Annotated in this window: 46 protein-coding genes and 1 other RNA gene (2 of these 47 cut by a window edge); 22 read left to right on the forward strand and 25 right to left on the reverse strand. The window is 36.3% G+C overall.

Going from position 1 to position 57,671, the window contains the following annotated elements:
- The 6 genes from OLM58_RS21725 to OLM58_RS21750 form a co-directional block, all read left to right on the forward strand.
- On the forward strand, positions 1–499 hold the end of the coding sequence (locus OLM58_RS21725) for a chloride channel protein (protein ID WP_264530629.1). The gene continues 1,286 nt to the left of window position 1, outside the view; 499 of the gene's 1,785 nt are visible here — the last part of the coding sequence; its start codon lies beyond the left edge, outside the window; the stop codon is at positions 497–499.
- A 63-nt stretch (positions 500–562) separates the two neighbouring features.
- On the forward strand, positions 563–1,516 hold the full coding sequence (locus OLM58_RS21730; RefSeq protein ID WP_264530630.1) for a Fic family protein: 954 nt from the start codon (positions 563–565) through the stop codon (positions 1,514–1,516).
- Between the two features lie 100 nt (positions 1,517–1,616).
- A complete protein-coding gene (uvrA, locus tag OLM58_RS21735) occupies positions 1,617–4,448 on the forward strand; it encodes an excinuclease ABC subunit UvrA (protein WP_264530631.1) in 2,832 nt (943 codons plus the stop codon).
- Positions 4,449–4,967: 519 nt separating this feature from the next.
- Positions 4,968–5,696 (forward strand): TIGR00730 family Rossman fold protein, encoded by a 729-nt coding sequence (locus OLM58_RS21740; protein ID WP_017496653.1) that lies wholly within the window; start codon positions 4,968–4,970, stop codon positions 5,694–5,696.
- A 300-nt stretch (positions 5,697–5,996) separates the two neighbouring features.
- Positions 5,997–8,747 carry an aminopeptidase gene (locus tag OLM58_RS21745; protein ID WP_264530632.1) on the forward strand — a complete coding sequence of 917 codons (2,751 nt, stop codon included), beginning with the start codon at positions 5,997–5,999 and terminating at the stop codon, positions 8,745–8,747.
- Positions 8,748–8,935: 188 nt separating this feature from the next.
- The gene (locus OLM58_RS21750) at positions 8,936–11,347 is read left to right on the forward strand and encodes a thiamine pyrophosphate-dependent enzyme (RefSeq protein WP_264530633.1); all 2,412 of its coding nucleotides are present in this window, start codon (positions 8,936–8,938) and stop codon (positions 11,345–11,347) included.
- A 176-nt stretch (positions 11,348–11,523) separates the two neighbouring features.
- Here the strand turns inward: OLM58_RS21750 and kdsB are convergent, their stop codons facing one another.
- Positions 11,524–12,258 carry a 3-deoxy-manno-octulosonate cytidylyltransferase gene (gene kdsB, locus OLM58_RS21755; protein ID WP_264530634.1) on the reverse strand — a complete coding sequence of 245 codons (735 nt, stop codon included), beginning with the start codon at positions 12,256–12,258 and terminating at the stop codon, positions 11,524–11,526.
- A 140-nt stretch (positions 12,259–12,398) separates the two neighbouring features.
- On the opposite strand from kdsB, the gene OLM58_RS21760 reads away from it, so the two are divergent.
- Positions 12,399–13,736 carry a PQQ-binding-like beta-propeller repeat protein gene (locus OLM58_RS21760; RefSeq protein ID WP_264530635.1) on the forward strand — a complete coding sequence of 446 codons (1,338 nt, stop codon included), beginning with the start codon at positions 12,399–12,401 and terminating at the stop codon, positions 13,734–13,736.
- 325 nt (positions 13,737–14,061) lie between these two features.
- Here the strand turns inward: OLM58_RS21760 and ygiD are convergent, their stop codons facing one another.
- Together ygiD and OLM58_RS21770 are read right to left on the reverse strand one after the other, a co-directional pair.
- A complete protein-coding gene (gene ygiD / locus OLM58_RS21765) occupies positions 14,062–14,892 on the reverse strand; it encodes a 4,5-DOPA dioxygenase extradiol (RefSeq protein WP_264530636.1) in 831 nt (276 codons plus the stop codon).
- 82 nt (positions 14,893–14,974) lie between these two features.
- A complete protein-coding gene (locus OLM58_RS21770) occupies positions 14,975–16,399 on the reverse strand; it encodes an ATP-dependent DNA helicase (protein ID WP_264530637.1) in 1,425 nt (474 codons plus the stop codon).
- A 244-nt stretch (positions 16,400–16,643) separates the two neighbouring features.
- Between OLM58_RS21770 and OLM58_RS21775 the strand changes: the two genes are divergently transcribed.
- Together OLM58_RS21775 and OLM58_RS21780 are read left to right on the forward strand one after the other, a co-directional pair.
- Positions 16,644–17,465, forward strand: a complete 822-nt coding sequence (locus OLM58_RS21775) for a DUF3822 family protein (protein WP_264530638.1) — start codon at positions 16,644–16,646, stop codon at positions 17,463–17,465.
- Positions 17,462–18,067 carry an RsmD family RNA methyltransferase gene (locus tag OLM58_RS21780; protein WP_017496661.1) on the forward strand — a complete coding sequence of 202 codons (606 nt, stop codon included), beginning with the start codon at positions 17,462–17,464 and terminating at the stop codon, positions 18,065–18,067. Before OLM58_RS21775 ends, OLM58_RS21780 begins: the two co-directional genes overlap by 4 nt.
- Before the next feature lie 90 nt (positions 18,068–18,157).
- Here the strand turns inward: OLM58_RS21780 and OLM58_RS21785 are convergent, their stop codons facing one another.
- A complete protein-coding gene (locus OLM58_RS21785; RefSeq protein ID WP_264530639.1) occupies positions 18,158–20,272 on the reverse strand; it encodes a TonB-dependent receptor domain-containing protein in 2,115 nt (704 codons plus the stop codon).
- Positions 20,273–20,632: 360 nt separating this feature from the next.
- Here OLM58_RS21785 and OLM58_RS21790 point away from each other — a divergent pair, with 360 nt between their 5' ends.
- Together OLM58_RS21790 and OLM58_RS21795 are read left to right on the forward strand one after the other, a co-directional pair.
- On the forward strand, positions 20,633–21,991 hold the full coding sequence (locus OLM58_RS21790; protein ID WP_264530640.1) for a sensor histidine kinase: 1,359 nt from the start codon (positions 20,633–20,635) through the stop codon (positions 21,989–21,991).
- Positions 21,992–22,001: 10 nt separating this feature from the next.
- Positions 22,002–22,691, forward strand: a complete 690-nt coding sequence (locus tag OLM58_RS21795) for a response regulator transcription factor (protein ID WP_264530641.1) — start codon at positions 22,002–22,004, stop codon at positions 22,689–22,691.
- Positions 22,692–22,807: 116 nt separating this feature from the next.
- Here the strand turns inward: OLM58_RS21795 and OLM58_RS21800 are convergent, their stop codons facing one another.
- From OLM58_RS21800 to rnpB, 3 genes are all read right to left on the reverse strand, one after another.
- Positions 22,808–23,725, reverse strand: coding sequence for a ketopantoate reductase family protein (locus OLM58_RS21800; RefSeq protein WP_264530642.1), 918 nt, complete (start codon positions 23,723–23,725; stop codon positions 22,808–22,810).
- 134 nt (positions 23,726–23,859) lie between these two features.
- Positions 23,860–25,110, reverse strand: coding sequence for a cation:dicarboxylate symporter family transporter (locus tag OLM58_RS21805; RefSeq protein ID WP_264530643.1), 1,251 nt, complete (start codon positions 25,108–25,110; stop codon positions 23,860–23,862).
- 31 nt (positions 25,111–25,141) lie between these two features.
- Positions 25,142–25,461, reverse strand: an RNA gene (gene rnpB, locus OLM58_RS21810) — RNase P RNA component class A.
- A 124-nt stretch (positions 25,462–25,585) separates the two neighbouring features.
- Between rnpB and OLM58_RS21815 the strand changes: the two genes are divergently transcribed.
- Positions 25,586–25,879: a hypothetical protein gene (locus tag OLM58_RS21815; RefSeq protein WP_026110008.1), complete on the forward strand. Its 294-nt coding sequence runs from the start codon at positions 25,586–25,588 to the stop codon at positions 25,877–25,879.
- A 167-nt stretch (positions 25,880–26,046) separates the two neighbouring features.
- On the opposite strand, the gene OLM58_RS21820 is transcribed toward OLM58_RS21815, so the two are convergent.
- Positions 26,047–26,496 carry a nuclear transport factor 2 family protein gene (locus OLM58_RS21820; protein WP_264530644.1) on the reverse strand — a complete coding sequence of 150 codons (450 nt, stop codon included), beginning with the start codon at positions 26,494–26,496 and terminating at the stop codon, positions 26,047–26,049.
- 162 nt (positions 26,497–26,658) lie between these two features.
- A complete protein-coding gene (locus OLM58_RS21825) occupies positions 26,659–27,054 on the reverse strand; it encodes an NIPSNAP family protein (RefSeq protein WP_264530645.1) in 396 nt (131 codons plus the stop codon).
- A gap of 256 nt (positions 27,055–27,310) precedes the next feature.
- On the opposite strand from OLM58_RS21825, the gene dnaX reads away from it, so the two are divergent.
- On the forward strand, positions 27,311–28,396 hold the full coding sequence (dnaX, locus tag OLM58_RS21830) for a DNA polymerase III subunit gamma/tau (RefSeq protein WP_070908854.1): 1,086 nt from the start codon (positions 27,311–27,313) through the stop codon (positions 28,394–28,396).
- Between the two features lie 287 nt (positions 28,397–28,683).
- On the forward strand, positions 28,684–29,028 hold the full coding sequence (locus tag OLM58_RS21835; protein ID WP_264530646.1) for a DNA polymerase III: 345 nt from the start codon (positions 28,684–28,686) through the stop codon (positions 29,026–29,028).
- Between the two features lie 4 nt (positions 29,029–29,032).
- Here OLM58_RS21835 and OLM58_RS21840 read toward each other — a convergent pair whose 3' ends face one another.
- From OLM58_RS21840 to OLM58_RS21870, 7 genes are all read right to left on the reverse strand, one after another.
- Positions 29,033–29,611, reverse strand: a complete 579-nt coding sequence (locus OLM58_RS21840) for an NAD(P)H-dependent oxidoreductase (protein WP_264530647.1) — start codon at positions 29,609–29,611, stop codon at positions 29,033–29,035.
- Between the two features lie 6 nt (positions 29,612–29,617).
- Positions 29,618–30,646 carry a saccharopine dehydrogenase gene (locus OLM58_RS21845; protein WP_264530648.1) on the reverse strand — a complete coding sequence of 343 codons (1,029 nt, stop codon included), beginning with the start codon at positions 30,644–30,646 and terminating at the stop codon, positions 29,618–29,620.
- A 61-nt stretch (positions 30,647–30,707) separates the two neighbouring features.
- Positions 30,708–31,268, reverse strand: coding sequence for a Crp/Fnr family transcriptional regulator (locus tag OLM58_RS21850; RefSeq protein WP_264530649.1), 561 nt, complete (start codon positions 31,266–31,268; stop codon positions 30,708–30,710).
- 17 nt (positions 31,269–31,285) lie between these two features.
- Entirely contained in the window at positions 31,286–31,867 is a 582-nt protein-coding gene (locus tag OLM58_RS21855; RefSeq protein ID WP_264530650.1) for a TMEM175 family protein, read from the reverse strand.
- 178 nt (positions 31,868–32,045) lie between these two features.
- Positions 32,046–32,936: a Ppx/GppA phosphatase family protein gene (locus OLM58_RS21860; protein WP_264530651.1), complete on the reverse strand. Its 891-nt coding sequence runs from the start codon at positions 32,934–32,936 to the stop codon at positions 32,046–32,048.
- A 48-nt stretch (positions 32,937–32,984) separates the two neighbouring features.
- The gene (ppk1, locus tag OLM58_RS21865; RefSeq protein ID WP_264530652.1) at positions 32,985–35,054 is read right to left on the reverse strand and encodes a polyphosphate kinase 1; all 2,070 of its coding nucleotides are present in this window, start codon (positions 35,052–35,054) and stop codon (positions 32,985–32,987) included.
- A gap of 5 nt (positions 35,055–35,059) precedes the next feature.
- Complete coding sequence (locus OLM58_RS21870; RefSeq protein WP_017496680.1) at positions 35,060–35,545, reverse strand: SixA phosphatase family protein; 486 nt, start codon at positions 35,543–35,545, stop codon at positions 35,060–35,062.
- 501 nt (positions 35,546–36,046) lie between these two features.
- On the opposite strand from OLM58_RS21870, the gene OLM58_RS21875 reads away from it, so the two are divergent.
- The 3 genes from OLM58_RS21875 to OLM58_RS21885 all read left to right on the forward strand — a co-directional run bounded on the left by OLM58_RS21875 (position 36,047) and on the right by OLM58_RS21885 (position 47,240).
- Positions 36,047–44,215 carry a choice-of-anchor L domain-containing protein gene (locus OLM58_RS21875; RefSeq protein ID WP_264530653.1) on the forward strand — a complete coding sequence of 2,723 codons (8,169 nt, stop codon included), beginning with the start codon at positions 36,047–36,049 and terminating at the stop codon, positions 44,213–44,215.
- A 155-nt stretch (positions 44,216–44,370) separates the two neighbouring features.
- The gene (locus OLM58_RS21880) at positions 44,371–45,288 is read left to right on the forward strand and encodes a type IX secretion system membrane protein PorP/SprF (protein WP_264532456.1); all 918 of its coding nucleotides are present in this window, start codon (positions 44,371–44,373) and stop codon (positions 45,286–45,288) included.
- Positions 45,289–45,299: 11 nt separating this feature from the next.
- Complete coding sequence (locus tag OLM58_RS21885; RefSeq protein WP_264530654.1) at positions 45,300–47,240, forward strand: OmpA family protein; 1,941 nt, start codon at positions 45,300–45,302, stop codon at positions 47,238–47,240.
- A 91-nt stretch (positions 47,241–47,331) separates the two neighbouring features.
- Here the strand turns inward: OLM58_RS21885 and OLM58_RS21890 are convergent, their stop codons facing one another.
- From OLM58_RS21890 to pyrR, 8 genes are all read right to left on the reverse strand, one after another.
- Complete coding sequence (locus tag OLM58_RS21890) at positions 47,332–47,985, reverse strand: SMI1/KNR4 family protein (protein ID WP_264530655.1); 654 nt, start codon at positions 47,983–47,985, stop codon at positions 47,332–47,334.
- A gap of 128 nt (positions 47,986–48,113) precedes the next feature.
- Positions 48,114–48,626 (reverse strand): CAP domain-containing protein, encoded by a 513-nt coding sequence (locus tag OLM58_RS21895; protein WP_264530656.1) that lies wholly within the window; start codon positions 48,624–48,626, stop codon positions 48,114–48,116.
- Positions 48,627–48,797: 171 nt separating this feature from the next.
- Positions 48,798–49,442 (reverse strand): pyridoxamine 5'-phosphate oxidase, encoded by a 645-nt coding sequence (pdxH, locus tag OLM58_RS21900; RefSeq protein ID WP_264530657.1) that lies wholly within the window; start codon positions 49,440–49,442, stop codon positions 48,798–48,800.
- 127 nt (positions 49,443–49,569) lie between these two features.
- Positions 49,570–50,475, reverse strand: coding sequence for a ribonuclease Z (locus OLM58_RS21905; RefSeq protein ID WP_264530658.1), 906 nt, complete (start codon positions 50,473–50,475; stop codon positions 49,570–49,572).
- Between the two features lie 96 nt (positions 50,476–50,571).
- A complete protein-coding gene (locus OLM58_RS21910) occupies positions 50,572–50,904 on the reverse strand; it encodes a ribonuclease Z (protein WP_264530659.1) in 333 nt (110 codons plus the stop codon).
- A 172-nt stretch (positions 50,905–51,076) separates the two neighbouring features.
- On the reverse strand, positions 51,077–52,006 hold the full coding sequence (locus OLM58_RS21915) for an aspartate carbamoyltransferase catalytic subunit (RefSeq protein ID WP_017497616.1): 930 nt from the start codon (positions 52,004–52,006) through the stop codon (positions 51,077–51,079).
- Positions 52,007–52,090: 84 nt separating this feature from the next.
- Positions 52,091–52,732 carry a DUF6891 domain-containing protein gene (locus OLM58_RS21920; protein WP_264530660.1) on the reverse strand — a complete coding sequence of 214 codons (642 nt, stop codon included), beginning with the start codon at positions 52,730–52,732 and terminating at the stop codon, positions 52,091–52,093.
- Positions 52,733–52,751: 19 nt separating this feature from the next.
- Positions 52,752–53,291 (reverse strand): bifunctional pyr operon transcriptional regulator/uracil phosphoribosyltransferase PyrR, encoded by a 540-nt coding sequence (gene pyrR, locus OLM58_RS21925; RefSeq protein ID WP_173967632.1) that lies wholly within the window; start codon positions 53,289–53,291, stop codon positions 52,752–52,754.
- Positions 53,292–53,702: 411 nt separating this feature from the next.
- Between pyrR and OLM58_RS21930 the strand changes: the two genes are divergently transcribed.
- From OLM58_RS21930 to OLM58_RS21950, 5 genes are all read left to right on the forward strand, one after another.
- Complete coding sequence (locus OLM58_RS21930; RefSeq protein WP_264530661.1) at positions 53,703–54,269, forward strand: Crp/Fnr family transcriptional regulator; 567 nt, start codon at positions 53,703–53,705, stop codon at positions 54,267–54,269.
- A 73-nt stretch (positions 54,270–54,342) separates the two neighbouring features.
- Positions 54,343–55,419: a DUF418 domain-containing protein gene (locus OLM58_RS21935; RefSeq protein WP_264530662.1), complete on the forward strand. Its 1,077-nt coding sequence runs from the start codon at positions 54,343–54,345 to the stop codon at positions 55,417–55,419.
- Between the two features lie 193 nt (positions 55,420–55,612).
- Positions 55,613–56,263, forward strand: coding sequence for a class I SAM-dependent DNA methyltransferase (locus OLM58_RS21940; RefSeq protein WP_264530663.1), 651 nt, complete (start codon positions 55,613–55,615; stop codon positions 56,261–56,263).
- On the forward strand, positions 56,238–56,747 hold the full coding sequence (locus OLM58_RS21945; protein ID WP_264530664.1) for a Crp/Fnr family transcriptional regulator: 510 nt from the start codon (positions 56,238–56,240) through the stop codon (positions 56,745–56,747). The genes OLM58_RS21940 and OLM58_RS21945 overlap by 26 nt, the downstream gene beginning before the upstream one ends.
- Before the next feature lie 57 nt (positions 56,748–56,804).
- Positions 56,805–57,377 carry a DinB family protein gene (locus tag OLM58_RS21950; RefSeq protein WP_264530665.1) on the forward strand — a complete coding sequence of 191 codons (573 nt, stop codon included), beginning with the start codon at positions 56,805–56,807 and terminating at the stop codon, positions 57,375–57,377.
- A 59-nt stretch (positions 57,378–57,436) separates the two neighbouring features.
- Here the strand turns inward: OLM58_RS21950 and OLM58_RS21955 are convergent, their stop codons facing one another.
- On the reverse strand, positions 57,437–57,671 hold the 3' portion of the coding sequence (locus OLM58_RS21955; RefSeq protein WP_264530666.1) for a fibronectin type III domain-containing protein. 2,510 nt of this gene lie beyond the right edge of the window; only the last 235 of its 2,745 coding nucleotides appear in the window; the start codon falls outside the window, past its right edge; it ends in the stop codon at positions 57,437–57,439.

The following is a 57,671-nucleotide window of genomic DNA, read 5'->3' on the forward strand; positions in this document are numbered from 1 at the left end:
CGCCATTTCAAAACGTTTTGAAAAATATTCCCTAGACGTTAAGGGCTTAGCTAAAAAAGGACATGCTTTTACAAGTAATAAAGATTCTAATATATTATCGACTTTAGATATTGATACAATCATCCAATGCGATTACCTAACGGTGCATCCGGATGAAAATTTAGGCAAACTTGTTGATCTTATCTCACACTCCAACCAAGTGGTCTTTGCTGTTGTAAACAATGAGAAGGAACTCGTTGGTATTGTTCATTTTAATGATATACGTGAAATTATCTTTAATGCTTATCGTGTCAAATACACTTCCATTAAGGATGTAATGAAAACACCGCTAGTCACTATTTCATCTTCTGACAGTATGGAAATTGTGATGAGTAAATTCGAACAATCCAAAACAGCCTTTCTTCCTGTGATCCGCAACGAAAAATATTATGGATTCATTTCCAAATCGATAGCACTTGAAGCCTATAGAACCAAACTGCGTTCTATGACAATTGAGTAGCCTTAATATCGGATAGGTTAAAATTTTGGATTATCCGATATTAAGAAGTACTTTTGTTGGGTAATGTGGGATATAGACTTAACATATAGAACTGAATTTCAATCTACCTTTGATCGATTGTATCAAAAAAGGCTCGATCTGCAAAACAGCAGACCACTGCCCAACATTGCTTTGCATAAAATCAGAGAGAGTTTATCTTTAGAATGGACCTACAATTCGAACAGTATTGAAGGAAATACAATGAGCCTTCGCGAAACCCAAATGGTCATTCAGGAAGGTATTACCATCAAAGGAAAATCGCTTCGGGAACATTTTGAAACCCACAATCATGATAAGGCGATTGATTATCTGTATGAAATTATAGACGATACCTACAAACTCCGAAGCATTGATATTTTGTCGATTCACGGATTAGTTTTGCGTTCTATTGAAGATGATTTTGCCGGCCGTTTGCGCAATGGCGGAGTTCGAATTTCCGGAGCAAATTTTATGCCGCCCAATGCCAACAAAGTTTCAGATTATCTTGATGAATTAATTGATTTTATCAATACAAATCCATTAGATCTCAACGATATTGAATTGGCTACGATTTACCATCATAAGTTGGTCTGGATTCATCCTTTTTTTGATGGAAACGGCCGTACAGTGCGCTTAAGTATGAATTTATTGCTAATGCGTTGCGGTTTTCCTCCGGCTATTATCCTAAAAAATGACCGAAAGAAATATTACGACGCCCTTAATCAGGCAAACAATGGCAATTATCAGAAATTAACCCTTTTGATGTGTCAGGCTTTAGAACGAACTTTAAATATCTATCTAAATGCAATGCCGGGCAATGATTATGATTATCAAAAAATATCCGATATTGTAAGCGAACCTGAAACCCCATACGGTCAGGAATATGTAAGTTTACTTGCCAGAACAGGTAAAATAGATGCTTATAAAGAAGGCCGAAACTGGTACACTACCAAAGAAGCCATAGAAGAATACATGCTTACACGCAAAAGAAAACGCTAACTTTGGTTAGCGTTTTTTGTTACTATTTGTAACATAAACTTTTACAATCCAGTATAAAAAGAACAAATCAAAGTGGTAACTTTGCGTTTTGCTCAAATTTATGTTAGAAAAAGACAATACTATTGAAGTTCTTGGTGCAAGAGTTCATAATCTAAAAAATATAGACATTTCAATTCCGCGTGAAAAACTGGTAGTTATTACCGGTCTATCGGGCTCGGGAAAATCATCTTTAGCATTTGATACTATTTATGCCGAAGGACAGCGTCGCTATGTAGAAACATTTTCGGCTTATGCCAGACAGTTTCTTGGAGGCCTGGAACGTCCCGATGTAGATAAAATCGACGGACTTTCTCCCGTAATTGCAATTGAACAAAAAACAACCAGTAAAAGTCCACGTTCTACTGTTGGAACCATTACCGAAATCTACGATTTCCTAAGACTTCTTTACGCCAGAGGTGCCGACGCGTACAGCTACAATACGGGAGAAAAAATGGTTTCTTATTCTGACGAGCAAATCAAAGATTTGATCATACAGGATTTTAACGGAAAACGTATCAATATATTAGCTCCAGTAATTAAGGCCAGAAAAGGTCATTATGCAGAGTTGTTCCAGCAAATTACCAAACAAGGTTTTCTAAAAGTACGTGTCAATGGTGAAGTTCAGGACTTGGTTTCCGGAATGAAACTTGACCGTTACAAAACGCACGATATTGAAATTGTAGTAGACAGAATGCTGATTGAAAATACCGAAGACAATCAGAAACGTCTTTCTGAAAGTATCAATACGGCGATGCATCATGGCGAAAACGTTTTGATGATTTTGGATCAGGATACTAATGAAGTACGTTATTTCAGTAGAAACCTGATGTGCCCTTCGACGGGTATTTCGTATCAAAATCCGGAACCTAATTTATTCTCCTTCAACTCTCCGAAAGGAGCTTGTCCACATTGTAACGGTTTAGGAACAGTACACGAAATCAATGCCAAAAAAATTATTCCAAATCCGAAATTATCTATCAAAGCCGGAGGTTTTGCTCCGCTTGGCGAATACAAATCTTCCTGGATATTTAAACAGTTAGAAGTTATTGGTGAAAAATACGGCTTTAAAATAACGGATCCTATTGAGAAAATTTCTGAAGAAGCCATGAATACAATTCTACATGGCGGAAAAGAGAAATTCACTGTAAACTCTAAAGACCTTGGTGTAACCCGCGATTACAAAATAGATTTTGAAGGAATTTCTCATTTCATCAAAAATCAATATGACGAAAGTGCCTCCACCACTATTAAACGTTGGGCAAAAGATTTCATGGACGAAGTTAATTGTCCCGTTTGTGAAGGTTCCCGTTTGAAAAAGGAAGCTCTGTTTTTCAAGATTAATGAAAAAAACATCACCGATTTGTGTGATATGGATATTTCTGATTTAACCACCTGGTTTCTGGATTTACATACACATCTGACCGACAAACAACTTTTGATTGCCTCAGAGGTCGTTAAAGAAATCAAGGATCGCTTAAACTTCCTGATGAATGTTGGTTTGAATTATCTGGCTTTAAGCCGAAGTTCAAAATCACTTTCGGGAGGTGAAGCGCAGCGTATTCGTCTGGCAACTCAAATTGGATCACAACTGGTTGGTGTTTTGTATATTCTGGATGAACCAAGTATTGGTTTACATCAAAGAGACAACGAAAAACTGATTAAATCACTAGAACAATTACGTGATATCGGGAACTCGGTCATTGTGGTAGAACATGATAAAGACATGATTGAAACTGCCGATTATGTAATTGATATTGGCCCAAAAGCGGGTAAATATGGCGGAGAAATCATCAGCATTGGAACTCCGGCAGAAACATTAAAATCTAATACTATTACCGCTCAATATCTGAACGGTAAAATGAAACTCGAGATTCCTAAGGAACGTCGCAAAGGAAATGGTAAATCACTAAAATTAACAGGAGCAACAGGAAACAACCTAAAAAATGTATCTATTGAACTGCCTTTAGGACAACTGATCTGTGTGACAGGTGTTTCAGGGAGTGGGAAATCAACTTTGATTAACGAAACACTCTACCCCATTTTAAATGCTTACTATTTTAATGGTGTTAAAAAACCGCAACCGTATAAAAAAATTGAGGGATTAGAACATATCGACAAAGTAATTGATATCGACCAAAGTCCGATTGGAAGAACTCCGCGTTCGAATCCGGCGACCTATACTGAAGTTTTTACAGAGATTAGAAACCTGTTTACCATGACATCCGAAAGCATGATTCGCGGTTATAAAGCGGGACGTTTTAGTTTTAACGTAAAAGGCGGACGCTGCGAAACCTGCGAAGGATCTGGCGTTAGAACCATCGAAATGAACTTTTTACCAGATGTCTACGTAGAATGCGAAACCTGTCAGGGCAAACGTTTTAACAGAGAAACACTGGAGATTCGATACAAAGGAAAATCTATTTCAGATGTTTTGAACATGACCGTTGATGAAGCAGTTCCATTTTTCGAAAACATTCCGAAAATCTATCGAAAAGTAAAAACTATTCAGGATGTTGGATTGGGATATATCACACTCGGACAACAAAGCACAACATTATCAGGCGGTGAAGCACAACGCATCAAACTCGCCGGTGAGTTATCAAAAAAAGATACCGGAAATACTTTTTATATTCTGGATGAACCTACAACAGGATTGCATTTTGAAGATATTCGCGTTTTAATGGATGTCATCAATAAATTAGTCGACAAAGGAAATACGATTTTAGTAATCGAGCATAACATGGACGTCATTAAACTCGCAGACTATATTATCGATATTGGTCCTGAAGGCGGAAAAGGCGGTGGACAATTGATCGCCAAAGGAACTCCCGAGGAAGTAGCTAAAAACAAGAAAAGCTATACCGCTAAATTTTTGAAAAAGGAATTAGAATAATAAAATCATTGTCAAGGTTTGCAACTTTGGCAATGATTTTTCTTTTGTCAATTGATATAATTGCAAAAAATACTATTGGCCGAACCTACGGTTCTATTTATTATTTGGTTTGATTTATATGACGGATTAAAATCCGTCTCTACAAAATGGATCGAGCCAATGGCTCTACTTGCGCGGAAAACAAATTCCGAAGGAACGACAGATCTATAACAACAAATTTTAATCCGTAGAAATAAAAAATTACCACAAAACCGTCTTAATTTACTGATAATGAATAACAATTCATCAACCCCTTTTATTTAGATGCTATATTTAAATTAATAAATTTTATTTTTTGCACCAATTCACAAAAAAAGGCTTAATTTAGCTAGCCTTTTTGTCAAAATCTCAAATTTTGACAGTGCTTTTTTTGATAGAAAAACAACAATTCGATCAAAAATCTGTAAACGGGCACCACTCTTTTGTCAATGCTAAAAAGAGAACAATTTTAAAAAAAATATAAATTATAAAATACCTAAAATGAGATTAGAAGATTTTGATAATGATGAGGATAAAGTAATTCAGGACCGTTTAAAACAAAAAACGTGGAATGAAATCAGAACGAATGACAGCTGGGCGATTTTTAAAATCATGGCTGAATTTGTAAACGGTTACGAAAGTATGGGGCGTATTGGCCCATGTGTATCGATTTTCGGCTCGGCAAGAACAAAACCAGAAGACAAATACTATTTATTAGCCGAAAAAATTGCTTATAAAATTAGTAAAGCAGGTTACGGAGTTATCACAGGAGGTGGTCCCGGAATCATGGAAGCCGGAAACAAAGGAGCTCACTTAGGAGGCGGAACTTCGGTTGGATTAAACATCGAATTGCCTTTTGAGCAGCATTTCAACCCTTATATTGACCACGATAAAAACCTTAATTTCGATTATTTCTTTGTGAGAAAAGTAATGTTTGTAAAATATTCACAAGGTTTTGTGGTAATGCCGGGAGGTTTTGGAACTCTTGACGAAATGTTCGAAGCAATCACTTTGATTCAAACTAAAAAAATTGGAAAATTCCCTATTATATTAGTTGGAGTTGAATTCTGGTCAGGATTAATCGAATGGGTTAAGACTGTACTGGTAGAAAAAATGCACACGGTTAGCCCTGAAGATTTGAACTTATTTAAAATCGTAGATACTGAAGATGAAGTAGTTGACGTATTGGATAAATTCTACAAAAAGTACGATTTGAGTCCAAATTTCTAATATAGACATCTGTCTATTAAACAAATTTGAAAATTTAAATTTCGCACGTAGCCGTTAAAAACTGAGACAAGTATAGCACTATGTATGATTCAGTTAAATAAAATACTACAAAAATTAAAAGCTGTTTTTTAAACAGCTTTTTTTATGCTATTTTTACAAAAAACCAGAATCATTATTTACTTGTGAGTTTATTTATAATTTAAATCATTTGCTCTATCCTTGAAATCATTTTATAAAATTATATTCTATCTTTTTGTTCTATTCAGCTCGATAAAACAATATGCGCAACATCAGTCTAAGATGGAAGTCGCTGTTAACATAGAACTCAAAACCCTGAATATCAAACAGGATATCACTTATCACAACACTTCAAATGATTCTTTGATTTCAATAGTTCTTAACGATTGGAACAATGCTTTCTCCGATAAAAACACACCATTAGCCAGACGATTTTCTGATGAATTTTACAGAGGTTTCCACTTAGCAAAAACTTCTGAAAGAGGAAGCACAACTGTTTTAAGTCTTACTGATTCAGACAATTCCGCACTTGAATGGGAAAGAACTGAAAAAAATCCAGACTATATTGTAGTAAAACTAAACAAAAAATTGCGCCCGGGAGAAAAAATTGACTTGCACTTAATTTATATTACTAAAATCCCAAGTGACAAATTTACCCGTTATGGTTTTGATCAAAATGGAGGAATGAATTTAAAAGACTGGTTCTTAACTCCTGCCCGTTTTGAGAATCACCGTTTTATGAAATACGACAATTTCAATTTGGACGATATTGCCAATTCAAGTACAGATTATGAACTTGAAATAAAAGTACCCAACCAGTATGCTATAACGACTGATTTGAATCAGGTCTCGGAAGATAACACTAACTCTTCCTTTAAAACTTACCAGTTCTCGGGAAAAAACAGAACTGATTTTAGTCTGTTTATCGAAAAACAAAATGGCTTCAAAAGTTACGATAACGGATCACTTGAGGTACTTACAAATCTTAAAAACAAAAGACTAACCGAAATTCAGAGTGCGATTATCATCAATAAAGTGGTCACTTTTGCTAACTCTTTTATTGGAAAATATCCACACCAAAAAATCACTGTTTCTCAGGTAGATTACGATCGAAATCCATTCTACGGACTCAACCAGCTGCCTTCGTTTATTAGTCCATTTTCAGACGAGTTTGTTTTTGAAATTACATTCCTGAAAACTTATCTGAATAACTATCTTAAAAACAGTCTGCGTCTGGACCCCAGAAAGGACAACTGGGTTTATGACGGTATTCAGATTTATGCGATGATGAAGTACATCGAAGAAAACCATTTGGATCAAAAAATGCTCGGAAGGCTTTCTGATATGAAACTTTTTTCAAGTTTCAACATCACTAATTTGACTTTCAACGAGCAATACAGCTATTACTATATGTTAATGGCTCGTAAAAATCTGGATCAGCCTTTGGGTGATCCGAAAAATACTTTAATCAAATTCAACGAACAAATCGCGAGTAAATATCGTGCAGGTTTAAGTCTTAGCTATTTAGATGATTATTTAAATCACAATATTGTTCCCGAAAGTGTACAGGAATTCTACGATTTAAACAAAACGGAACAGACAAACCGATACGATTTAGAAGAAATACTAACCAAAAAAAGTCCAAAAAAGATTGACTGGTTTTTTAATACCATTATAGGTTCACGTGACATCATCGATTATAAGTTCACCCATGTTTCAAGAACGAAAGACACTGTCGCTTTTCGAATTAAAAACAGAACCGGTATCTATGCTCCGATTCCTATATATGGAATTAATAATAATGAAGTTGTTTTTAAAAAATGGGTTGAGCCAAAAACTGCCGATTCAACCTATATTTTTGAAAGAAAAAATGCCGACAAAATTGTCATCAACTATGACAATGAGGTTCCGGAATACAACCAAAGAAACAATTGGAGATCCATAAAAAGTTTAGTCATTACTAATCGCCCTATCAAATTTAATTTTGCCAAAGATCTCGAAGATCCTTATTACAATCAAATTTTATACATACCGACTCTTAATTACAACTATTACGACGGTCTGACTCCCGGCATGCGTCTTCACAACAAAACAATTTTAGACAAACCTTTTACGTTTGATATCGATCCGGCTTATTCGATTAATGCGAAAACTTTTTCCGGTTCTTCCTCATTTTCCTGGAATCAATACTACCGAAACAGCACCTTATATAATGTACGCTATTCCCTAAGTCAAAATTATTACCACTACGCTCCTGATGCCACCTATTTGAGACTGAATCCGATGGTACAGTTTAGAATACGTGAAGAAAATTTCAGAGATAACCGAAAACAACTGATCATGTTCAGACAGGTTATTGTAAATCGTGAAGCAAGTACTTACATCAAAGACAATTCCACTCCAAATTATTCTGTTTTTAATGCCCGTTACGTTAATACAAAAATGGAACTGGTAAATCATTTTAATTTTATGACGGATGTTCAGTTCTCAGGAAAATTTGGAAAAGTAGCTGCAGAAATTGAATACAGAAGACTTTTTGAAAACAATCGCAAACTAAATTTAAGATTGTACGCCGGAAGTTTTTTATACAACCGAACAAACTCTGATTATTTTAGTTTTGGTTTAGACCGACCGTCTGATTATATGTTTGATTACAATTTTTTCGGCAGATCAGAAAGTACCGGAATTTTCAGCCAGCAATATATAATAGCCGAAGGTGGTTTTAAATCTAAAATAGCACCAAGATATGCCAATCAATGGATGGCTACACTAAATGCGAGCTATGCTATTTGGAACTGGATTGAGGTTTACGGAGATGTAGGTTTAATGAGAAGCAAGCATCAAAGCGAAAATTTCAGATATGATAGTGGTATCCGATTAAATCTGGTTCCTGATTATTTTGAATTGTACTTTCCGGTTTATTCTAATAACGGATGGGAGATTTCGCAAAATAAATACAGCGAAAAAATACGATTTATCGTCACATTTTCACCAAAAACATTACTTAATCTTTTTACTAGAAAATGGCTTTAATCGAATGAATTAGTTATAAAAACATAAATTATTCGCACTAAAAAAACAAAAAAACTAAATATCAATTAAAAAACACACCCTGTTTTAGCAATTTAATTACATATAATTAAATTATATTTACTTTAATGAATTATGATTATTGATACTTTTTAATTATTTTTGCTCCGAAACATTACCCATTTGAGATTATGATTAAAGAAAAAAATAATACTACACTTACTTTCGAAGATTTCAAAACTGAAGTAATGAACGACTATAAAATTGCGGTTACGAGCCGTGAATGTAGTCTTTTAGGACGTAAAGAGGTATTGACAGGGAAAGCCAAATTTGGAATATTTGGAGACGGTAAAGAAGTTCCGCAACTTGCCATGGCGAAAGCCTTCAAAAATGGAGATTTTCGTTCCGGATACTACCGCGATCAGACTTTTATGATGGCTATTGGCGAATTGACTCCAAAACAGTTTTTCGCAGGTTTATATGGCCATACCGATTTAGATTTTGATCCAATGTCTGCCGGAAGACAAATGGGAGGACACTTTGTAACACATAGTTTAAACGAAGACGGCTCCTGGAAAGATTTAACAAAACAAAAAAATTCAAGCGCAGATATATCTCCTACAGCCGGGCAAATGCCACGATTATTAGGATTAGCTCAGGCTTCAAAAATTTATAGAAATGTTGACGGAATTACTGTTAAAGATAAATTTACAGTAGACGGAAACGAAGTTGCCTGGGGAACTATTGGAAATGCCAGTACATCTGAAGGCTTGTTCTTTGAAACTATAAACGCTGCAGGAGTTCTACAAGTTCCGATGGTAATGAGTGTTTGGGATGATGAATACGGAATTTCGGTTCACGCCAGACATCAGACTACAAAAGAAAACATCTCTGAGATCTTAAAAGGATACCAACGTGATGAGGATTCCAAAGGTTATGAAATTTTCAGAGTTAAAGGCTGGGATTATGCTGAATTGGTTTCAACCTACGAAAGAGCCGGTGCTGTTGCACGTGAAGAGCACATTCCGGTTTTAATTCACGTAAACGAATTAACACAACCGCAAGGACATTCTACTTCTGGTTCACACGAACGTTATAAAAATGCAGAGAGACTGGCTTGGGAAAAAGATTTTGACTGTATCCGCCAAATGCGTTTGTGGATGATTGCCATCAACATTGCATCCCCGGAAGAATTAGCTGAAATTGATTTTGACTTGAAAAAAGAGGTTCTTGAAGCTAAAAAAGAGGCTTGGAATTCTTTCATCAATCCAATTATTGAAGATCAGAAAAATCTTTTGGCTTTATTAGGACAAATTGCTGAAGCCAGCATCAATCATAAAGAAAGAATACAAAAATATATTTCGGAATTAAGCGCTATCAAATCACCTTTAAAAAAGGAAATGCTTGCCATAGCAAGAAAGATATTGCGTTTTATCGAAGTACCAAACAGTAAGGTTTTATTATCCAACTGGATTACAAATTATATTGAAATTACACAACCAAGATTCAGCAGTAACTTATACTCTGATTCTGATTTAAATGTATTTTCAGTTGAAAAAGTACTTCCAAAATATGCCGAAGACGCGAAAGCAGACCTGGACGGAAGAATGATTTTACGTGATAACTTCGATGCCTTATTTACCAAATACCCGGAGACTTTAATTTTTGGTGAGGATGTTGGAAACATTGGTGACGTAAATCAGGGATTGGAAGGTATGCAGGAAAAATACGGAGAACTTCGTGTTGCCGATATCGGAATCCGTGAAGCTACCATCATTGGTCAGGGAATTGGAATGGCTTTAAGAGGTCTGCGTCCGATTGCTGAGATTCAATATTTAGATTATTTACTATATGCCATCCAAATCATGAGTGATGATTTGGCAACATTACAATACAGAACAGTAGGTAAACAAAAAGCACCGTTAATTATCAGAACCCGCGGACACCGTTTAGAAGGTATCTGGCATTCAGGTTCACCAATGGGAATGATTATTAATGCCATTCGTGGTATTCACGTTCTCGTTCCAAGAAACATGACTCAGGCCGCAGGATTCTACAACACCCTTTTAGAGTGTGATGAACCGGCTTTAGTAATCGAATGCCTGAACGGTTACCGTTTAAAAGAAAAAACACCTTTAAACTTTGGTGAATTCAAAACACCAATTGGTGTGGTTGAAACTCTAAAAGAAGGTTCAGATATTACACTTGTTTCTTACGGATCGACTCTAAGATTGGTAGAGCAGGCTGCTGTTGAATTGTTAGATTTAGGCATTGACTGTGAAGTTATCGACATTCAGTCTCTTCTTCCTTTTGACATCAATAAGGACATTGTAAAAAGTATCGCCAAAACCAACCGTTTGCTTGTAATTGACGAAGATGTTCCTGGTGGAGCTTCAGCATTTATTTTACAGCAAATTATGGAAGAGCAGAATGCTTACCACCATTTAGACAGTAAACCGCAAACGCTTGCTGCAAAAGAGCACAGACCGGCTTATGGAACTGATGGTGACTATTTCTCAAAACCTTCTACAGAAGATATTTTCGAAAAAGTCTACTCTATGATGCACGAAGTTAACCCTTCTAAATATCCAGCTTTATACTAAGAATTTAGCTCATTATACAAAAAACTCCCCAAAAGAAAATATATTTCGTTTGGGGAGTTTTTTTTTAGTTTCAAGTTTCAAGTTTCAGGTTTCAGGTTTCAAGTTTCAGGTTTCAAGTTTCAGGTTTCAGGTTTCAGGTTTCACATCTCACAAACTTCCCGCCTAACCTGCTTCAATCAAATATCCTTTAAAATAGCTCTTGCTTTTTCTAAATCCTCGGCAGTATCAATTCCGATTCCGACATGAGTGGTTTCTACCATCTTAATACGTTTTCCAAATTCTAAATAACGTAATTGTTCTAATTTCTCAGAAGCTTCTAAAGATTTCATCGGCAGACTGTAAAAATCCAGTAAAGCCTGTTTTCTAAAAGCATAAATTCCGATGTGCTGAAAATAACGTACCCCAACATCTTTATCTCTTGGATACGGAATTACTGATCTCGAAAAATACAAAGCAAACTGCGACTGATCGACCACCACTTTTACATTATTCGGATTGTTAATTTCAGTTTCATCGGTAATCTCACGCATTAAAGAAGCCAGATCTATTTTGCGTTCTCTGTCTTCTTTAAACACAGACAAAACCTGTTCTAAAGGTCCGGCTTCAGTAAAAGGTTCATCTCCTTGTACATTTACCACAATATCAACATCAAGACCTGCAACCGCTTCTGCAATTCGATCACTTCCCGATTCATGTTCTTTAATACTCATAATTGCTTTCCCGCCCTGATTTACAATTTCATTATAAATTAAATCGGAATCCGTTACCACAAATACATCGCCAAATAATTTTGTAGCGACGGTTGCTTCATACGTTCTTAAAATCACGGTTTTCCCTCCTAAATCCTGCATTAGTTTGGCAGGAAAACGTGTTGATGCATATCGCGCCGGAATTACAGCTATAATCTTCATTCTATTTTTCTTTTATAAACTTCTAAACAAATGTAACTATTCAAAACTAATAAGTTTAAAAAAAATATTCTTTGTCGCAATTTACAAATCTGAAGAACAGTCCCTTAAAAAATGCATTATATTTATCAGAAAAAACCACTATGAAAAAACACCTGATTTTGCCATTACTTTTATTAAACTTAACTTTAATTCCCTCGGCCTTCTGCCAAAAAAAATCTACTATAAACAATGCCTTCACAGATCGCATTTTCAACGGACAAGGATATCAGCCTACTTCCAGCCTGAAATGGAAATTCAAAACTGATGGTAAAATTTTCTCCTCTCCAGTTGCAAAAAACGGTATTGTTTATATTGGCAGCGAAGATGGTTTTCTTTACGCTGTTGAAGAAAACTCAGGCAAAACAAAGTGGAAATTCAAAACTAACGGAGCCATCCACAGCACTCCCGGTATCTTTGAAAATGCTGTTTTCTTTGGAAGTTTCGACGGAAACTATTACGCGGTAAACACTCAAAACGGGAAATTAATCTGGAAATTTAAAACCGATGGAGAACATTGGTTTGGAGAAAAGGGCATATTTGGACTGAAGCCGGAAACTCAATACATGGAAGATTTATGGAGTTTTTATCTGTCGTCTCCTGTAGTTTACAAAAAAGAAAAACAAGCTGTTGTGTTGTTTGGCAGCAGTGACGGAAATGTTTATTCGCTGGATGCCAAAACAGGAAGTTTAAAATGGAAGTTTAAAACCAACGGACCTGTCCACGGAACTCCGGTAATCGATCAGAATAAAATTTACGTTGGCGGCTGGGATGCTGTTCTATACGCTTTAAACATAAAAACCGGTAAGGAGATCTGGCGCTTTGCAACAGGAACAAAACCGGGTTTCAAAGGAATCCAATCCTCGGTAGCTGTTGCTGATGGAAAAGTCTTTTTTGGAGCCAGAGAACCATTCTTCTTTGCTCTTGAAGCCGAAACCGGAAAATTGGTTTGGAAATACGATGCCGAAAATTCCTGGGTTTTAAGTACTGCAGTTATTCAAAATAATACGGTTTATGTAGGAACTTCAGACACCTATGCCCTACTGGCTCTGGACGCCAGAAATGGTGCAGAAAAATATCGATTCAAAACGAATGGTTACATCTATAATTCTCCCGCTATAGCAGGAAATACTATTTATTTTGGTGATTTTACAGGCAATTTCTTTAGTCTGGATCTTCTCTCAAACGGAAAGAAATCTAAAACCATAAGTACTGAGAATCGCAAGCAATTTGCTGCTTCTGTCTTAAAAAATGATTTATTAGATTCTGGTCACGCTGCGCACTACACAGACCTTTCTCTATATGAAAACAATAAAAAAGCAATGGATGAATTGTACAAACTGGGATCGATTGTTTCTTCGCCATTTATCAGCAACAATACGGTTTACTTCGGAAGTGCTGACGGTTATCTGTATGCGTATAACTTAGAAAAAGAATCATAAATTAGGATACCACAGAGCTTCACAAAGATGCCACAGAGATTCACAGAGTTTTTTTGTGCTGCGTAATTTTTCTCACGCAGATTTTGCAGATCCAGCAGATTTTTCATCATAGAATGCGTAATAGATTTTTCCAAATTTAATCTGCCTAAATCTGCAAAATCTGCGAGAAACCTTTTTATATAATATTTAGCAACAAATTACTTGAGAATCGCCGACAGTTATTTCAATCACTATAACCTAGAAGAAGAGAAAATAATCTTAGCGAATCTCCGTGGCATCTTTGTGGATCTCTGTGTAATAACCAGCAGAGATTCGCAAAATCGAATTACATTATTTTTACCGATGTCATGCTCAAAGAACCTGCCAATAGTTTATCATTAAACAAACTAAGTTCTTCCGACTTTTCTTTTAATCCTAAAGTATACAATAATGGCAGATAATGCTCAGGAGTAGGAATTGCCAATTGGGTCGCTTTATTTATTTTTTCGAAGTCAATCAAAGGCTGAAAATTATCGTTCAACAAGTAACTGTTGATGGTTTCCCGCGCCTCAATTGCCCAATCGTATCCGTAATTGTCTTTATCAAAGTTCCTGAAATCGACCAATCGCAAATTATGAACGATGTTTCCGCTTCCAATAATTAAAACTCCTTTGCGGCGTAACGATTGCAGCTTTTGTGCCAACTCAAAATGATATTGTCCTGACTTTGTATAATCAATACTCAACTGAATCACAGGAACGTTCGCTTCCGGATACAGATGTTTGATTACACTCCAGGCACCATGATCCAGTCCCCAGTGCTCGTCTAAATCTACAGGCACAGGTTCTAATATTTTTTTAGTCTCCTGAGCCAATTCCGGACTTCCTTTTGCGGGATACTGTACCTCAAAAAGAGCTTGTGGAAATCCTCCGAAATCATGAATCGTTCTGGGCATTTGCATCGCTGTTACTTTGGTACCATTGGTAAACCAGTGCGCCGAAATACACAAAATAGCATTAGGCTGCGGAAGTGTTTTTGCCAGATTTCGAAAACCGGTCACAAACTGATTTTCTTCAATTGCATTCATCGGACTCCCGTGTCCCAAAAACAAAACCGGCATTTTATCAGTATTCGAAAACGAAGATGAAATCGAATGTAAGTCGTTTAGTGTTGTCATAGTAAATGGTTATAACACGAATTTCGCAGATCTTACCATTACTAAATCTAAAAAATTCGTGACAATTAGTGAAATTCGTGTTTTATTCCTCGAAACTCTCGTCTTTAAACCCTATCAAATATAACTTATTTTTAGCACGTGTCATAGCCGTATACAGCCATCTGATGTAATCGCGATCAATTCCGTTTGGCAAATACGGCTGTTCGATAAAAACGGTGTTCCATTGCCCACCCTGCGATTTATGACACGTAATCGCATAGGAGAATTTCACCTGCAAACCGTTAAAATATTCGTTTTCTTTTACTTTCTGAAACTTCTTGTATTTGGTACTTTCACCTTCATAATCTTTCATTACTTCCTCATACAAACGATTGGATTCTTCGTAGGTTAAAGATGGAGATTCACTTTTTATGGTATCTAAAATCAATACCGTTTCAAAAGGCTTTTGGTCCGGATAATCGACCATTCTGATTTTCACCTTTGCAAAATTAAATCCGTACAATTCTTTGATTCCAAAAAGCTCCAGAACTTCGATAATATCTCCATTGGCAATAAATCCAGCCTCATCTGTTTCTTTCAGCCAGAAATAATTATTCTTAACCACCATCAGAAAATCTCCTGCCGACAGTTCACTTTCTTTAAATAAAATTCTGGTTCGGATTTGCTCGTTATACTGATTGGCTCTTTTATTCGAGCGAACAATAAAAGCGGTATCTTCAATGCTATAATTACTGTAAGCCATATTGATAGCATCCTGAATGTCATACCCGTCCGTCAATCGAACAATGTCTTTGAATCCTCTAACATTAAATCTAAACTCAGTAATAAAACTTTCCTTCAGCAATTCTCTTAGTTCTGTCGCATTGAACAAAATTCCTGAGCTTTCTTCCTGACGCATGACCTCGTCCAGCTCGATATGTTCGACTTCTTTACCATAGTGAATCCCTAAAGTATGCGTATCCAAAGCCGGGCTAATATCCATATTTACAGGAGGAAGCTGAGCAGTATCTCCTAAAAGAATCATTTTACAATTGGTTCCCGAATAGACATAGGTAATCAAATCATCCAGCAGTGATCCGTTATCGTACAATTTTGAATCGGAATTATTATCAGAAATCATCGAGGCCTCATCGACGATAAAAATGGTGTTTTTATGTTTATTTTGCTGTTTGGTAAAAGCCACGCCTCCACCGGAAGACTTCTTCGGAAAATATATTTTTTTATGAATCGTAAATGCGGGTGTATTCGAATAACTGGCGATTACCTTTGCCGCACGTCCCGTTGGTGCCAGCAAGACAAACTTTTTATTAATATCCCCTAAATTGTTCACTATGGTCGAAATCACAGTTGTTTTTCCCGTTCCTGCATATCCTTTCAAAACAAAAATGGTGTCGTTAGCCGGTTCGGTTAAAAAAATAGCGATTTTTTGAAAAAAAATATCCTGCTTATAAGTTGGTGCAAATGGAAATTTTTTTTGCAAAACGCCGTAAAACAATGCTGAATTCATAGGGTAAATTTAAGATACAAAGTTCGTCTTTTTAAATGGCAATGCCAATTTAAAATTTTAATCCCGGCAGAATTCATAAAGAACCCTAAATTAATTTTTCAAAAAAAACTTTTCTTAACTTTCTTTTAAAATGAATGTGAAATTGTTTTTTGAAATTGCAATTATTATTGTTCCTTTTTAATTTGTAAGTTTGTGGTCGCCTAAAATTCCTTCTTGTAAAACAGGTAACGAATTGTAAATCAATATGTCATTACAAAACACTAACATCACTTCAAAAAATTACAAAAAGCTTTCTATTCAGGTTTCTCTGACCGGATTGTCATTTTGTTGTTTTGACACTTTAAATAATACGGTTACTTCTTTAAAAGAAATTCATTTCGATACGTTTCACAAAACGACTAAAGTTGAAGAATTGTTTGGAGATGCTTTTAGAAATCACCCGGAACTAACGGAAACTTACGATGAAGTTTTAGTGATTCACAATAACAATCTTTCTACTTTTGTTCCAACGGCTTTGTTTGATGAAAACTACCTTGGAAGTTACCTGCAATACAATACAAAAGTTTTCGAAACTGATTTTTTTGCTTACGATCAGATTTCAAAATACCAAATGAATGCGGTTTATATACCGTATGTTAACATCAACAATTTTTTCATCGATCAGTTTGGCACTTTTGATTACAAACATGCCAACAGTATTTTAGTCGAAAAAATTCTGGACGCTTCTAGAAACAATGACGATAAAAAAATGGTCGTTAATTTCAACCCCGGTCATTTTGAAGTGATTGTAGTCCAGAATCAAAAACTATTATTATTCAATTCATTTGAATATCAAACACCTGAAGATTTTATTTATTATTTGCTTTTTACTGCCGAACAATTAAGTTTGAATCCTGAAAGTTTTCCGCTTGAATTATTAGGCACAATCGACCAAAACGATGCGTTTTATGCCATTGCATATAAATACATTCGTCATATATCCTTTTTGGATGTAAGCACCTTACAGCAAAGAAATAGCTTCACCACAACCGAAAATCAAAAACATTATATCCTATTCCAATCATGAGAATCATTTCAGGGAAATACAAAGGACGCCGCATTTTTCCGCCAAAAAACCTTCCTGTAAGACCAACAACCGACATGAGTAAAGAAGCATTGTTTAATGTTTTGAACAATCATTTTAGTTTTGACAGTTTAAAGGTTTTGGACTTGTTTTCAGGAACCGGGAACATCAGTTTTGAATTCGCCTCCCGCGGAAGTGCTCCAATTACCTCAGTAGACGGTGATTTTGGATGCGTAAAATTCATCAAGCAGGTTTCGTCAGAATACGATTTTGACATCGCGGCAACTAAAAGTGACGTTTACAAATTTCTGGAAAACTGTAAAACATCCTACGACATTGTTTTTGCCGATCCGCCTTATGGATTTGACCAGGCAGCATTTGAGAAAATTGTAGTAACGGTTTTCGAAAGAGAATTACTTCACGAAGACGGTATGATGATTATCGAACATTCGAAATACACCAAAATGGATCATTTGAGTAATTTTTCTTTTCAAAAAAGTTACGGAGGATCTTTCTTTAGTTTCTTCGAATTGAACTCCACTGATGACGATGAAGAATTGCCAGACGATTCATCGACTAAAATAACAGAAGAAGACGAAGGGTAAACCTCGCTCTGCCAATACTGTCATATCGGGCGAAGTCAGAACATTTTAAGTTTAAAACTTCGCTCAGAAAGACAATTTCACAACTCTGTTTTATCTTATACGATCTGAATTCTCCTCCATCCTCTTCCCTTTGAATTCGGATTCCCTTACTTTTCCAAAAGAATACTTTACAGCAACTGAAACCTCATGTTCATCGATCAAATATCTTGATTTCGAACTGATATTGTTAATGGTAAAAACTTCTGCTTCCGTTATACTTTTAAACACATTATTAAAACTTAACACACAACTCCAATTTTTAAAGAACGTTTTAGAAACGGCCACATCTACGACCGTTCTTGCATTTCTTTCAAAAACTCCTTTGTACTGCTTTGTAATTGTCCTGAAACCAACCGCTAATACATAATCTTTTGGAAGCCTAAATTCGTTATTGGAGTAATAATAAAAATAAGGTTTTGAAGACCTGAATACGGCCGAAGAGTCTTCAATTTTCTCTGAAACAAAAACCAAAGAGTTTGTAGTAGTCCAAAATCTATAAGTGAAAGGCAATTCAAAATCAAGAATCAAGGCGGACTCTTTCTCAAAATTCACATCTTTAAAAGTCATGATATTGAGTTCCTTATCAAAGAAAAAACTATTATAAACAGGGTTTGTATTTTGATAATACGTTAGCTTCACCGATTTATCATGGTATTGAAATGTAGACGAAATCTCGTTGACAATCGTGGGATCTAAATTAATATTTCTGGCATATAAAAAGTACGGATTGATATAAGTTGTTCCCTGACTTAAAGAAGAATAATTAGGTCTCGAGATACTTTTGGCATAATTAACACTAACACTCTTTAAGCTGTCTATCGCAAATGAAAGCTGTACTTTAGGGAAAAAATTAGTGTAATTTTTACGGATTAGAGGCGTCAAATCTGCTTTAAATTTCCCATCTACCTTTGTATTTTCAACCCTTACTCCAGCGGAGAATTCTACTTTCTTAATTTTTCCCGAAAATTGACTGTAACCCGCCAAATTTTGCTCTTTAAAATCATAATGGCTAAACTCTTTTTCTTCATTTTCATAATGTAACAAATCAAAATCTGATTTGGAGACGGCAGAAGAATACAATCCTCCAATTTCAAATTTCATCTCATTTTTAAACTTCTTTTCAGCATCAATTCTACCCGAAAAGACATTCACCTTAAATTTTTGATCGCGAAGCTGTGCCCATTCAAATGGAGTTTCATTGTACTTATTCTTAACATTACTCCACAATGCCTGATCAAAATCAGACCACTGCAAGCCAGTAAAAACCTGTGCATCAATAGCTTTTATTTTTTTATTATAATTCAAAAAAGAGTTTACAAAATTCTTTCGGGTATCATTATCACTGTAGGTTAACACGTTATTTTCTATCTCTTTATTCTTATTATAAGTTATGGTATGAATAGGAAAAATATCTTTCTGAAGCTTACTGTTAACACTAAACGAAAAATAATCCTCTTCATTTATCTTATAAAACAGACTTCCTCCAAAAATAAACTGCCTTTTTTTAGAATAGGCCTCCACATCATATTTAGAGGCAATTTCGGCATTGGGAATTTGGTAATCAATACTGTGATTTTCCCAGGGCTGTAATTTATTGTAATTAAAATTAGCCTTCCATTCCAGCTTGTTCTTTTTAAAACTGGTATTAAATCCGAGATAATTATTGTACTTTTTTTTAAAAGAAGCAACCTCAGAAATCTCAGTTCTAAAACGGTCTTTTTTACTAAATTTCCTGGTAATCAAAATTACAGAACGCCCTTCGGCCTCATATTTAGAAGATGGGTTCTGAATAATTTCGATCGTTTTAATATCGGCCACAGCCAAAGCATTCAAATCATTCATTCCTACTTTTTGATTGTCGATATAAATTAAAGGATTCCCTCTGCCCACAACAGAGATACTTTCTCTATCTGAACTGATTTGAACAGTTGGTAACTTTGCCAGCAAATCGATTGTATTGGGAATAACGTTATAAATAGAATTGGCAACATCGACTTTTACATTTCCATTTGTATTCGTAAAAGTCTTTTTATTCTGAGCAATCACAACTTCATTTAGCGTATTCGAAAGACTGTCTTTTGGGGTCTCGCTTTGTGCATATCCCGCTAAAGAAAATAAGAACAAAAAGAGAATTAAAAAAAGTTTCACCAGCAAGTTAATGTTCATTTTTGGTTTGATTTTAATTTATAGTCCTGCAAAAATGCTTCTAAAAAAGAATCGTGAAAGTTAATTGAAGGTTAATGCGGGGTTAATGTGATTATTGTCTGACAAAAGGATTATTTTTGAATGGAGAATGACCCGGAGATTTATATCCGTTTAATAAATCACATTGCAGTCATTAAAATTTATGAAACACATAGATACATAGCTCTTAGGTGTCGTAAAGGAGGCAAAAAAGAAATATCTTTCTTTTCACATAAACTATGTGTGTTTTAAATAAGTGAAACGTGTTTTTTTTAGGCAAACAAAACAAACCCGCGTAAACCAGTTTAATCTGTAGTATCAGTGTGGCAATAAAAACAATTCATGAAACAAAGAATCAATTTACTAATAGCTTTTTCTGTCATCGCTCTGATTGTTTTATCAACAGTGCAATGTTATTTGGTAAAAACAACCTACGATTACAAAGTGGCACAGTTTCACACCGAAATCAAGAATAAAATTGCCGGTATCTCTAATGATTATAGCGACATAGACTCGGTAATAGTCGCCAAAAAAGAAGCGCTTTACCAGCAATTATCTGAAAATTACATTCAGGGAAAAAATAACAAGTTTGAGATAAAAAAGTATATTCTGGAAAATGAATATAGCGACGCTTTGACACAAAAAATTCAGAGCAAATTTAAAAGAGATTTACCCGACCTAAAAATAGACTTTGCAATTGTCCTGAATAAATTTGTTCTGTACCCCAACCACGCAAAAGCGGATACCATTTTCTCTGAAAAGCCTTTTATCCGAAACAAACTATACGGAAATCTGATCTCATTAAATCATGCCTTTTTAGTTCGGAATTATGTTGGAACTACCAACGGAACTTTTGAAAATAAGAATTACAAATTATTGACTGAGGATTCGATGTACGTTTCAGTAATCGACTGGGAAATGATCATTTTAAAACGAATGACCTTCGTTCTCATTTTGTCTTTACTTTCAATAGCAACCCTGATAACTCTTTTTTTTATTGCCATAAAAGCATTAATCAAACAGAAGAAGGCCAACGATGTTAAAACCGATTTCATCAATAATATTACCCACGAACTAAAAACCCCTTTGACGACTTTAGGTATTTCGACCAAAATATTAGAGCGAAAAGACATTCGGGATAATGACGAGAACTTTAATGCTATCGTCAATACAATTTCACGTCAGAACAATCGTTTACAGAATTTGATTGATCAGGTTATGGCCAATTCGCTGGCAGAAAACGGAATCGAATTGCAAAAAGAAAATATCGAAACCGAAAATTTTCTCTTGACGATCGTTAATGATTTTAAAATTACATATCCTAAAATCGACATTAAAACCAATTTTCAGACACAGAAAACAAACTTGCTTCTGGATAAATTCTATTTGACTACCGCTCTTCTGAATGTTTTGGAAAATGCGGCAAAATATGGTTCGAACTCCATTACATTAAAAACAAATCTAAACCAAAATCAATTTTCGATTAGTGTTGAAGATGACGGAATCGGGATTGAAAAGAACAAACAATCTCTTCTTTTTGAAAAATTCTATCGAGTAGAACAAGGAAATCTTCACAATACAAAAGGTTTAGGATTAGGATTGTATTATGTTGATCAAATTATAAAAGCGCATCAGGGCTCTGTTAGCGTGGTGAGTGATCTTGGAAAAGGAACTCAGTTTACTATTTTATTAAAAGTTTAATTCCCTTATTTTGAAAAAATTACTTTTAGCCGAGGACGATTTTGATTTTGCGGCAATTTTGAAACAATATTTAGAATTACATCAATTTGAAGTCATTTGGGCAGAAAATGGAGAAACAGCTTTAGACTATTTTTCAAGTCAGACTTTTGACATTTGTATTTTGGATGTCATGATGCCAAAATTGGACGGATTTTCACTGGCCGAAAAAATAATTACAATCAACCCTGAGATTCCATTTATTTTTTTAACTGCACGAAAGTTAATAGAAGATAAAATCATCGGATTAAAACTGGGTGCAGACGATTATATCATAAAACCTTTTGAAGTAGACGAACTCATTCTGCGTTTGCAGAATATTCTAAAAAGAATCGAACAAAAAAGAAGTCTGGATGGAAACAACATAATCGAAATTGGCTCTTATGTTTTTGATAACGAAAGACTAACCCTAAATAACAAAAATCATGTCCAGCAGCTTACAGAAATGGAAGCTGCTCTTATTGAGTATTTATATCTGAATCATAACCAGTTATTAAAGAGGGATCAAATCTTAATGTCGGTCTGGAAAAAAGATGATTATTTCTCAGGACGAAGTATGGATGTTTTTATTAGCAGGCTCAGAAAATATTTTAATTCCGATCCGAAAATCAGCATTGAAAGCACCCGAAATATTGGATTGGAATTTAAAATAGAAAAACCTTGACAAAGCAAGGTTTTTCTTTTTTAAATACTATCACTCAATAACTTTTGCGTAAAGTAAAAATACTTTCTTTACCCCCCGAAACTAGCTTAGTCCATTCAGCAAAACAAATCACAAATCTAAGGCAACAATATGTTAGTTATCTTTTCATAAAGCGGCGTTTTTACGTCATACTTAATCCCTTCAGTCAATACAAACTTAGTAAGTGAAAGGGCTTCGGTATTCTTGCCTGCTAATAGATCTCTGTGCATCGACGATGTAGCTTCGCGTGGTGATTTTTCCAACTTAAGTACGGTCTGATTTACAATATCATCCGGCAGTTTTAATCCTTTTGCTTTGGCAACCGCATCAATTTCCTGTACAAGTTCTACATAAACTGCCATCGCCTCCGGACGGTCTATAATTTCGCCAATATGCAAATTCAGATAGGAAGTCGTCGAGGCCAATGCCGAAATAAAAATAAACTTTTCCCATACTGTTTCTTCAATATTTTCTACCCAATAACTTTCAATTCTGGCCTGCTGAAAAATTCCTTGTAATTCTTCTAATTTTGAAGCAGAAACCGTCTTAGAACCAAAAAACAATTTCTCATAAAAACCCATTTTTCTGATGGTTCCGGGTAAAGTAATCATCGAAATGATATAAACACAGCCTTGCAGAATATCGTTCTGAGGAAATATTTTCTGAATGCGTTCAGGTGCGTCAACTCCATTATACAATGGAAGAATGACCGTTTTAGCCACAATACAGCTTTGAAGTAAAACTAAACTTTCCTCAATATCATAGGTTTTGGTAGCACAAATTAAATAATCCAGTTCACCAATTTCCTCCGGATTATTTGAAACCAATTTTGGATGCACAATCATTTCTGAGTCATCCGTTACAATTTTCAATCCGCTATCAGCAATAGCTTTTTGTGTGGCGCCACGAGCAATAAAGATAACTTCGACTTCATCAGATTTATAATAGGCTTTCGCCAAAAGTCCGCCGAAATAACCACCTACTCCACCGAGTCCTAAAATTCCAATTCTTTTCATAAAAATTCAATTTAACAAATTCTAAGTTTCAAATCCCAAATTCCAAACCTCAAATTCCAAGTTTCAGGTTTCAAGTTTCAAGTTTCAGGTTTCAGGTTACAGGTTTCAAGTTTCAGGTTTCACATCTCACAATATTATTCCTCTACAACAGGATCCAGGTTCAGCTCTGTAAAATCGCGTTCTGTTTTCGAAATGATAATTGTTGCCACCGTATTTCCAATCAAATTGGTAATCGCTCTCGCTTCACTCATAAACTTATCAACCCCCAGTAAAAAAGCCAAACCTTCAACCGGAATTTTATGTAAGGCCGTTAAAGTTGAAGCCAACACAATAAATCCGCTTCCGGTTACTCCGGCAGCACCTTTTGAGGTAATCATCAAAATTCCGATAACACTTAAAATCTCAAAGAAACTCAAATGCACATCATACAATTGCGCCAGAAATATTACCGACATCGACAAATAAATTGAAGTTCCATCCAAATTAAAAGAATAACCCGTTGGAATCACCAATCCCACAACCGATTTACTGCATCCCATCTGTTCCAGTTTCACCATAATACTCGGTAAAGCTGCCTCAGAAGATGAAGTCCCCAACACGAGTAAAAGCTCTTCCTTAATATATTTCAAAACAGAGAGAATCCTGATTTTATAATATCTCAGAATGCTTCCCAGAATCAGAAAAACAAAAAGTGCCATCGTTAGATACACGCACAACATCAATTTCCCAAGCGGAATAAGTGTTTGCAGACCAAACTTCCCGATAGTGTAAGCCATACCGCCAAAAGCACCAACAGGAGCGAGATACATCACATATTTTAATCCCAGGAAAACCACATTAGAAAAACGTTCTAAAACCAGAATCGTCTGTTCTCTTTTTTTATAAAAATTCAATGCAATACCACAAACAATAGCGGCCAGTAAAACCTGGAGTGTAAAATTGGACAAGAAAAACTGCAGCCATGAGAAATGCTCCGCAGCATTCGTTGTATATTGACTGGCATCTCCCAAAGTCAAACTGGATTTGTCGATTTTGCCGGGTTTAAAAAAATAGGCAACAGCCACGCCTATAGCCAAAGCTACAGTCGAAACCACTTCAAAATAACCTAGTGCTTTAATTCCAATTCGCCCCACTTTTTTCAGGTTCCCCATTCCGGAAATTCCCAAAACGATCGTCAGAAATATAATCGGGCCAATAAAAAGTTTGATCAATGCAATAAACTTAGCTCCCAGTATTTCCATTTTCACCCCATTCGCGGGCGAAAAATGACCGAGCAAAATTCCAGCAATAATGGCAATAAGAACCCAAAAAGTAAGATTCGTAACGATAAGCCTAAAAGTACTTTTTTGGGGTTGATTTGAAGGTTTTGGAGCAGTTATATTCATGAAGGCAGATTAGAGAGTTTCACAAATATATAAAAAATGCAGACCTATAAGCCGGATTCTGTCCCCGATAAATCGGAGCCTTATCATTTATCTAGATCCCGTATTGCTACGAGACTCAAGCTACCTACCCTTCAACAACGGACGAGAAGCCCTTAAATGCTGATATACTTGGTATTTCACCGCATAGAGTTTACCTGGTTTCACTACAGCATTATCTGTACATACTTTCTGTTGCACTTGTCCTTGCCCCGATTAATCGAGACCGACGGGTATTACCCGCTATGCTTCTCTGTGGTGTCCGGACTTTCCTCCCTTCCGATCAATCGGAACGACGATAAGGCGGTCTGCGGGGCAAAAGTAACACTTTATCAACTAAAAATAATGATTTTAAATTTTAGATTTTCGCGCCATTTTCATAACAATTTAATTTTAAATTGGTTATCTTTAAAATCCATAATTTTAAAATTCAATTATCATGACTAGAATGTATCACTACGCAACTGTTTCAAAAGCTTTAGATCAATTGAATGAAAAAGGATTTACGTTTGATTTTAACTTAAACTCAGACCTGATAAAAAAGAATCCTGAAAAATTTGAAATTGTTCATGTGTATCGATACGAAGGGAATTCAGACCCCGGCGATGAGGCAGTTGTATACGGAATTAAATCAATCTCAGGCAAAAAAGGGGTTTACGTCGCAGGTTTCTCTGCTGACTCCGATCAGGAAACGGTAAAATTTTTATCTGATTTAAGTATTAAGGGAAGGTAATTTCCAGGAGCCAATCCTGCTATCCGCTTTATCTTTTCCTTGCTAAAGGAGCAAGAAAAAGGATACCGATCCTATCAGGGCTAAGGCACTTGGTTTCATAAGAAAATTATGTTTTTTGTTTAGAGTAAAAATGATAAATTTGTTTTTACTCTAAACAAATTTATCATTTACTCGTGTTGCGACACATCATTGTACTGCCAAAGCACATTTATGATTTTCCATTCTCCGTTGGTTTTTACGATGTGCATGTAATCAATCCAGGCATCGGCCAGTAATTTTACTGATGCTGTACGTGCTGAAACATCCAATAACTTTATTTCCTTTCTGGGGTTTTTCGGGAATTTGTCTCCCTTCGCATTATACGTTTCCGCAAGGATAACCATATTCTCTGCAAAGTATTCTGAAATATAATCTTTCTGAGCAGCTTTACTTCTAAAGACAGATCGTTTTACCAATCTGGGATGCAAAGCACTTTCCATCAATTTCGGATTTGGATTGTGTTGCGCCTCGATGTAAGCCAAAGCAACACGTTTAATATCAAGTGTATCCTGAGCGGTTTGTGCCTGAAGAGCAGACGAAAAAAATGCAAATGCAATTACCAATAAATAGTTTTTCATAAAAATTAAGGAGTTAAAATGAGATTGCGGCTAAATTTATCAATGAGACGCACGTTTCAAATATTTTGAAGCAAAACCCACAACATACTAGCTGCTGAAGTAATACTCTTTATAAATTTCAGGGTGTAAAACCTCTAAACAAACCTAAAAAAAGCACAGGGATCATTTTGGGGAATAATCCGTCTTTGTCAAAATCCGGTCTTCAATATCCCCCACTACATCGCCATATTTTGCTGTAAATTCTTTTTTAATCGCGATCCATTCCTGATCACTTTTAAAACCTTCCCACGCTTTTTTCATAGTCGTTTCGTCCGGCCATTCCAGAAAATAAACAAACTCTGTTTTTTTGTCCGATTTGGATTCCCAGATGGAGGTGATCTTAAAATTATACTTCTTCATGATACGCATGGCATGATCGCGAAAACGTTCATGGAACTGATTTTTATTGGACTCAAAAATTTCATAAACACGAAGCTGATAAATAGGGTCCGTAGTTTTATTTTGTCCTTTTGCAGTAAAGGCTATCAATGCTATTAAAATCAAAAAATGTCGTTTCATAGTTTAAATTCCAATTAATTTCCAAAGTCAGATTCAAATCAAAACAGATTATTACGGTATTTTATCGTTCCTAAAATTAGTCCTTTTTCTTTACAAATAAACAATCCAATCTGAAGATCAAAACACTTCCTCTAAGTGACGCGAAAAAACACCGCCAACAAAACCTACAGTAACTCAAACACTTAAAAATCTTTGAATTTTTAAATTTTTAAATCACTAAATTATACCCTATATTTGCTAACGAATAAAATAGAATATGGAACAATTTGTAGTATCGGCGCGTAAATATCGTCCACAAACATTTAAAGATGTAGTGGGACAGAAAGCCATTACCAACACTTTGTTGAATGCTATTGACAGTAATCACCTTGCTTCTGCTCTTTTATTCACCGGACCGCGTGGTGTTGGAAAAACAACCTGTGCACGTATCCTGGCACGAAAAATAAATCAGCCCGGATATGATGATCCAAATGAAGATTTTGCTTTTAACGTTTTTGAGTTAGATGCTGCTTCAAACAACTCTGTTGATGACATTCGTAATCTGATTGATCAGGTTCGAATCCCACCACAAACCGGACAATATAAAGTGTACATCATTGACGAAGTCCACATGTTGTCTTCGGCAGCTTTTAATGCTTTTCTTAAAACATTGGAAGAACCGCCAAAACATGCTATTTTCATTCTGGCTACAACAGAGAAACACAAAATTATTCCAACGATTTTATCTCGTTGTCAGATTTTTGATTTCAAAAGAATTACGGTAAAAGATGCTAAAGAACACTTAGCTGACGTTGCTGCAAGTCAGGGGATCAATTTTGAAGACGATGCCTTGCACATTATTGCTCAAAAGGCCGATGGCGCAATGCGTGATGCTTTATCAATTTTTGACCGTGTGGTTTCGTATTGCGGAACTAATTTAACACGTCAGGCGGTAACCGAAAACCTAAACGTTTTAGATTACGAGACGTACATTAGCATTACCGATTTACTTTTAGAAAATAAAATTCCGGATCTTTTACTGGCGTACAACGATATCCTTGCGAAAGGTTTCGACGGACATCATTTTATTGCCGGACTGGCATCGCATTTCAGAGATTTGCTGGTAAGTAAAACTCCTGCAACAATCGCTTTACTTGAAGTAGGCGAACAGGCGCAGCAAATGTATGGTGTTCAGGCGCAAAAATGTTCACAGGATTTTCTACTAAAAGGCATTGACATTGCTAACGACTGCGATTTAAAATACAAACTAAGTCAAAACCAACGCCTTTTGGTTGAACTGTGTTTGATGCAATTGGCCTCTATCAATTTTGATGGAGAAAAAAAAAAGTTGAGCAATTCATAATTCCCCCTACTTATTATAAAAACGGCGGATATTCTATCGTTGAAGTTAAAACTCCAAAAACAGAAACTGTTCAAACGCCTGAAACTGTAACTTCTCAAAATGCAGAAACAACTTCAGCACCAAAAACAGAAGTTCCCGCAGTTCCTCAGCCTGAAACCAGTACGGAGCCTAAAATTTCTGCCTTTTCCTTATCCAGTATTCGCAAGAAAAAAGAACTGGAAGCCAACAGTAAAACTGTTGTAAAGCCGACTACTGAACTGCCTACGGAAGAATTTACCGAAACTGAAATGCTACTGCAGTGGAATAAATACGCACAACGTCTGGGTGATAAAGGTCATAAGATCATGCAGTCTTTATTACTGATCAATGATCCTAAATTAAACGGGACTGTAATTACTTTTGAACTTCCGAACGAAGGCGCTAAGCTGGATTTTGAAGGTCAGATATATGGACTTTTAGGACATCTAAAAGGTCATTTACACAATCATGATATTACCATTGAGGTTCAGGTTAACGAAACCATCGAAATTAAACGCAGTCTTAACGATCAGGACCGATACAATCGCTTCGTGGAAATCAATCCAAACATCGAACTTTTACGTTCAACATTTGGACTAGATTTACCTTCTTAACTTCTTATTTAGTATGCAATCCCCAGTTGTATACTTTTTGAAGCCATTTTTTTCTTTGCACTTCATCAGCAGTTTTTATAATTCCGATATAACTCACTTTCACCGGCTTGATACCACAGAATTCGAGCGTAGCTTTTTTAAGCTGATTGACACTTGGTCTTCCGTAAAACAATCTGTAATACCAGCCAGGCTGGTCTAAAGTGGTGATAATATGAGCGGTTTTCCCTTTTAACAATTTGTCCCACCAAACCGAATTTTCACGATATTGAAAAGCCATCCCCGGTAAAAACAAACGATCAATAAACCCTTTAGTAATTGCCGGCAAGCCACCCCACCAAACCGGATGAATCCATACCAAATGGTCTGCCTTTTTAATCTTCTCCCAAGACGCCAGAAGATCAGGTTCTAACTCGGTACGTTTTTGATAGCCAAATTGCAAATTCGGATTGAAATCCAGCTTTGCAATTGTAATTGTATCCACTGTGGCTTTCGAAGCAATTGCTCCTTTGAGATAAGATTCTGCAATCGCAAAATTAAAACTGGATGGGTTTGGATGGCCGTTGATGATAAGAATATTTTTCATTTTCAATTAGCTTATTTTGACATTAATGGTGTTGTACCCCGTTAATTCTTCATAAATTTCTTCAGAAGAGTGTATCTGATGGCTAAAATAGATTCCGTCAGCCACTTTTTCACTCAATAGCTTTTCGACATGTAAAACTGCCGAAAAAGCCGTCAATTCTGCCTGACCTTTTGTACTCTGCAAACTGATGCGTTTTGTTTTATACTGCGTTTTAATCACGACTTCAAAAACAGCCTGATCTCCTTTCCCACTGGAGCCAAACAACAGCTGCCTTTCTTTTAAAGACATAATATTAAAAACCTTAAGCGATTGAAGATACCCCATTAAACGGGTAACTACTTTTGAATTATAAGTCATTTTTACTGAAACAGTTGGTATTTTTTCGATCTGATTTAAAATGAATAAATCCGGAACATCCAAATGATACACTTGCCGTTTTCCTATTCCAAATGAAAAATTAAAGTTTTGTGAGTCTGAAAAATGTTTGACATTTTTAGAGCTGTCATTCTCATAAATTACGAAGGGCTTACAGACGTTTTCAGCCAAAAAATGAGCAGAACTTTTTCCTGCCAAATCCCTGATAGAGTAATAAATATAAAGATTTGTTTCCTGAATTTTAGCACTATCCGGTTCTATTTGATTCACCAGACTGCTTACAATCCCACCCATCCAGCCTGACGCAAAAACAATTCGACTGTTTATCTTAAGTTTATTTGCTTGGGCAAAATTATATGCAGCGGTTAAATCCGGAGTTGGTTTTGTGATATCAAGATAGTCCAAACCGTTTTGAATGGCAAATTGCAAGATTTCATTATCACGATCTTTGGTGCACATGAGAATCAATTCGATGTTATGTTCCAATATCGTATTAAAAGTTTCGGGATTGTTTACATCGACAACTAAAGTGTTTCCATTTTTTCCGGCATGACGACTGCCGACAAAGACTTTATAGTCGGATTTTCTTCCTTTGAGTATGCTCAAAATAACTTTACCTACTATTCCTGTTCCACCGATTATTAAAATATTTTTCCTCATTATTCTATTTGTTTGAAACAAAAATAATAGGAAAACCTCTCTCAGGAACCGGACAAATGTCCTATAAAATTGCTTTACGGATTCGGCTTAAATGTCTTGGAGTAACCCCCAGATAAGAGGCGAGATATTGAAGCGGAATCAGCTGAATGTAGTTTTTATGATTTTGATAAAGTTCTTCATACCGCTGAGTTCCTGAAAGTTTCTGAAAAGAAATCATTCTTTTTTGCAGTGTCACATACTCCATTTCTGCAATTTTTCGACCAACTTCCTGCCAATAAATACTGGATTGATAGAGTTTTTCTATCCCATCTTTACTGATAACTTCAATTTCAGTATCGGTAAGTGCCTGAATATTTTCTTCGGCGACTTTTTGCGTGATAAAACTTGAAAACGATCCCATAAAATCGTTCTCAAAAGCAAAACAATTGGTAATCTCATTGCCCTGATGGTTGAAAAAGAAGGATCTTAAAATTCCTTTTTTAATCAGTACAATTTCGTTACAAACCTGATCCTCTCTCAATAAAAGATCACCTTTTTTAAGTTTTCGGACTGTAACTAACTCATCCATCTGATCTAGTATTTCCTGCGGTAAATTCTTAATGGATTGAAAAACTGATTTCATTATAAACTCAAAATAAATTAATTTTTAGAGGCAAAAATTCTCTCTATCCTTTTGTCCGGAATGAGCCATAATAAAGCAACAGTAAAATAAGCCGCACCTGAAATCCATTCGTTGTAAAACGAAAATACAATTCCAAAAATGTACAAAACCGAAGAAGTGTGTCCTTTTAAATCACGTCCTATCGCCTTTGCCAATGTCGAATTTGCTCCTTCATTAAGAATTATAATGCGTTGCAAAATAAAGTAAGCAATGGAGCACAAAAGCAAGACAGTTCCATACAAAGCCATAGATGCTTTGGCAAAGTTATGTTCGCCCATCCATCCGGTTGCAACAGGAATTAAAGAAAGCCAAAAAAGCAAGTGCAAGTTGGCCCAAAGAATTTTTCCATTTACCTTACCCAGGCTATGAATTAAATAATGGTGATTGTTCCAGTAAATACCCACATAAATAAAACTCAGAACATAACTTAAAAACTTAGGAATCAACGGCTTTAAATCGGTAAATTCAGAACCTGCCGGTACTTTAATTTCTAAAATCATGATGGTAATGATAATAGCCAAAACACCATCACTAAAAGCCTCAAGTCTGGTTTTATTCATTTATTGTATTTGTTGGTTAACATTTATTTTTGCCCTTGATTAAAAAATTTCTAAAGATTTTTTTTGCCACGAATTTCACAAATCTCCACTAATTTTTTTTGATATTTGGAATGAACAAATTACGCAACTGCTTCAACTGTTCACATCGCACAAATCGCGGCAAAAAAAGTTGATATTTTTAAATTTTACCGTAATACATCGCTTTTACAATTCCATCAGAAAGTCCAATTTTAGGAACATAAATCTGACGTGCACCACTCCATTTCATAGCATTCAGATAAATTCTGGTAGCATGAATAATTACGTCGGCACGATCTGAGTTTAATCCCAATTCAGCGATTCGTTGCTCATAACTTAAGGAGTTCAGAAAAACATACTGTGAATTGATATAGATGTACGAAAGTGGTTTTTCCTGCTGTTTCCCGGACATTTTAAACAATTTATTGATGTTTCCACCTGAACCAATCAGTGTTACTTCTTCATAACCTTCCGTATTGGTTTTGATCCATTTTTCAATTTCATCCCAAACGACATCGTGTACCATATTATTTAACAAACGAACGGTTCCGGCTTTGAAAGATCTTGAATTGATCATTTTCCCGTCAGAAAACAAAGTAAACTCGGTACTTCCGCCTCCAACATCCACAAAAAGATAAGTCTCGTCTGTTTTTAGGAGATGATGTAAATCGGTCGAAGCAATAATTGCGGCTTCTTTTTTACCGTCAATAACTTCTATTTTTATATCGGCTTTTTTCTTAATTAGTGCCACAACTTCCTTTGCATTATAGGCCTCGCGCATTGCCGAAGTTGCAAACGCCATATAACGTTCTACTTTATGTACTTTCATCAAAAGGTTGAATGCTTTCATAGCATCCACCATTCGGTCTATATTTTCTGCTGAAATTTCTCCTACGGTAAAGGCATCTTGTCCCAAACGAATTGGCACACGAACAAGTGAACTTTTGTTAAACTGGGGTTCTTTTCCATCTTGTTCTACAACATTCGATATCAGAAGCCTCATGGCATTCGATCCAATATCTATCGCTGCAAATTTCCTTATATTAATCATGCTCACTTATGATTTTATTTTTTTATTGTTTTTAATTAATCGCTTACGCTACACCACTTCTTCCTGAACTGTTATTTTATTCTGATAGTACTTATACGTTTCTAACTGTGCTCTAAATGGGGCATGATGGTTTCTAGGCTTGTATTTATTATCCAGTTTATAGGAATGATATCTCACTTTGACATTCCCTTTCCACGCAATATTAAAATTATCTATTAGTTCTTTCTTTATTTGAAGGTCGTAAATCGGGCAGGTAACTTCGACTCTTCCGTCAAGATTTCGGGTCATGAAATCGGCTGATGAAATGTATACTTCGGTCAATCCGGCATTTCCAAAAATATAAACCCTTGAATGTTCCAGATAGTTATCAACGATACTTATCGCTTCAATATTTTCACTCATTCCCGGAATTCCCGGAATTAGCGAACAAATCCCTCTCACCTGAAGTTGAATTTTAACTCCCGCATTACTAGCCTCATACAATTTATCGATCATTTTAAAATCAGACAAACTGTTCATTTTTAATTTAATATGTGTTTTTCTGCCGGCCAGCGCATGCAGAATTTCACGATCGATTAATTTGATAAATTTTGTTCGGGTATAATGTGGGGATACTATTAAATGTTTGTATCGGTGCACTCGGTAATTGATATCAAAGAACTCGAATATTTTAGAAATGTCTTTCAGAATTTGCTGATGACAGGTAAACAAGGTTACATCGGTGTAAATTTTAGCCGTCGATTCGTTAAAATTTCCGGTTGAAATAAATCCGTAACGGCGTGTTTTTCCTTCCTCCACTCTTTCGATCACACAAATTTTACTGTGCACTTTTAGACCTTTTATTCCAAAAATCAAATCAATCCCTTCTGTTTGCATTTGCTCGGCATAGGAAATATTCGATGCCTCATCAAATCGTGCCTGAAGTTCGATCTGAACCGTTACTTTTTTACCATTTTTCGCAGCATTAATCAAGGAACTGATAATCTGCGAGTTTTTTGCCAAACGGTATAAAGTGATTTTTATACTGGTAACTTTTGGATCCAGGGCAGCTTCACGCAAAAATTTCGTCAGATAAGAAAATGACTGGTATGGGGCGTGCAGTAGATAATCTTTTTTACTGATCTTTTCTAAAATACTTCCCTCCAGACTCAACCCCGGAATTGGCAAAGGTTCGTTTGGTTTATACAGTAAATCGTATCGACCTAAATTAGGAAAGCTCATATAATCACGTCTGTTGTGATAACGCCCTCCCGGAATTATACTATCGGTTTCAACGATTTTCATTTTATCCAAAAAGAAACGCAATGTATCTTCTTCGATCAAATTATCATAAATAAAACGAACGGGCTCTCCTATTCTTCTGTCTTTTACAGATGATGCAATTTTTTCGAGCATACTTTTACTCAAATCGCTGTCGATATCCAACTGAGCATCACGCGTAATTTTGATCATATGTGCCGAAACACTTTTGTAATCAAAAATATTGAATATGTTTTTCAGATTGTAACGGATAACATCATCAATCAGTATCACATATTGCTTATCATCTTCAGACGGCAGCACTACAAACCTGTTTATCGTTTTAGGAATTTCGATAACAGCGTAGCGAACTTCATCATTGGTATTCATTTCCAGACGAACTGCCAAATATCCCAAGGTATCTTTAAGAACAGGGAATTCTGCCAGATCATTTAAGATGATGGTTACCAATTCAGGGCTTAACTTCTGAACAAAAAAGTCTTTCAGATAGCTCTCCTGATCTCTTGTAATTTGATCTTCATTGATAATAAAGATATTTTCGGCTTCCAATTCTGCTTCGATATTTCCCAAAATGCGCAAACTTTCAGATTGCTGCTGAATAACAATTTCGGTAATGTCTTTAATTAATTGGTGTGCTGAAACTCCTCCTAAATATTTTTCACCGGAAATCCCTGAAAGGCTTAATCTTCGAATTGCAGCATAACGAACTCTAAAAAATTCATCTAAATTGTTTGAAAAAATTCCAACAAAACGCAACCTGTCTAAAAGTGGAACTGAACTATCTCCGGCTTCCTGAAGTACTCTTGCATTAAACGCTAACCAACTTTTTTCTCTATCGATATATTTCTGTTCGTACACTTTATCTATTTTAAATCTTTGGGGAAAATTGTTTTATGAGTTTTACCTTTATGAATGCTGTCCCAGCTTTCGGCATCAAACTGTAGTGATACAAAGCCTGACGTAGGTACATTTTCAATAAAAACATCCCCAAATTTATTAACAAAATTTGTAATAGCCTCGTTATGTCCAAAAAGAATAACGCTTTCAAAACTATTATCACATGATTTGATAACTTTTTCGAGTTGTCTGTCATCAAAGGTATAAAGGTCGTCTTTAAAAATGATACTTTCCAGAGGATATGAAATATTTTGTGCAAAAATAAGTGCTGTTTCCAGGGCCCTTGCAGCAGTACTACTCCACATTATATAGGTTTTAGGAAGAAACTCTAAAATTGTAGACGATACGTCATGTGCGTCTAAAATGCCTTTTTTCATTAAAGGTCTATCGAAATCTTTTAACGGAGCTTCCCAACTTGATTTTGCATGGCGTATTAAAATTAAGTTTTTCATAAGCAAAAGGTTTACAAACTTCTTAAGTGAAGATGATTTTTTTATTGAACTTCTAATTTACAAAAGAAATTCTAAACCTTTTCATTTTTTTACTTCTGTTAACATTTAAACAAAATTTTAACAGCGAACACCTAAGTCAAAAATCTCAAAAATCAAAAAAAGAAGATTCTCTCTTTTTAGAAAAAAGTGTTCTTCATCTATTAAATCAAACACTTAGTCGATAGTATTACTATTCTCAAAAAACACACTAAATAATTGAATATTAAACATTTAAACCATTTTTAAAATTCGGTTTTTAATGGAAAATATAAATTTTAGACCCTTTTTTATTTGTCAAAAATGTCTAAAAAAAGTGTTTTTTAACGCTTCATTTAACAAAAAAAATACACTTCAACGAGTTTTTAGGTTAGTTACGGAGAAAAAAAACCAAAATTAATTACACCTTATAACTTTGGTTTTGTTAAAATATCACAAGTACTTCAAAAAACAAAATCCTAAAATATGAAAACTAAAACTACTCTACAAGAAGTGGGAAATTTCATTAAATGTGGTACCTATTTTTTCCCGTTTCACAAAAATGATCAACAAGATGCCTTTTCCAAAATTAGTTTAAAATCATTTTTAATTTTAATTTTAGGATTAGCCCTGTACTCTTCGGCAGTTGTTGCTCAGGAAATCCCTGTTAGATATGGAAATACTCTTCCTTATAGCAAGGCAACCTCAAAGACAGCAAAAACAGCAGCTTCTACAGAGGCCGTTAGTGCATTGGCAGCTGTTGCCGGCTCTATTGATGTCGCCAATCCCTCAACAGGTTATAATGCTTATAATGCGGATCAGCTTGTTCGTAATATCTTAACCTCCGGCTGTTTGACCATAAGTAATGTTCGTTTCGGTTATTACAGAAATAACAACAACAACTGGACCTGGGTCGATCACACCTGGTCTGCTACTGCGGGAGATCGTCAATTGGGTTACTTCAGTAAGGGTACTTCAACCTTTCCAATCGACGAAGGACTTCTTTTATCTACAGGAAAAATTAGCTCTGCCATGGGGCCGAATACCTATACCAACAAATCGGATGCAATGGTTAGTGCAGCAAGTGATCAGGATTTAACTGCAATTTCGGGAGAAACAATGCATGATGCCTCTATATTAGAATTTAATTTTATTCCGGATGGTAATCTTGTAGAATTCAAATTCGTTTTTGCTTCAGAAGAATATCTGGAATACGTAAATACCGATTTTAATGATGCATTCGGTTTCTTTTTAAGTGGTTTTGGAATTACCGGAACTTATACCAATAACGCTATCAATCTTGCACAATTACCAAACGGTGATGCCGTAACCATAAATAACATACATTCTGCCGGAACAAACGTAAATAACGTTGCTTTTCCGGCAAAAAATGCTACCTATTATACAAACAATCCCCCTGGTTCCACCACTATGGAGTATGATGGTTCAACAGTAGTTCTTACTGCTACTTATGCTGTTACAGCGGGAAAAACTTACAAAATAAAAATGGCCATTGCCGATGCCTCAGATCAACAATGGGATGCCGGTGTATTTTTAAAAGCAAAAAGTTTTGCGACAAACACTTTGGTTATCACTAATCCTGCCCCTGTATGCGTAAATGGAACTGCCGACCTTACTTTACCAGCCGTTACCGCAGGAAGTACTTCAGGGCTAACTTACACCTATTGGCAAGATGCCGCTGCCACTATTCCATACAATACACCAACTGCAGCGCCGGTAGGAACTTATTACATTAAAGGTCAAAACACACAATCCGGTTGTTCTGATACGAAACCAGTTGTTGTAAGTCAAACTAACATTGTGATAACAGAAACTGCCGCTTCTCATGTTGACGTAAAATGTAAAGGAGGCGCAACAGGTTCTGCAACGGTAACTGCTTCGGGAGGAACTGCGCCTTATACCTACTCCTGGAATACAACTCCGGTACAAACCTCAGCAACGGCTTCTAACTTAGCTGCCGGAACTTACACTGTAACCGCTACTGATTCCAAAGGATGTACTGGTACCAAACAAATCATTATTACGGAGCCGACTGCTGTCTTAACCGCTACCACATCACAAACTAATGTGACCTGTAATGCAGGAACAACAGGTTCTGCAACGGTAACTCCTGCCGGAGGAACCGCACCTTATACCTACTCCTGGAACACAACTCCGGTACAAACCTCAGCAACGGCTTCTAACTTAGCTGCCGGAACTTATACGGTAACGATTAAAGACGCCAATCTTTGTACAATTACTAAAACTTTCACGATCACAGAACCAACAGCTATAACGGCTACCACTTCGCAAACCAATGTACTTTGTAAATCAGGCACAACAGGTTCTGCAACAGTAACGCCTACCGGAGGAACGGGAGCATACACCTACTCTTGGTCACCATCCGGAGGATCTGCCGCAACCGCTTCTAACTTAGCTGCGGGAACGTATACCGTGACCATTAAAGATGCAAATCTTTGTACCATCACTAAAACTTTTACTATCACAGAACCTGCAGCTGCATTAACTGCAACTACTTCACAAACCAACGTGCTTTGCAAATCAGATACAACAGGATCTGCAACTGTAACAGTTTCCGGAGGAACAGGAGCCTATACTTATTCATGGGCACCATCTGGAGGATCTGCAGCAACGGCTTCTAACTTAGCTGCCGGAACGTATACCGTGACCATAAAAGATGCTAATCTCTGTACGATTACTAAGACTTTTACCATCACTGAGCCTGCAGCTGCTCTAACGGCTACTACTTCGCAAACTAACGTACTTTGTAAATCAGATACAGCGGGATCTGCTACAGTAACAGTTTCCGGAGGAACAGGAGCTTATACTTATTCCTGGGCACCATCGGGAGGATCTGCAGCTACGGCTTCAAACTTAGCAGCAGGAACTTATACGGTAACCATTAAAGACGCCAATCTTTGTACCATCACTAAAACTTTTACTATCACAGAACCTGCAGCTGCATTAACTGCAACTACTTCACAAACCAACGTACTTTGCAAATCAGATACAACAGGATCTGCAACGGTAACAGTTTCCGGAGGAACAGGAGCCTATACTTATTCATGGGCACCATCTGGAGGATCTGCAGCAACGGCTTCTAACTTAGCTGCCGGAACGTATACCGTGACCATAAAAGATGCTAATCTTTGTACCATCACTAAAACTTTTACCATCACTGAGCCTGCAGCTGCTCTAACGGCTACTACTTCACAAACCAACGTGCTTTGTAAATCAGATGCAACGGGGTCTGCAACAGTGACACCTACAGGAGGAACCGGAGCCTATACTTATTCCTGGGCACCATCTGGGGGATCTGCCGCAACTGCTTCTAACTTAGCAGCGGGAACTTATACCGTGACGATTAAAGATGCAAATCTGTGTACCATCACTAAAACGTTTACCATCACAGAACCTGCAGCCGCTTTAACGGCTACTACTTCGCAAACCAATGCATCTTGTAATTCAGGAGCAACAGGGTCTGCAACGGTAACCGTTTCGGGAGGAACCGGAGCATACACTTATTCCTGGTCACCATCGGGAGGATCTGCAGCAACGGCTTCTAACTTAGCTGCCGGAACATACACCGTAACAATTAAAGATGCAAATCTGTGTACGATTACTAAAACTTTTACCATCACAGAGCCAACCACTATAACTGCAACTACTTCACAAACCAACGTACTTTGTAAATCAGATGCAACAGGATCTGCAACGGTAACCCCTACCGGAGGAACAGGAGCCTATACCTATTCCTGGTCACCATCGGGAGGATCTGCAGCTACGGCTTCAAACTTAGCTGCCGGAACTTATACCGTGACCATAAAAGATGCTAATCTTTGTTCCATCACTAAAACTTTTACTATCACAGAACCTGCAGCTGCATTAACTGCAACTACTTCACAAACCAACGTACTTTGTAAATCAGATACAACAGGATCTGCTACAGTAACCGTTTCCGGAGGAACTGGAGCCTATACTTATTCATGGGCACCATCTGGAGGGTCTGCAGCAACGGCTTCTAACTTAGCTGCTGGAACGTATACCGTGACCATAAAAGATGCTAATCTGTGTACCATCACTAAAACTTTTACCATCACTGAACCTGCAGCTGCTCTAACGGCTACTACTTCACAAACCAACGTGCTTTGTAAATCAGATGCAACGGGGTCTGCAACAGTGACACCTACAGGAGGAACCGGAGCCTATACTTATTCCTGGGCACCATCTGGGGGATCTGCCGCAACCGCTTCTAACTTAGCAGCGGGAACTTATACCGTTACGATTAAAGATGCTAATCTGTGTACCATCACTAAAACAGTAACCATTACCGAACCTGCAGCTGCTTTAACTGCTACTACTTCGCAAACCAATGCGTCTTGTAATTCAGGAGCAACAGGGTCTGCAACAGTAACCGTTTCGGGAGGAACCGGAGCCTATACTTATTCATGGGCACCATCGGGAGGATCTGCAGCAACGGCTTCTAACTTAGCAGCCGGAACGTACACTGTGACCATAAAAGATGCTAATCTGTGTACGATTACTAAAACTTTTACCATCACAGAGCCAAGCACTATAACTGCAACTACTTCACAAACCAACGTACTTTGTAAATCAGATGCAACAGGATCTGCAACGGTAACCCCTACCGGAGGAACAGGAGCCTATACGTATTCCTGGTCACCATCTGGAGGATCAGCAGCAACGGCTTCAAACTTAGCCGCCGGAACGTATACTGTGACCATAAAAGATGCTAATCTTTGTTCCATCACTAAAACCGTAACCATTACCGAACCTGCAGCTGCTTTAACTGCTACTACTTCACAAACCAATGTAGCTTGTAATGCAGGAACAAATGGTTCTGCAACGGTAACAGTTTCCGGAGGAACGGGAGCTTATACTTACTCTTGGGCACCATCTGGAGGGTCTGCAGCAACCGCTTCTAATTTAGCTGCCGGAACGTATACCGTGACCATAAAAGATGCTAATCTTTGTTCCATCACTAAAACTTTTACCATCACAGAACCAACCGCTATAACTGCTACTACCTCACAAACCAACGTGCTTTGTAAATCAAATACAACAGGTTCTGCAACAGTAACACCTACAGGAGGAACCGGAGCTTATACCTATTCCTGGTCGCCATCAGGAGGATCTGCAGCAACCGCTTCTAATTTAGCAGCCGGAACTTACACTGTGACGATTAAAGACGCTAATCTTTGTACAATTACTAAAACTATAACCATTACCGAACCAGCAGCTGCATTGACTGCTACAACGTCACAAACGAATGTGTCTTGTAATGCCGGAACAAATGGTTCTGCAACGGTAACAGTTTCAGGAGGAACCGGAGCCTATACTTACTCCTGGGCTCCATCTGGAGGATCTGCCGCAACGGCTTCTAATTTAGCTGCCGGAACATACACCGTGACCATAAAAGATGCAAATCTTTGTACCATCACTAAAACTTTTACGATCACTGAACCAACAGTTCTAACCACTACCACTTCACAAATGAATGTAGGTTGTGGAGGTGATAATACGGGATCCGCTACTGTAAATGTTTCCGGTGGAACTCCAGGATATACTTATCTATGGTCTCCGTCTGGTGGAACAGCAGCTACAGCAAGTGCTCTTACTGCCGGAACTTATACCGTAACGGTTACTGATGCAAACTCTTGTACTATATCTAAATCAGTTACTATTATCGACGGCGATTCTATTAAACCAATAATTGACCCACTGCCACAAACTTCTACTATTAATTGTCCTGCGACACCAGTATTTGCTACTGCCACTGCAACAGATAATAATGGAGTGATTTCATCCTTAACCTACACAGATGTTATTACACCTGGTGGATGTGCGGGTTCCTATACACAAACCAGAACCTGGACTGCTGTTGATGCCTGTGGAAATGTCTCTCTTCCTGTTAGTCAGGTGATCATTGTACAAGATATTTCTGCTCCTACCTGGTCTACTGCAGCTGCCTCTTTAAACAAAACAATAGAATGCAGCGATACAGCAGCTTTAACTGCCGCACAGGCTTTATTCCCAACCGCTACAGACGCTTGTGATACTGATGTTTCGAATATCGTAAAAGTAAGCGGTGCTTTTGTGGCCTCTCAAGGTTGCGCTAATGCCGGAACGTATACCAATACCTGGACTGTGAAAGACGATTGTGGAAATACTTCTGATACTTTCACTCAGGTGATTACCATTCAGGATACTTCAAAACCAACATGGTCTACTGCAGCTACTTCTTTAAACAAAACAATAGAATGCAGCGATACAGCAGCTTTAACTGCCGCACAAGCTTTATTCCCAACCGCTACAGACGCTTGTGATACTAATGTTTCAAACATTGTAAAAGTAAGCGGTGCTTTTGTGGCCTCTCAAGGTTGTGCTAATGCCGGAACGTATACCAATACCTGGACTGTGAAAGACGATTGTGGAAATACTTCTGATACTTTTACTCAGGTGATTACTATTCAGGATACTTCAAAACCAACATGGTCTACTGCAGCTACTTCTTTAAACAAAACAATAGAATGCAGCGATACAGCAGCTTTAACTGCCGCACAGGCTTTATTCCCAACCGCTACAGACGCATGTGATACTAATGTTTCGAATATCGTAAAAGTAAGCGGTTCATTTGTAGCTTCTGAAGGTTGTTCTAATGCCGGAACGTATACCAATACCTGGACTGTGAAAGACGATTGCGGAAATACCTCAGATACCTTCACTCAGGTGATTACTATTCAGGATACTTCAAAACCAACATGGTCTACTGCAGCTGCTTCTCTAAACAAAACCCTAGAATGTAGCGATGCAGCAGCTTTAACTGCCGCACAGGCTTTATTCCCAACCGCTACAGACGCTTGTGATACCAATGTTTCGAATATCGTAAAAGTAAGCGGTTCATTTGTAGCTTCTGAAGGTTGTTCTAATGCCGGAACATATACCAATACCTGGACTGTGAAAGACGATTGTGGAAATACTTCTGATGCTTTTACTCAGGTGATTACTATTCAGGATACTTCAAAACCAACATGGTCTACACAAACTGCTTCTCTAAACAAAACTCTAGAATGCAGCGATACAGCAGCTTTAACTGCCGCACAGGCTTTATTCCCAACCGCTACAGACGCTTGTGATACCAATGTTTCGAATATCGTAAAAGTAAGCGGTTCATTTGTAGCTTCTGAAGGTTGTTCTAATGCCGGAACGTATACCAATACCTGGACTGTGAAAGACGATTGTGGAAATACCTCAGACACCTTCACTCAGGTGATTACTATTCAGGATACTTCAAAACCAACCTTTACCGGAACACTACCTGCCGATATTACTGTTTCTTGTGATGCTGTACCTCAACCGGCAAATATGGAAGCTTCCGATAATTGCAGTGGTAACTTACCAATTGTTTTCAGCGAAACAAAAAGCAATACTGAGGATCAATGTAGTACAAATTATACTTTAACCCGTAAATGGACCACCAGTGATTGTAGTGGAAATACAATTTCTTACACTCAGATCATAACCGTTAGAGATACCACTCCACCTACAGGAACAGCTCCAGTAAATGTAGCAAATCTGCAAACTATTGCTGATATCCCTGTTGGAAATCCGAGCGACATAACCAATGCTGTGGATAACTGCAGCAGTACGGTAAACATTACTGTAAGTGACGCCAATAATGGAGGAAGCGGTTGTGATGGAAGTCCTTACATCCTAACGAGAACCTATACTTTAACAGATTGTGCCGGTAATAAAACGCTATTGACTCAAACCTTTACTGTAGAAAACAAAGTTTCAGTATCTGGAGTTGCTACAAATGTGAACTGTTCGAACGGAAGAAGTGGTTCGATTCTGGTAACTAATAGTCCAGGCTCAACTGTTATCATTAAAAATGAAAAAAATGAAACTGTTGCAAACACCAATCTACCGGCCGGTACATATACTCTTACAGCAACATCTTCTGTAAACAAAGGAAATCAAGCCTGTACTGCAACTGCAACTGTTACAATCACAGCAACTCCTACCGAAACAATGACTGTAAGCAGTACAGCCTGTAACGATGATTCGACCATTATTAACTTACTATCATTGTTACCTGAAAGTACTCCTACTAACGGAATCTGGGTAGATAACAGTAATACCAACAGCATACAAGGAAACAATTTTAATCCTTTAGGTCTGGCAATAGGCAATTATACATTCGAATACAAAATACCTGATGCTAGCTGTCCAAGAAGTATTGTACTGAATATGGCAATAAATGATGATTGTAAAGTACTTGCCTGTGGAAGTATAGTAGTTCACAATGCTTTTTCTCCAAATGGTGACGGAATCAACGATGTCTTCACGATAGACAGTATCGGCGATACCACTTGTTATCCAGAGAATGATGTAGAAATCTATAACCGTTGGGGCGTATTGGTATTTGAAACACACAATTACAACAATCAAACCAATGCATTTGATGGAATTTCAAGAGGCCGAACCACAGTGAAACAATCTGACGGACTACCAACAGGAACTTATTTCTACATTATTAACTACAAATCATTGGACGGAAATAATGTACTTCAGAATAATAAAAAAGACGGATATCTTTATTTATCGAAATAAAAAAAAGAACATATCTCACTGCATAGCAAGCACATAAAGCAACAATTTACAATTAATTAATAAAAAAATCCTTATTTTTGAATATACAAATGCATAGACTTTTTTACAATTTAAATTGAAAAAAAGTAGTACTAATGAAAATAATAAATACCACTATGAGAACAAAATTATTTTTCTTCGTCATTATGTTTGTAACAATTGCGAGCTATGCACAGCAAGATGCACAATTTACGCAATATATGTACAATACCATAAACATTAATCCGGCTTATGCAGGATCGCGAGGAGCTTTAAGTGTTTTTGGATTATACCGCACCCAATGGGTTGGACTCGACGGGGCTCCGGAAACCAGCGCTTTCTCAATCAATAGCCCTATAAATAATAGTAATTTAGGAATCGGAGCCTCTTTAGTAAATGATAAAATTGGCCCAACTAACGAAAACAACTTTTCTGTAGACCTTTCCTATACTATTCAGACCTCAGCCGATTTTAAACTTTCGTTTGGTATCAAAGGAACAGCCAACCTGTTCAATTTGGATGTCAGCAAATTAAATCCGGAGAGTCAGGGAGATCCACAGTTTCAGGATCTAAACAATAAGTTTTCGCCGAATGTGGGAGCCGGAGTCTATTGGCATTCTGATAAAGCATACATTGGTTTATCAGTACCTAATTTTATCGAAACCAATCGGTACTCTGATAATGATTATGCCATTTACAAAGATAAAATCAATTATTATTTAATAGCCGGATATGTGTTTGATCTTGATAGACTTCAATACATCAAATTCAAACCTGCTTTACTGACCAAAATGGTCGAAGGAGCACCGCTTCAGGTAGATGTTTCTGCCAACTTTATGTTCATGGATAAACTTGTGGTTGGGGTTGCCTACCGATGGAGCGCTTCGCTTAGTGCTATGGTAGGATTCCAGATTACTGACGGTCTCTATCTTGGTTATGGATACGATCGCGAAACCACTCGTTTAAACAACTATAATTCAGGATCACATGAGATATTCCTGCGTTACGAATTCTTCAAAAACAATGGTAAAATGACAACGCCACGTTTCTTCTAAAAATTACGATTATGAAAAATTATATACTCCTTTGCTTAACAATTATCTGTTCTTTTTCAGCCGGCAGTTATGCGCAACAATCGAAAATTAATACTGCCGATAAGAACTACAACAATTATGCATATATCGACGCTATTAAAACCTATGAACGTGTAGCTGATAAAGGATACAAATCGGAAGATTTGTTTAAAAAGCTCGGAAACTCATACTACTTCAACTCTAACTTTGAAGCTGCTGCAAAATGGTACGGTGAATTATTTGCAATGAACACCGTTGTTGAGCCAGAGTATTACTATCGATATGCGCAATGTCTAAAATCAACCGGACAAACCGATAAGGCCAGTAAAATTATGGCTGATTTTTTGTCTAAATCTAAAAACGACGACAGAGCAAAATTATATGCAGAGGATGTAAACTATCTGGACAAAATCAAAGCCAATTCCGGCCGATACAAAATTGAAGATGCCGGAATCAACTCTAAATACTCCGATTACAGTTCCTATGTTTACAACGGTAAAATATACTTTGCCTCTGCCCGGGATACCGGAAACTTTTCACAACGCAAACACAAATGGACCGGAGAATATTTTACGAATTTGTATTTTGCCGATACAGACCCTCCTGCCAACAGTACAGTGAAAGTCAATAAATTCAAAACCTCTCTTAATACAAAGTTTCACGAGTCTTCTCCCGCTTTTACGAAAGACGGGCAAACGGTTTACTTTACCAGAAACAATTATATAAACGGTAAAAAAGGAAAAGATGACAACAAAATTACTTTAATCAAAATATACAGAGCCACTCTTGAAAACGGAAAATGGACCAACATAACCGAACTTCCTTTTGACAGTGATAATTATAGTACAGCTCATCCTGCACTTAGTCCTGATGAGAAAACACTGTATTTCGCCTCAGATATGCCCGGAACAGTAGGACAGTCTGATATTTACAAAGTAAGCATCAATGGCAATGGCAGTTATGGCACACCTATGAACTTAGGTAAAGTCATAAATACGCAAGGAAAAGAAACATTTCCGTTTGTTACCAGCGATAATGAAATTTATTTTGCTTCTGACGGACATCCCGGACTAGGTGGTCTGGACGTTTTTGTAGGCCAAATTGAAGATAACGGAACCATAAGCAATATTCAGAATCTTGGAGCGGATGTTAACTCACCTAAAGATGATTTTGCCTACATTATTGATCCTGCATCCAGAAGAGGCTATTTTAGCTCTAATAAAGATGGCGGACAGGGTTCTGATGATATCTACAAATTTCTCGAAACAAGAAAACTACAATGCATACAAGAGCTAAACGGAATCATTACTGACGCTGAAACCTTAGCTGTTTTGCCAAACACAAAATTAACTTTATATGACAATCTGGGCAATATAAAAAACACTACTATTTCAGATGCAACCGGTTTTTACAGTTTCCCTGTTGAATGTGGAAAAACGTATAATGTAAGAGCAGAAAAAGAAGAATACACAACCAAAGAAATCAATATTACCATTGGAAAACTAACCGGAAAAACCAGTCTTCCTATTGCTTTGGATAAATCCGCCTGCAAAGTCACCATTGGCGATGATTTAGGAAAATGTTTTGGTATCAAAATGATTTACTTTGATCTGGATAAATCAAATATCCGTACAGAAGCTGCTCTGGATCTAGAAAAAATACTTGATGTCTTAAACAGCCATCCAACGATGAAACTTGATATTCGTTCCCACACAGACAGTCGTGCTACACATCAATACAATGAAGCCTTATCCGGCAGAAGAGCTAAATCAACAATTGACTGGCTCGTTAAAAACGGAATCGCTAAAAACAGACTCACCGGAAAAGGATATGGAGAAACCCAACTGGTAAATGGCTGTTCTGATGGTGTACCGTGTACAGAAGAACAACATCAAATGAACAGAAGAAGCGAATTTATTATTACTTCTCTTTAATTAATTACTTATTATATTTAGCAACAGAAGCTGTCTTAAAAGACAGCTTCTGCTAATTAATTATTAAAAAGAAGTAACGAACATGACTATTCTATTCTATCCCATACATCTTTTTTTTCCATGGTTTCAATTCTTTTAGAGTTGGTTCTTTCAATTCCAATGCTTGTTCTAATAAATGAGTAAAATTTTCTGACAATAATTCAATCTGTAAATCCTCATAAGTTATAAAAACAATACTTGCTTCTTCTTTATTATTTCTAAAATCAAAACAGACTGCCCCATAATCGCTATAATAACCAATAGCAAAATATCCTTTATCTAATAAAACTTCTCTCATTTCTTCATTCGCTTCTACTAATATTTCTTTCCATTTATCCGTGGGTTTAGAAAATAATCTAATGTCTGAGTTTAAAAAAATGGTGTAAAAATGTTTATACTTTAAATACTCCTTATATGAATTTGGAAATGTTAAATTAAAATATTCTTCAATTTCAATTATTTGACTATCTGTTACTGAGCTATTCGTTGCTTTCCATACTTTGTCTGTTGATTTCAAAAGTTCTAAAAGTTCTCCACTAGCATTTTCTTGCTCCAACTCCATTTTTGAAGATTTATTCTTAGTACTACTATAATCAAATTCATAAATCATATCTTTAGCAATATCGTCACCATACATAAGATATTCTTTGTGTTTTTCGACAAAAGCTATTCCTTTATCAATATAATCTTTAATTACTTCATTCATAATATTCACCTTTTCTAAACAAAAACAAAAGTAGGAAAATAAACGCCTAAACAATCGATAAAAAAAAAATCGTTGCAATTCCCTGAATTGCAACGACCAATAAAAAACTAACCAGTCCAATATTTTTTTTACATCTTCACAAAGATGTTAGTATAGTATTTCTTTCCGGTATTAGGGTCAATCGAAACTGACAAACCAAAATGAGTATAGTCTCCTTCAATATTTGCCTTGTGTCCGGGGCTATCCAGCCAGGCTCTTAAAGCAGCCTCAGAAGTTTTATAATTGTAAGCAACATTTTCGCCTACTTTTTTAGCACCTAAAACACTCATGATATTATTGGAACGCGAAGTAAAATCATTATGATCAACCACATTGTTTGCGATCATGTATTTGTTGTGTTCTTCGCACTTAAATGAAACGTGATTGATTCCTTTCAGAGCATTCAGACCAATACTTATCCGATAATCATTGATAAGTTTCATCGATTCGATTTCCGAATCATTGTAATTGTAGTTAGCAACGACAGCCTCGGCTGTAGCAGGGCTTTCGCTACCCTCTGCGCTGTCCGATGAACAGGAGCTCATTGCAACAAGTAGGGCAACTATTGCAACGAACCTCATGTTACGCATCATCTTTTTCATAATGACATAGTAGTTTAATTTTTAAAGTAGATGTTGGGGCAAATCCTTTAAATATTTATTAAAATAAATTGACTTGTTTCTTTCTCAAACTTATTCAATTTATCGTTAAACTACAAATAATATCGATAAAATACGCAATAATTTTACAATCAAACGTAATAATCCTACAAGCTAAGAGGATAATCTTTCAATCTTCCATGAAAAGTCAGATTGACTTTGGTAACGAATTCTGTCATGCAATCTATTGGGTCTCCCCTGCCAAAATTCTACCTCTAAAGGAGTTACTAAAAAACCTCCCCAATTTTCAGGTCTCGGTATGTGTTTTCCTTCGAACTCTTTTTCCAGTTTTTTCAAATTTTCTTCCAAAAAAGTTCGGGACGGAATCACTTCACTTTGCTTCGAAACAATCGCACCCAATTTACTTCCATCAGGACGAGAATCAAAATAACCATCTGATATGTTCTCTGATGTTTTTACAGCGATTCCTTTTATGATGACCTGGCGTTCCATTTCCTGCCAGAAAAATGACAAACAAACATGCGGGTTTGCGGCTATCGCCTTCCCTTTCTCCGAATCATAATTGGTATAAAAAATAAAACCTTCCTCTGAAAATTTCTTTAATAAAACCACTCTGGATTTCGGGAAACCATCCAATCCAATTGTCGAAACTGTCATGGCATTAACTTCTCCGTTTCCGCCAAAATCTTCTACCTCATGAAACCATCGGTTGAACAGATTGATTGGGTCTTCGGGAATATTGGTTTCCAATAATTCACTCTTTTCGTAAGATTTTCTATAATTGCTTAAATCGTTCATGATTGTTGATTTTAGATTGTAGATTGCAGATTTTAGATTTTTTGATTACAAATTCTTGAAAAATAAACAAACTAGCATTTTGTCATTTATAACTAATCCACATAACTCATAACTCATAACTCATAACTCATAACTCATAACTCCTCCCGTCATCTCCCAAAAGTGTGTTTGGAAAAACGGTTTCGGCTTCTTCTTTAAAACGTTCGATACCATCATAACGTGTTGAATAATGCCCCAGAATTAACTTCTTTGCATTCGCTTTAAGCGCAATTGTTGCCGCTTCTTTTGCGGTTGAGTGTAACGTTTTCAGTGCCAAAGCAGCTTCTGATTCCAAAAAGGTAGATTCATGGTACAAAACGTCAACATCTTTAATTATGGGAAGTACGTCTTCGTGATACACGGTATCGGAACAAAACGCATAACTCATTGACGGAATAGGATCAAAGGATAATTCTTTGTTCTTTATTACGGTTCCATCGTCAAGTGTAACGTCACCGCCTCCTTTTATTTTTTGAAAATATGCTGTATGAATATTGTATTGCTGAACTGCTTCTACATTTAATTTGCGATCACCGGGTTTTTCCTGAAACAAAAATCCGTTTGTATACACACGATGCTTCAACGGAATCGTTTTTACAATAACCTTACTGTCTTCAAAAATAACTTCGCTTTCTTTTGACTCTAATTCATGGAAAAACAATTTATAGGTCGTCCAGGATTCCGTCAATTTTAATTGAAGCAGAATAAGTTCTTTAATCCCTTTCGGCCCGTAAATATGTAAATCGGTCGTTCTTCCTAAAAGAGAAAAAGTAGAAATAGTCCCAATTAATCCATAAAGGTGATCTCCGTGAAGATGCGAGATAAAGATGTGATTTATTTTTGAGAATTTAATCTTATTCTTTCTAAGCTGCACCTGTGTTCCCTCACCACAATCAATTAAAAATAAACGATTTCTTATTTCTAAAACCTGTGAAGTAGGGTTCGTAATTGTTCTGGGAGTTGCGGCATAACAGCCAAGTATGGTTAATTTCAATTTTACTGTTTATTCGTTTATTTGATAAATCGTTTAATCGGCTAAAACTAATTCAAATCGATTAAACAGTTAACCGAATAAACAATTAAACTTATTTTAAAATCCAAGGTCTCTTTCGATTTCCTCCATTTCGATAATATCATGCGCTTCCAAAAGTGACGGAACAACGACTAATTTATCTGAAACGGCATTAAAGTCTAGATCTGAAACTACTATTACAAATGATTTTTTGGCTTTCTTCTGCTGCTTGGCAAGGGGCAAAAAAAGTTTCACCTCTTTTTCCGACACACCACTATCTGCTGATAAATCGATTATAATATTTTGTTTTTCAAAGGTTTTAAACTGTTGCGTTACTCTTTCCAAAAAAGCATTAAAATCTCCCTGAGTATCTTTAATTGTAACGGTATGTCCTTTTTGATCTACTTTCATTTTTACTATATACACTTCTGATTTGAAAAGCTAAGGTACGAAGTTTTTTTAGTTTTCAGTTCTTATTCCCAGTTGTCAGTTTTCAGTTTCAGTATTCGGTCTCAGTATTCAGTCTCAGAGAAGTTTTCCAGTCAAGACTGAGACTGAAAACCGCGACTGAAAACTATATCCATTACTGTTGAATCTTGGATGCGAGCAAATAAATCACCGCCATTCTGATCGCTACTCCGTTTTCGACCTGATTCAGAATAACAGAATGATCAGAGTCAGCCACTTCAGAAGTAATCTCTACCCCTCTGTTAATTGGTCCCGGGTGCATGATTACGATTTCTTTCCCAAGCGAGTCCAGTAGCGGTTTATCTACTCCATATTGCTGTGCATACTCACGTGTCGATGGAAAAAAGTTCACATCCATACGTTCATTTTGAACACGAAGCATATTAGCAACATCACACCACTCTAAAGCTTTACGCAAATTGGGTTCAACTGTGACACCAAGTGATTCAATATATCTCGGAATCAGTGTTTTTGGTCCGCAGACTTTCACCTCAGCTCCCTGCATCTTCAAAGCATATATGTTAGACAAAGCTACTCTCGAATGCAGAATATCTCCTACAATGACTACTTTTTTTCCGGCCACATCGCCTAATTTTTCTCTAATCGAATAACTGTCTAATAAAGCCTGAGTTGGGTGTTCGTGTGCTCCGTCTCCGGCATTCACGATACTGGCTTTGACATTTTTGGATAAAAAATAAGCCGCTCCGGGATTGGAGTGGCGCATTACAACCATATCAACTTTCATTGAAAGGATATTATTTACAGTATCAATCAGGGTCTCCCCTTTTTTAACCGAAGACTGGGCTGCCGAAAAACTAATCACATCAGCCGATAATCTTTTTTGTGCCAATTCGAAGGAAAGTTTAGTTCTTGTACTGTTCTCGAAGAAAATATTGGCAATGGTAATATCTCGTAATGAAGGAACTTTTTTAATGGGTCTGTTGATGACTTCTTTAAAATGATCGGCCGTTTCAAAAATCAGGTTAATATCATTTTCATTGATATATTTAATTCCCAATAAATGATCTACGCTTAATTCTTTCATTTTTATTTCTTTAATATTTATTTGTCAAATTCATGAATTCCTGGCATGCTCAGTTTTTCAAAACTGCTACAAAGAACAACTCCTTTATCGAATCATTCTTTCTACAACTTCGCTGTAATCCTGCAAATCTCTGGCATCTTCATCAAAAAGATGCTGCCATTTGAAACCTGGAATTTCTATTTTTGTTCTCGCAGATTCATTCCAATTTAGAGTGAAGCCGTTATCTCTTAGAACTTCGGCAACTACTTTACCTACTTCTATTGTTGTCGCATCATCACCATTATCTACTTTCTGGAATGCGATAAACAAACTTGAATCTTTTACAGCTACTCCTCTTGCTAAATCTTGTTCGTGATAAAAACAATATCCGTCAGATTCTACTTCGTTTTCACGTAACGCTCTTTCTACCTCAACAACTTCATATTCCCCATCCGATGTGGTATACCCCGCATTATGAAGTGCAATAATATTTCTATCGGCTAATTCATCAAACGCTTTTATTAATCTTTCCGTATCTGTTGGGCTTTTCCATTGTTTACTTTCTGAAAGTAATTTTTGGTTTTCTTCTCTTATTTTATCAAAGGCCCACTCTTCAGAGATTTCATCCTCAAATTCGTTGTCTTCAATTTCTTCCAGAATGTTTTCCTGAATCTCATCAAGAGACAGAAACCCCATTCTAACTTGGTTAAAAATTGATTCATAAATAAAAGCTTCATTCTCTGTCATCCTTATTTTTATTTATTCGTTAATTTGTTATCAAATAGACCACATCTTCACCGTCATTTTCTTTCCAGCTTACTTTTACTTTTTCACCATTGATAGCATCTACCTGACGGCCACGATAATCGGGTTGAATAGGTAAATTACGGCTAAAACGTCGGTCAATTAACACCAACAATTCAATTTCTGAAGGTCTTCCAAAAGACTGAATAGCAGTTAACGCGGAACGAATGCTTCGTCCGGTAAACAAAACGTCATCAATAAAAATGACTTTTTTATTTTCGACTATAAAATTGATTTGGGTTTTATTCGCTTCAAGCGGTTTATCGGTCCGACGGAAATCGTCTCTAAAAAAGGTGATGTCTAAATAACCCAGAGAAATTTCGGGTGTTTTGTACTCGCTTTCTAATATTTGTTTCAAACGTTCGGCTAAAAAAACACCTCTTGGCTGAATTCCGATTAAAATAGTATCTGAAAAATCAAGATGTTTTTCGATTAACTGACAAGCCAAACGATGGAGTATGATAGTAACTTCTTTTGAATTAAGTAATACTTTTTGGCTCATAATTAAGTATAATGTTTGGTTGGGCAAATATACAAAATCAGAATTTATTTGTAGTCTCTTTCTAAATACAAATATTTGAATAAATTTTTAGCGTTGTAATAACACAAAGCATTCTTTTTAAATTCCATAGATAACATCGAATTTCAATTCGTTGCTCATGAAACTATATAAGTCAAAGAACCTTTCGTACAAGTCATCAACAGATCCTAACTTGATCAGGTACTTTTTACTATTTTATTATATTTGACCAACCAAAACACATAAGATTAGGAGAAAAATAATTATCTTGACTATAATTGCAATCGATGGGATTATACAGACACAAGGTATTGAGAAAATCTCTTTGACCTTAACACCCCAAAACAGACCTAAAAATCCCCTTAACCTATATTGCTTTTAAAAACCGAAAAAATGAACTCCTATCTCACAAAAATAGATACTTTTATAAACAGCCTTGATCAGGAAACCTTAGACGTTTTAAACAACATCTCCACTACCAGGACTTTAAAAAAAGGAGCGTTTTTATTACGACAAGATGAAATTTGCAGTAAAAGTTACTTTATAGAAGAAGGGATTGTCAGAAAGTACTACCTTGATGATGGAAAAGAAATCACAACAGAATTATACTTTAAAGATGATATCGCGGTATCTTTTAATAGTTATTGTCTGCAAAAACCAAGTAACGAATTCATTGAGGCCGTCACAGACATCACCATTTCACAAACTGACTTTAAAGAATTTCAGAATGCAAAAAAGCAATTCCCCAAATTAACAGAATTAGATTTGATGCTCACCGAGTATTATGCAATTTGGCTGGAGGATCGCTTATTTCAGTTTCGCACACTGGACGCTACGACCCGTTATCTTAAATTAATTAAAGAGCATTCGCATATTATTAAAAACATCCAGCTTACACATATCGCTTCTTATCTTGGAATATCTTTGGAAACTCTAAGCAGAATCCGGTCCAAAATTTAAATCTATTATTTGACTTAAGTCAAATTTCCAGCGATTTTTCATTTCGACATTTGTTTCATAAAATATAAAAAAAATGAAACAAAGAATTATAGGATTTGACCTGGCAAGAGCATATGCCATCTTCGGAATGTTTATTGTGAATTTCAATATGGTTTTTGGCTCCCATAATGACCAAAGTACTGTTGCACAATTTATGTCTCTTTTTAGCGGCAACTCGAGCTCTGTTTTTGTGATACTGGCCGGAATGGGAATCGCACTTATGACCAACAGACCCGAATATACTCCTGCCGAGAAAAACAAGCTGAGAAATACCATCCTCAAACGAGCCGGTTTTTTATTTGTCATCGGGCTTTTGCTTAACCTGATCTGGCCTGCCGATATTTTGCACTTTTACGGTTGCTATATGCTCATAATTGCATTTATAGTCTTTTTAAACAAAAGTTTTTTTTTGTTTCTGGCGGCTGTGGCGGTCTTTAGTTTTCACTTTTTAATTTTTTTCATCCCTTATGAAACGGGTTGGAATATGGAATCATTTCACTACAAAGATTTTTATACGCTGAACGGGTTTGTCAGAAATACTTTTTACAATGGCTGGAATGCTGTATTCCCCTGGATTGCTTATTTTCTTCTAGGAATGTATCTCGGAAGACTAAACTGGAGCAGTAAAAAGATTCAGCAGAAGATGTTTATTATTGGTTTTCTATTATATATCTCGATAGCATTACTTCAATTATTGTCCGGCCAATTTGTACTTTCAGGGGATTTACATTTATTTATCAACGCCGATTATCTCCCTCCGTACCTCCCTTTTATGTTAAGCACCTCCGGATTTGCTCTGATGCTGATTGCCTTTTTTATGTTTATAGGAGACAAAAACGGAAATAACCAATATGTACAAAATTTTGCACCAACGGGTCAAATGACGCTAACGCATTATATTTCACATCTTACCATTGGTTTAATTTTATTCTCTGTACTAACAGGCAATGATCTGGTTCAACATTCAGCAGATCAGAAAGCAACAAAACCAATTTATATTTTACTATTTTCAATTGCATACTTTGTACTCAGTTACTACTTTAGTAAACTTTGGGCAACACACTTTAAGAATGGTCCATTTGAAGCCCTTATGCGAAAAATAACCCGCTAACTAAATTTCACAGGAACCATTACCCAATCATTTTGAGCCGGCCATAAACTGTCAAAAGAAACCTTAAAGCTGGAGACTAGACTAAAAGTCTACATCAAAAAAACTATTTCCTTCTCTAAATTTAAAATTATATTTTAGCAGTACAGCACTTACCAATACTTCTTGCTTACAGACCAAACACAAGATTAAAGCTATGGATCAATACAGAGAAACTTTCGAAACCTGGGATAAAATTGCAGCTATTTATCAAGACAAGTTCATGGATTTAAAGCTGTATAATGAAACTTATGACTTCTTTTGCGATGCTTTGAAAAACGAACAGCTCCATATCTTTGAAATTGGCTGTGGTCCGGGAAACATCACAAAATATTTATTATCAAAGAAACCTGATTTAAAAATTAGGGGAATTGACATTGCTCCCAAAATGATTGAATTAGCACAAAAGAACAATCCTTCTGCGCAGTTTGAAGTAATGGACACACGAGACCTCAACAAAGTAGATCAACAATTTGATGCCATTATTTGTGGTTTTTGCCTGCCCTATTTGTCCGAAGAAGATTGTTCCAAACTAATCAACAGCACTGATAAAATACTCTGTCCTAATGGTATTTTTTATCTTAGTTTTGTTGAAGGACATTCAACTGAATCAGGTTTCATTTCGGGAAGTACCGGCGACCGAACATACTTCTATTATCATAATTTAAAGAACATAGAAAAACAGCTTTCTATACATAATTTCAAAATCATTAAATCGTTTGAAATTAAATATCCAAAATCCGAAAATATTGAAATTCATACGATACTAATTGCTCAAAAAAATGAAAGAAATCATTGCACTTTCTGAAAAAACAATAACCATAAACAGGAATGAATTTCTTAAAGTAAAAGGCAGTATGGACGATACTATTTACTTTGTAGAAAGCGGCAGTCTGCGTCTTTTTGTTCTGGATGATGACGATGAAGAACAAATCATTCGATTTGGCTACCGGCAAAATTTAATTGTGTCACTGGATTCTTTCTTAACCGGAAGGCCTTCTGATTTGTGTATTCAGGCGATTAAAAAAACAGTTGTAAAGATTATAACAAAGAAGCAAATAGATCAGTTTTTAAAAATTGAAGCCAATAAAAACCTATGGATTACTATTTTAGAAAACTTAGTAGTGCAGCAAATGGAACGCGAAATTGATATCTTAACCAGTTCTCCAAAAGAAAGATACCAAAGAGTTTTAAAGAGAAGTCCAAAGCTTTTTCAGGAAGTTCCAAACAAACACATTGCCAACTATCTAAGAATGACACCTGAGACATTATCGAGATTAAAAAAGTCTTGATTTCGATCAATCATTTCCGGAAAAACTTTTTGAAACTTTGCTTCAAAAATTAAACCTATGCAATCAGAAAAACTCATACAATTACTAATGGATCACACGAGAGATAGTATCAATCAGGCTGAAAAACTTAAGAATGATACTATACAAACTTTGACCTGGAGAGAAAATCCTGCTTCCTGGAACATTTTGGAATGCATGGAGCATTTGAATTTGTATGGTGATTATTATCTAGCTGAGATAGAAGACAAAATAAAGAACTCGAAAACTTCTTCCGAAACCCAATTTAATAGCGGATTTTTAGGCGGTTATTTTGCCAAAAGTATGCTTCCGAAAAAAAAGCTGAACAAAATGAAAACCTTTAAAGACAAAAATCCATTAAACTCTGAGCTTGACAAAAGTGTAATTGACAAATTCATCAACCAACAACTTCAATTATTAGCATTACTGGAACAAGCCAAAAAGGTAAGTTTGAATCGTATAAAAATCCCCACTTCTTTATCCGGTTTACTCAGACTAAAACTGGGAGATACTTTTCAGTTTTTTATTCATCATATCCTGAGGCATCTGAATCAAATTGACACCATAAAAGAGGCTATAAAAAATACCGCTTCCATACAAGAACAATCATAAGCTAAAAAACGAAACCCCATTCACTGTGGCAAATGGGGTTTCGAAAAAAAAAAAAAAAACTACTTCACAATTAGTTTGGCCGTAAACAATTTACGGGAATGTATTTTTAGAATATAAACTCCTTTTGGTAAATCCTGATTGATTAGAGAAAACTTATTATTGTTTACATTCTTTGTAGCATATAATAATTTCCCTTCCATGCTGTAAATTTCTATTTCGTCAATAGGATATTCAGATTGAATAAAGGTCTCTGCATCATTCTTTGTTGGATTTGGATACACTCTCAAACCATTA

Origin of the sequence: Flavobacterium sp. N502540 (assembly GCF_025947365.1) — a bacterium.
Taxonomy (GTDB): domain Bacteria; phylum Bacteroidota; class Bacteroidia; order Flavobacteriales; family Flavobacteriaceae; genus Flavobacterium.

Bases quoted from the DNA above. Each gene is read 5' to 3' on its own strand.
- OLM58_RS21780 (WP_017496661.1), top strand. From the start codon at position 17,462: ATGAGAATCATTTCAGGGAAATACAAAGGACGCCGCATTTTTCCGCCA.
- OLM58_RS21805 (WP_264530643.1), bottom strand. From the start codon at position 25,110: ATGAATATAACTGCTCCAAAACCTTCAAATCAACCCCAAAAAAGTACT.
- pdxH (WP_264530657.1), bottom strand. From the start codon at position 49,442: ATGAACGATTTAAGCAATTATAGAAAATCTTACGAAAAGAGTGAATTA.
- OLM58_RS21875 (WP_264530653.1), top strand. From the start codon at position 36,047: ATGAAAACTAAAACTACTCTACAAGAAGTGGGAAATTTCATTAAATGT.
- OLM58_RS21915 (WP_017497616.1), bottom strand. From the start codon at position 52,006: ATGAAAGAATTAAGCGTAGATCATTTATTGGGAATTAAATATATCAAT.
- OLM58_RS21855 (WP_264530650.1), bottom strand. From the start codon at position 31,867: ATGAATAAAACCAGACTTGAGGCTTTTAGTGATGGTGTTTTGGCTATT.
- OLM58_RS21930 (WP_264530661.1), top strand. From the start codon at position 53,703: ATGAACTCCTATCTCACAAAAATAGATACTTTTATAAACAGCCTTGAT.
- OLM58_RS21935 (WP_264530662.1), top strand. From the start codon at position 54,343: ATGAAACAAAGAATTATAGGATTTGACCTGGCAAGAGCATATGCCATC.
- ygiD (WP_264530636.1), bottom strand. From the start codon at position 14,892: ATGACAACACTAAACGACTTACATTCGATTTCATCTTCGTTTTCGAAT.
- OLM58_RS21880 (WP_264532456.1), top strand. From the start codon at position 44,371: ATGAGAACAAAATTATTTTTCTTCGTCATTATGTTTGTAACAATTGCG.
- OLM58_RS21825 (WP_264530645.1), bottom strand. From the start codon at position 27,054: ATGAAACGACATTTTTTGATTTTAATAGCATTGATAGCCTTTACTGCA.
- OLM58_RS21740 (WP_017496653.1), top strand. From the start codon at position 4,968: ATGAGATTAGAAGATTTTGATAATGATGAGGATAAAGTAATTCAGGAC.
- OLM58_RS21750 (WP_264530633.1), top strand. From the start codon at position 8,936: ATGATTAAAGAAAAAAATAATACTACACTTACTTTCGAAGATTTCAAA.
- OLM58_RS21820 (WP_264530644.1), bottom strand. From the start codon at position 26,496: ATGAAAAACTATTTATTGGTAATTGCATTTGCATTTTTTTCGTCTGCT.
- OLM58_RS21885 (WP_264530654.1), top strand. From the start codon at position 45,300: ATGAAAAATTATATACTCCTTTGCTTAACAATTATCTGTTCTTTTTCA.
- OLM58_RS21895 (WP_264530656.1), bottom strand. From the start codon at position 48,626: ATGAAAAAGATGATGCGTAACATGAGGTTCGTTGCAATAGTTGCCCTA.
- OLM58_RS21730 (WP_264530630.1), top strand. From the start codon at position 563: ATGTGGGATATAGACTTAACATATAGAACTGAATTTCAATCTACCTTT.
- OLM58_RS21745 (WP_264530632.1), top strand. From the start codon at position 5,997: ATGGAAGTCGCTGTTAACATAGAACTCAAAACCCTGAATATCAAACAG.
- OLM58_RS21950 (WP_264530665.1), top strand. From the start codon at position 56,805: ATGCAATCAGAAAAACTCATACAATTACTAATGGATCACACGAGAGAT.
- OLM58_RS21840 (WP_264530647.1), bottom strand. From the start codon at position 29,611: ATGAAAAATATTCTTATCATCAACGGCCATCCAAACCCATCCAGTTTT.
- OLM58_RS21890 (WP_264530655.1), bottom strand. From the start codon at position 47,985: ATGAATGAAGTAATTAAAGATTATATTGATAAAGGAATAGCTTTTGTC.
- uvrA (WP_264530631.1), top strand. From the start codon at position 1,617: ATGTTAGAAAAAGACAATACTATTGAAGTTCTTGGTGCAAGAGTTCAT.
- OLM58_RS21940 (WP_264530663.1), top strand. From the start codon at position 55,613: ATGGATCAATACAGAGAAACTTTCGAAACCTGGGATAAAATTGCAGCT.
- OLM58_RS21910 (WP_264530659.1), bottom strand. From the start codon at position 50,904: ATGAAAGTAGATCAAAAAGGACATACCGTTACAATTAAAGATACTCAG.
- OLM58_RS21760 (WP_264530635.1), top strand. From the start codon at position 12,399: ATGAAAAAACACCTGATTTTGCCATTACTTTTATTAAACTTAACTTTA.
- OLM58_RS21870 (WP_017496680.1), bottom strand. From the start codon at position 35,545: ATGAAAAACTTAATTTTAATACGCCATGCAAAATCAAGTTGGGAAGCT.
- OLM58_RS21920 (WP_264530660.1), bottom strand. From the start codon at position 52,732: ATGACAGAGAATGAAGCTTTTATTTATGAATCAATTTTTAACCAAGTT.
- OLM58_RS21845 (WP_264530648.1), bottom strand. From the start codon at position 30,646: ATGAGGAAAAATATTTTAATAATCGGTGGAACAGGAATAGTAGGTAAA.
- OLM58_RS21945 (WP_264530664.1), top strand. From the start codon at position 56,238: ATGAAAGAAATCATTGCACTTTCTGAAAAAACAATAACCATAAACAGG.
- OLM58_RS21785 (WP_264530639.1), bottom strand. From the start codon at position 20,272: ATGAACATTAACTTGCTGGTGAAACTTTTTTTAATTCTCTTTTTGTTC.
- OLM58_RS21790 (WP_264530640.1), top strand. From the start codon at position 20,633: ATGAAACAAAGAATCAATTTACTAATAGCTTTTTCTGTCATCGCTCTG.
- OLM58_RS21835 (WP_264530646.1), top strand. From the start codon at position 28,684: ATGCTACTGCAGTGGAATAAATACGCACAACGTCTGGGTGATAAAGGT.
- OLM58_RS21850 (WP_264530649.1), bottom strand. From the start codon at position 31,268: ATGAAATCAGTTTTTCAATCCATTAAGAATTTACCGCAGGAAATACTA.
- OLM58_RS21775 (WP_264530638.1), top strand. From the start codon at position 16,644: ATGTCATTACAAAACACTAACATCACTTCAAAAAATTACAAAAAGCTT.
- pyrR (WP_173967632.1), bottom strand. From the start codon at position 53,291: ATGAGCCAAAAAGTATTACTTAATTCAAAAGAAGTTACTATCATACTC.
- OLM58_RS21770 (WP_264530637.1), bottom strand. From the start codon at position 16,399: ATGAATTCAGCATTGTTTTACGGCGTTTTGCAAAAAAAATTTCCATTT.
- OLM58_RS21860 (WP_264530651.1), bottom strand. From the start codon at position 32,936: ATGATTAATATAAGGAAATTTGCAGCGATAGATATTGGATCGAATGCC.
- OLM58_RS21815 (WP_026110008.1), top strand. From the start codon at position 25,586: ATGACTAGAATGTATCACTACGCAACTGTTTCAAAAGCTTTAGATCAA.
- kdsB (WP_264530634.1), bottom strand. From the start codon at position 12,258: ATGAAGATTATAGCTGTAATTCCGGCGCGATATGCATCAACACGTTTT.
- OLM58_RS21800 (WP_264530642.1), bottom strand. From the start codon at position 23,725: ATGAAAAGAATTGGAATTTTAGGACTCGGTGGAGTAGGTGGTTATTTC.
- dnaX (WP_070908854.1), top strand. From the start codon at position 27,311: ATGGAACAATTTGTAGTATCGGCGCGTAAATATCGTCCACAAACATTT.